This is a genomic window from Cytophaga sp. FL35 (assembly GCF_014349235.1).
Classification (GTDB): domain Bacteria; phylum Bacteroidota; class Bacteroidia; order Flavobacteriales; family Flavobacteriaceae; genus Euzebyella.
In genome coordinates, this window is record NZ_JACSOH010000004.1 from 1 (window position 1) to 57,671 (window position 57,671).

Genomic DNA, 57,671 nt, shown 5'->3' on the forward strand with positions numbered 1-57,671 from the left:
GCTGGTTGCTGGTTGCTGGTTGCTGGTTGCTGGTTGCTGGTTGCTGGTTGCTGGTTGCTGGTTGCTGGTTGCTATGAAGCAAAAAAAATTCAATACTCATATCTCAATACTTATAACTTTTAATCAACAACTCTTTCTTCTTAAGTCATAAGTCTTACGTCCTAGTTCGTTGCGAAAAAAATCCCGCTACTTACAACTCAATACTCACACCTAAACACTCATAACTTTTAACTACTAATTTTAAACTTTTAACCTGGAAGTCAGTATTAAATCATCCTGCCATCAAGTAAATTGATGATTCTTTTACCGTAGGCGGCGTTTTTCTCGGAATGTGTCACTTGTATTATCGTGACTCCTTCATCATTCAATTGTTTAAAGAGTTGCATGATTTCCTCCCCTTGAGCGGAATTTAAATTTCCGGTAGGTTCATCGGCTAAAATCAATTTGGGCTTACTTATCAAAGCCCTAGCGACCCCCACCAATTGCTGTTGTCCACCACTTAACTGAGTGGGAAACAAGTCTTTTTTCCCTACTATATTAAACCGGTCGAGCATATCGGCTACCATTGCCTTTCGCTCCGATGAGGAATGTTTTTTATACAACAGGGGCATTTCCAAATTCTCGTACACCGTAAGTTCGTCAATCAAATGATACGCTTGAAAAACAAAACCAATGTATTGTTTGTATAAATTGGCTCGATGCTTCTCTTTGAGCTGATGAACGGATTCCCCCAAAAATTGGTATTCCCCTTCATCAAAATCATCTAACATTCCGATAACGTTGAGCAGCGTTGACTTTCCCGAACCTGATGGCCCCATAATGGAAATAAATTCACCCTCCTCTACTTTTAGATTGACATCCTTTAACAAAAAGACCCGTTGACCTCCCTGTTGCACCCATTTAAAAATATTCTTTAATTCTAGTATCATACGTTGTTCGTTGTTCGTTGTTCGTTGTTGGTTGTTGGTTGTTGGTTGTTGGTTGTTGGTTGTTGGTTGTTGGTTGTTGGTTGTTGGTTGTTGGTTGTTGGTAAGGAAAAAATCAAAATACTCACATCTCAATTCTTATAACTTTTAATCAATCGCTCTTTCTTCTTAAGTCCTATGTCATAAAGAAAAGCTTATTGCTCATCTCTCATAACTATTAACTCCTAACTTTTAACTTTCAACCAATAATTCCCACGTCTTACGTCCTATGTCAATATTCAACCTTCTTATTTATAAAACATTCTCAATACTCACATCTCAACACTCATAACTATTCACTTATAACTTTTAACTATAAACTATAGACTCACTCCGTTCGCAAACTCTTTATCGGATTGGCACTCGCGGCCTTAATGGCCTGAAAACTCACCGTTAAAATGGTAATTGCCATGGCCCCTACAACTGCCAAAAGAAATATCCACCACTCCAATAAGACCCGATACGGATAATCTTGCAGCCAGCCGTTCATCACATAATAAGCAATGGGAATAGCGATAAAACAAGATATCACCACCAACTTTAAAAAGTCTTTGGAGAGCATGTTCCAAACATTAAAGACCGAAGCTCCAAGCACTTTACGTACCCCAATTTCTTTTTTGCGTTGCTCCGCTACGTACGAAGTGAGTCCGAATAGCCCCAAACAACTTATGAGAATGGCCAATGCCGTAAATATGGCCGACAAGGTTCCAATACGCTCTTCGGAAGCGAACTTTTCTCCGTATTCAGTATCTACAAAATCATATTGAAAAGGAATATCGGGGAAGTGGATCTTAAACACGTTCTCAATAGTGGCAATATTCCCACTGGCACTTCTATCGGGATTCAACCGTAAATTATAGAAGCTTTGATTCCCATGCTTATCAAAAGCATAAATGCCTTGTTTTACAGGCTCATAAGGAGATTGAGCAATCATATCTTGCACCACTCCTATGATTTTCATGGGAGGAAATGGGTCTTCTATGTCTTCATCTTTAATAAATGTACCGACAGGGTTGGTCAGCCCCATATATTTTTTGGCGGTTTCATTGATTAAAACGGCATTGGAATCCGATGCCAATTCCCGATTAAAATCACGGCCCTCTAAAATTTTAAGGTTGAGCGATTTGGCGTACTCAGGGGTTACTTCCGTCCAAGCTATATCTTCTTGAAAGCTATCGGGTTTTCCATCCCACGTAAATCCTCCTCTGTTGGACCATATTTGAGTAGTAGGGGCACTGGAAGCGGACATTTCAACTACAGCTCCGGACTTGATAAATTCGTTGCGCATCAACTCATATTTCCCTTCAAAATCGGTACTCATTACGGGCACCTGTACCAAACCTTCAGCATCATAACCCACAGGTCTATTCTTGGCATGGTTAATTTGCTGCATAACTATGACCGTACCAATGATAAATGCCACCGAAACAGTAAATTGCAATACCACTAAAATTTTTCGTGGGAGACCGGCATATTTTCCTGCAGCAAGGGTTCCCTTTAGTACATCTACCGGTTTAAATGACGATAGATACAGGGCAGGATAGCTTCCTGCCAAAAGAGAAGTGAACAATATAAAGGCAATAGAAATCAACCAAAATTGTCCGTTTTGCCATGGAAATGCGATTTCTTTTCTGGCCAAATCATTAAAGCCATCCAAAAGAAGCAAGACCAATATTACCGCTAACACAAAGGCAAAAAGCGTTACGAGAAAAGATTCGCTTAGAAATTGGTTAATAATCTGATTGCGTTGCGAACCAATGGATTTTCGAATGCCTACTTCTTTAGCTCGTTTTTCGGAACGGGCCGTACTTAAATTCATAAAATTGATACAGGCCAACAGAAGTACGAAGGCCCCAATAATGGCAAAAAGCCAAACATATTTTATCCTGCCGCCTACCTGCTGACCGTTTTGAAAATTGCTTCGCAGATACCAATCTTCCATGGGCAATAAGAACAATTTTGGCTCAAACTCGGCTTCATCACCACTTTCATTCTTTTTAACGTCTTCAATGGTCTCCGTTACCTGATCCATGGTACTGTTTTCAGGAATCTCGGCAAATAACTGAAAAGAGTTATTGCCCCACTGATCTTCTGCGTTTTTGATCCACTCAAAGACGGTCAAGTATTTTTCCCAAGGAAGAATGAATTGCAAATCGTTAAAGGAATTGTTTACCGGAATATCTTCATAAACAGCTGTTACCTCGGCATCAAATTGACTATTCACTTTTACTACTTTCCCAATAGGTTCCTCTTCCCCAAAAAGGGCATCCGCCACGGATTTGGAAAGCATTATGGCGTTTATTTTTCTTAGTCCGTCTTTTTCCCCCTTGAGAATGTTCAAATCCAACATATCAGGTGCTCCCTCCTGCATGTAATTACCTTCTTTAGAGAGGCTTTTTTTACCATAATTTAGATACAAGGGGGTTGTCCAAGAGGCCATAACCAGATGTTCAAAGTTATCGCCATAACCTTCCCTTAAGGCAAATTCCAAAGGACGAGGAATGGCCGGCCCTGTACCAACCTGACCGTTAAAGGTCTGTGACTGATAAATTTGGGCTATTCGGCTTTTCTTTTTGAAATAATCATTGTGGGACAATTCATCATGCACCCATAAACCGATAATTAGGGTTACCGCCATTCCCAAAGCCAGACCACCAATATTTATAATAGAATAACCTTTGTTTTTCATTAGTTTCCTCCAGGCGATTTTTAAATAATTTTTTATCATGATGATTGTTTATTGATTGATGATGCTTGTTAGTTCGTTGTTGGTTGTTGGTTGTTGGTTGTTGGTTGTTGGTTGTTGGTTGTTGGTTGTTGGTTGTTGGTTGTTGGTAGGGAAAATGATCATCATTTAAATTCCTACTATGACTAACAACTTTTAACTATTATCTTCTAACTTTCAGATCTTAATTCTAACGTTTTACTTCTCTAATCTCTAATCTCTCGTCTCTCGTCCTACGTCCTACGTCCTACATCATATATCCTAGGTCAATTTTCAACCTCCTTGTTCGTAAAACATTCTCAATGCTCACATCTCCATACTCCTAACTATTCACTTATAACTTTTAACTATTAACTACAAACTCACTCCGTTCGCAAACTCTTTACCGGATCCGAAATCGCAGCTTTAATACTTTGAAAACTGACCGTAACCACCGAAATAAACACCGCTGCAAAGGCTGCCAAAACAGGTATCCACCAAGGAATATCAATTCGGTAACTAAAGTCTTGAAGCCATCTGTTCATGGCGAAATAACCTAATGGCAATGCGACCAATACAGAAAGCCCCACGAGCTTTAGAAAATCCAGTGTCAGCTTATAGGTGATTTGTGCCACGCTGGCCCCCAACACCTTGCGAACCCCTATTTCCTTTGTACGTTTTTGGGCATTGAAAGCAGCCAATCCAAAAAGACCCAAACAGGCTATAAGAATGGACAGAATGGTAAATACGATAAAAATATGTCCTAATCTTTGCTCCATTTGATAAGTATCATTGAAAGATTCGTCCATGAAATAATAGTCGAAAGACTGGCTGGGCACCAGTTCGTTCCAAATACTTTCTATTTGGGCAATACTCGAACTAAAATCCCCCGGTTTTAATTTAACCACCATGGAATTGGATAAATCTCCCAATACCATATTCCACGCTCCAATTTCATTGCGAAGGGATTCAAAATGAAAATTCTTGACTACCCCAACTACGGTGTAAAACGCAGCGCCATCATTTCCTAAATCGCTTGAAAATCTCTTTCCTAGTACCTCATCCGCCGTTTTACCCATTTTAGCCAAGGCACTTTCATTGATAATCATAGCTAAAGAATCAGTAGGAAAGTCTCTGCTAAAATCCCTGCCGGCCACAACTTCTAAATCTAAAGTAGACGCGTAATCGTGGTCTACAAACCACCGTTGCATCTGTACGGCATACTCTTGATCGGTTACTCCTTCCTCAAAATAAGAATTATCACTCCTATTGGAAGGTGTAGGTAAATAGCTGCTCAAGGTGGCATTTTCTACGGAACCCAGGTTTTTCACCTGCTCCTTGAACGCCTGTCTCTGATTACCAAGGGTAAAAATATCATTAAGCACCAATACTTGTTCTTTGGAATACCCCAAATCCTTACCTTGAATGTATTGTAGTTGATGATAGATGACCAAAGTGCCCACAATGAGGAATACCGAAATCGCAAATTGAGTGACGACCAATGCACTTCTTACCCGGCTTCCGCCAATACTTTGCTCTCCACTGCCCTTGAGCACTTTCGCAGGTCTAAAGCGAGACATAAAAAAGGCAGGATACCACCCCGAAAGTAAGCCGAGAAAAATACTTCCAATCAAAAGAAGCAACCAAAAAACAGGACTATTAAAAGGCATCACTATTTCTTTACCTGCCAACTCATTAAAATAGGGCAACGCGGAAATGGCCAATAGCAATGCGACTACTAAAGAGGCAAAACTGATGAGACCCGCCTCCGTTAAAAACTGGCTGACCAGACTTTGTTTTTTAGAACCCAAGGTTTTTCGAATGCCGACTTCTTTGGCCCTTTTTAAAGAGTGTGCCGTAGATAGGTTCATAAAGTTGACACTGGCCAATATGAGCAAAAACAAACCAATGGAAGCCAGAATATAGATGTTTTCGATTCTACCGTTCTGACTCAATTCTATATGCCGATTGGAATGTAAGTGAATATCTTCCAACCCCGTTGTACTATAACGAACGTAATTGCCCGAGGCTAGAAAAGACTCTTCGGTAATACCGGGATAGTAACTTTGTACGGAGGGAATCAAATGCGAGGACACTAAGGATTGTAAAGGAGCCTGAAAATTCTCAATAGAATAATCAGGTACCATTTTTACGAACGTAAAGTAGTTATGACTTCCCCATTGGGTTGACCGGGAGTCTTCAAAACCCAACATGGACATAAAAACGGTGTGTTCACGCAGTAAGGAGTTTTGGGGCATATCCTCTACTACACCGGCAACCGTATAGACTTCCTCATTGTTCAACCTAACGGTTTTACCCAAAGCTTCGGAATCTTTAAAATACTTCTGGGCGGTACTTTTGGTAAGCACCAAGGCATTGCTATTTTCCAAGGCGGATTGCACATCTCCTTCCAAAAATTGTAGCCCAAAAAACGAAAAGAAATTAGGGTCTACGTAAGCGGACCTATCCTCTTTACCGTTGGCTTTGGAGTTTTCCCTTGAAATTAATAGGCTTCCCCAATTTCGTATCCGCGTTACCGTTTCTACCTGATCAAAATCCTTCTCCAAAACAGAAGCCATAGGCGCAGCGGTTTCAGCCATGTTCATTACCGCACCTCCAAATTTTATATCGGCATTCACCCTATAGATTCTTTCTGAATCAGCGAACATGGTATCATAACTTAGTTCATCATAGATATATAGGGTAATTAAAATGGCTCCCGCCATACCAATGGCCAAACCGAACACATTTAGAGAGGTAATAAAAGGTTGCTTTTTGAGGCTCCTCCAGGCAATTTTTATATAGTTTTTAAACATGACTTTTGTTTTTTGATGATGATGGTCTTCGTTGTTCGTTGTTCGTTGTTCGTTGTTCGTTGTTCGTTGTTCGTTGTTCGTTGTTCGTTGTTCGTTGTTCGTTGTTCGTAAGGAAAATGATCATCATTTAACTTCCCACTATGACTCACAACTTTTAACTATTATCTTCTAACTTCCAGATTTTAATTTTAACGTTTTACTTCTCTAATCTCTCGTCTCTCGTCTTACGTCCTACGTCAATTTTTAACCCTTTTATTTTTAAAACATTCTCAATACTCACATCTCCATACTCATAACTATTAACAATAGACTCACTCCGTTCGTAAACTTTTAACCGGGTTCGTAGTTGCAGCCTTAATGGCTTGATAGCTAACGGTGACCAAGGCAATTAATAAGGACGCCAATCCAGTGGCAATAAATACCCACCAAGGTATTGAAATCCTATAAGCAAAATCTTGTAACCAATTGTTCATAAAATACGCCGCAATTGGGGATGAAATCAATAGTGCAATCATTACCAGTTTAACAAAATCGATCGCCAATAATTGGAGTATTTCTGCCATACTGGCCCCAAGAACTTTTCTGACACCAATTTCCTTAGCTTTTTGCTGTGCGGTAAATGCTATTAACCCTAGTAGACCTATACATGCGATGAATATGGATAAAAATGCAAAAACACCAAACAACGTCGCCTGTCGTTTCTCTGCGATGTAGGCGGTGTTCAAATCGTCATCCAAAAAAGAAAACTCAAACGGAACTGTAGGCTCATAATCATTCCATTTTCGCTCAAGAATTTCCAAAATCTTTTTTGGACTGCCAGACTTTAATTTCAAAGAAATGAAAGAAGTGCCGCTATCGTAACTTTTAGATTGGTCAGAAAACAATGCAAAAGGGGCAATTCTACTATGTAAAGACTGAAGATTAAAGTCTTTTACCACACCAATGACCGTATAGGACTCATTTTTCCCCCCGGGATATTGAATTCGTTTACCAACCGGATTCTTCCACCCAATCTGTTTTGCAGTGGCTTCATTGATGATTACAGATAATGAATCGTTGAACTTTTTATCAAAACTCCTTCCTTCGGCCATTTCAAAGCCCAAAGTGGTTATGAATTGATTGTCTACCAAATAAGATTCCAATAGGATATCCTTGGCAATGTTCTCATTTTCATTAGTTACTTCGGGAAAGTAAAAATCACCAAATGTACCATGGGTAATCATACTTGATGATATACTTGCACTTTTAATCTCGGTAAGGGAAGCCAATTCATTACGGAAAGTTTCTTCTTGATCACCCAATTTTTCTGTATGGTGCAGAACCACTATATTTTCTTTATTGTACCCCAAGTCTTTATTTTGGGCGTATTTCAATTGTAGATAGACAATTGATGTGGCAATGATCATGATAGTGGCAACGGCAAACTGAAAAACAACCAATCCGTTTCTTACAAAACTGTTTTTAGGATTTGTAGTGTTCTGAACTCCTTTGAGAACTTGTACCGGTTTGAATGCGGTAAGGTAAAATGCGGGGTAGGTACCAGCCAAAAGTGTGGTTAGAAAAGTTAAGCCCAATAGAAACATCCATATTTCCGTTTCAAAAATATAGACCAATGAAATATTCTTGCCCGATATTTCATTGAACATGGGCAGCACAGACCATACCAATAATAATGAAAGCAAACTGGCTATTGCCGTATATAAAAAAGCTTCCACCAAAAATTGTCGAATCAATTGCAATCTAAAAGAACCCAGTACTTTTCTTATTCCAATCTCCTTACTTCTTTTAACCGATTGGGCCGTGGCCAGATTAGTGAAATTCACACAGGCCAAAATGATGATAAAGAGTGCAATGGCACCAAAAATGTATAAGTTTTTTAAGCTATTTTGTTCGGTAATGATTGACTCAATACCATCAGACCTCAAATGAATTTCAGGCAAGGCTTGTAAATGAAAGTTCCAACGGTTTCCTTTTTCCAAAAACTCATTAAAAGGCTGCCCGATACGGTCAAAAGCGCTTGCTCCGTGGGTCTTGACCATAGCAGGAAACTTTTCTTCTAAATTGGCAATTGACTTAGGGTTGTTAACAGCGTTTTTACTCAACTTTACGTAGGTAGCCATATTCAACCACACCCAACTCCAATCAAAATACGTGACATTGCCAAAATTTTCAACAGGCATCAGCATATCAAATTCTACCGAAGCCGATAACTTGTCCATATCTTTCAATATACCCGTTACTTTTAGTGGTTTTCTTTTAGAACCGTAATAAAGGGTTTTACCCATGGGATTAGCATTGCCAAAATATTTTTGGGCAACAGTCTGGGTGAGCACAATACTGTTTGGATCGGTCAAACAGGTCTTTGGGTTTCCACTCAATAAAGGATATGTCAATATTTCCAAAAAATTGGGGTCAACACCAAAAACAGCATCTTCATTAAAAACATTTTTGGTGGAACCATCGCTATATTCAACTATGTCAGCTCCTGGTCTATAGAGCCTTGTATAGGCTTCAACCTCTGGGTATAATTCTACCATGGTGCGGCCTACCGGGGGAGGGGTATAACCCGCAAAAAATTCCTCGGCGCCCATTTTAGCGTCAATATTGATTCTGTATACTTGTTCTGCATCTTCAACAAACTGATCATAACGCAACTCATCGGCTATATACAAGGCTATCAATAGCACCGAACCCAATCCCAAACTAAGTCCGGAGATATTTATAATGCTATTTCTTTTGTATCGAAAGGCATTTCTAAGCGCAATTTTTAAATAGTTTTTAAACATGACTTTTGTTTTTTGATGATGATGATCGTTATTCGTTGTTCGTTGTTGGTTCATCTCGACTGCGCTCGATGTGACAGTTCGTTAATCGTAAGGAAAAAGCATCTTTTAACTTCTCTCTATTAACTTTCAGCTCTTACATCATATATCCTATGTCAATTTTCAACCTCCTTGTTCGTAAAACATTCTCAACACTCACATCTCAATACTCATAACTATCCACTTATAACTATTAACTCACTCCGTTCGTAAACTCTTCACCGGGTTGGCAACTGCAGACCTTAACGACTGCATGCCCACCGTTAAAAGGGTAATGATTAGGGCAAAACCACCACTTAGCACAAATACCCACCATTCAATTTCAATGCGGTACGTAAAACCTTCCAACCAACGCGACATCAAAAGATAGGCTATAGGTGAAGCAATCAAAAAGGCTATCAGCACCAGTTTCACGAAATCTTTCGTCAGCAATTGCACTACCGAATGCACACTAGCTCCCAATACTTTTCGAATACCTATCTCTTTTTTCTTTTGTTCGGTCACGTATGAAATCAATCCAAATAGGCCCAAACAGCTAATGAATATCGCCAAAAAGGTAAATGCCACGGAAATAAGTCCCAATCGCTTTTCCTCATCATAGAGACGCTCTACTTCCTTATCCACAAAACGGTAATCAAAGGGCACGTTGCTTACGGTAGAATTCCATTGGTCTTCCATTCCTGCAAGTAGGCTTCCATAATTATCCGTATTGGTTTTAAGAAAAAGCCAATTGGGCTCCGTTTCCTTATGTAGAAACAGGGGCTGAATCTCTTCCCGAAGGGATGCAAAGTGATAATCGGCCACCACTCCAATAATTCGCATTTCAAAGGTTTCTTCATCTGTACCTTGAAGCAGGGTACTACTTAGTGCATTCTCAAGTTTGATATTGAATGCTCTTAAGGTTGCTTCGTTAACGATAATCTGATCAACGGTATCAACTGCAGTAAAATCACGTCCTTTGAGCAAAGGGATACCCATGGTCTTAAAATAACCATCACTCACACCGTTTCTTTTTACCACCGTTCTGTTTTCACTGTTACCTCCGGGAAGATAAAAACCGTTATCGGCCAGAATCATTTCAGAAGGAGCGTAATTACCACTCGCCACACTCGTTACCCCGGGAATATTCAAAAATGAGGATTTTAAGGATTCAAATTTGGTGGATGCTTCTTCCGTACCTATCCGTAAAGCGATCAGATTGTCCCTTTTGTAGCCCAAATCTTTGGTTTGGGTGAATTTAAATTGTTGGGAAATGATAATTACCGTGGCAACCAATCCAATAGAGACCACAAACTGGAATACTACTAAGGCCTTTCGAAAATTACCGCTACCAGATTGTAATATAGTAGCACTTTTAAGTGCCTTGACCGGTTTAATGGAGGAAAGGATGATAGCGGGATAAATTCCAGCTGCCAGCCCTGTAACAACCCCAATCGCCAATAATAGCGAAACAATCTGCCATTGGTACAAGTGCAAATAGGTCAAAGATTCTTGGGTCAAGTCATTTATCACCGGAAGCAACAGAATCACTATGGGAATGCTAATGAACATAGCGAAAAGAGAGAGTAAAACGGACTCCCCTAAAAATTGGCCCATTAACGAATTTTTACCTGCCCCTACCACTTTTCGCACTCCAATTTCTCGAGCTCTTTTACTAGCTCTGGCAGTACTCAAGTTGATAAAATTGATACAGGCCACCAATTGAATAAAAAAGGCAAGACTTAAAAGAAAATATAAAAAGGCAATATCAGAAACTTTGTCCAGTTGGTTGTTTCTACCCTCACTGTACAAATGAATATCTTTAACTTTTTGCAGTTCTAGAATCTTATTGCCCATTCCGGCGCTTTTCAAATCCTCGGAAGCCCTTTCTTGAATAAAACCCGGTAATTTTGCTTCCAATTGGGAGGCACTTACATTGGAAGCTAATTTTACATAGCTATGCACAAAGTTATTGGTGGCGAAATTGTCAAAATTCTGGACGAAAGTTCCCATTCCGGGGGTGCTCATACTTACCAAGTAATTGGGATTCAAGTGTGATTTTTGGGCTTTTTCATCAAAAACCCCTTTTACTGTTAGCGTGAGCGCCCCTTCGCCACTTCCCCAAACGATGGCTTTGTTCAAAACCTCCTTTTCACCAAAAAGCTTATCTGCCAAACTGGATGAAAGCACCACTGAATTGGGCTCATTTAGAGCTGTAGCCTTATCACCTTCTAACATTTTAAAATCAAAAACCTTGAAAAAGGTGGAGTCTGCCATATAGACCCGAGATTCGTAGTACGAATCTTCACTATCGGCGGCACGCATCAACATACTGTAGAAAACGTCGGTCAGCACTACTCTGGTAGCTTCCTCCACTTCGGGATAGTCTTCCTTCATAGCAAATGCAATTGGTGGCGATGAAGTTGCCGATTCAAAAGGCTCTTGACCATCTCGTTCAATGACCGTTTCAACTCGGTAAAGACTATCTGAATGGTCGTGATGTTCGTCGTAACCCAACTGCGCAAAAACGTACAGAAGAATGGCCAAACAGCTGACTGTACCCATGGTAAGTCCCAAGAGATTAATAATCGTCTGCTGCTTATTTTTTATCAAGTTCCGCCAAGCGATTTTTATATAGTTTTTAAACATAATTTTTGTTTTTTGATAATGATGCCGGTTCGTTGTTCGTTCATCTCGACTGCGCTCGATGTGACAGTTCGTTATTCGTAAGGAAATTGAAAGCTCACTACTTTTATCTCACTACTCATATCTAACAACTACTAATTCATAACTTTTAATTATTAACTCTTCACCCGTAACTACCTGCACTGTACATCCTTGATTAGGGGACGGTTTTTTATTTTTTGATAGATCTTGAACTTAGTCAAGTATTGATGAATAAACTCCTACATCATAGCGCCAATGGCCCTATTTTTACTTTCGGTTACGATTTGCCCATCAAATAGATTGACGACCCTGTGTGCATAGTGCGAATCACGATCGGAATGGGTCACCATAACAATGGTGGTACCTTCTTGATTAAGTTCCGTAAGCAGGTTCATCACCTCAATTCCGTTTTTGGAATCCAGGTTACCAGTTGGCTCATCTGCCAAAATCAATTTCGGATTGGTGACCACAGCCCTGGAAATGGCTACACGTTGCTGCTGTCCACCGGACAATTGCTGCGGAAAATGTTTTTCTCTGTGGGCAATTTTCATACGCTCCAAAACAGACCTCACTTTTTCCCTTCTTTCCGCTTTCCCCATTTTTAAATAGATGAGGGGTAATTCCACATTTTCATAAACCGTAAGCTCATCTATTAAGTTAAAGCTCTGGAAGACAAAACCAAGATTTCCTTTTCTGAGTTCGGTACGCTGACGCTCCTTTAATTTGCTTACCTCATTTCCAGCAAAATTGTAAGTTCCTTCCGTAGGACTATCCAACATACCTATGATGTTGAGCAAAGTGGATTTTCCACAACCCGAGGGGCCCATTATGGCCACAAACTCGCCATCCTCTACTTTTAAATTAACCTGATTAAGAGCCAAAGTCTCTACTTCTTCCGTTCTAAAGCTCTTTTTTAAATTACTAATGTTTATCATGATGTTCTGTTTTTTGTTAATTGTTGGTTCATCTCGGCTGCGCTCGATGTGACAGTTGGTTGTTGGTACTGAATACTCAGTACTCATTTCTCAATACACACCTCTAAATACTCATAACTTTTAACTACTTCCTATTTCAATACTATTTTCTCTGCCTCTCCAAAAGAATCATAGTTGCTGGTGATGACCTTTTCTCCAGGTTGAAGTCCTTCTAAAACTTCATAGTATCTAGAATTTTGTTTCCCTATTCTAATGTTTCTTTTATGCGCTTCGGAACCATCGGCACCTACTACAAATACCCATTGACCTCCCGTGCTTTGAAAGAAGCTTCCTTTTGGCAAAAGCATTGCATCGCTAGATTCACCCAATTGTAACCTTATGTTGTAGCTCTGTCCTGCCCTAATGGTCTCTGGCTTTTCATCGGTAAAAACCAAGTCTACTTTAAACCTTCCATTTCGTACCTCAGGATATACTTTTCTCAATCTCAGCGGGTACTCGGTACCGTTTCTTTCCAGAACTGCGGTAAGTTCTCTTTTAACGCGATCAATATAGTGCTCATCTATTTGAGCTTCAATTTTAAAATCGGTAAGTACATTGATTTGACCAATTCGTTGGCCTTGGGAAATACTTTGACCTATTTCTGCATCCAAGAAACCAAGCTGACCGTCTGCAGGTGCCCTAACATTTAAATGATCCAATCTTTGGTACACCATTCCCAGTGTTTTTTGCATGCGGGCCAAGTCAGCATCTAGACCCGTCAAGGAAGTCTTTCTAAGCTCGTCATCTTGCTCGGTCTGTAGCTTAACAATCTCATATTGCTTTTGGGACAATTCATAATTTTCCTTGGACAGCAAATATTCTTCTTTAGATATAAGTTCCTCATCATACAGGGCTTTGTTCTGCTCAAAGTTTCTCTTTAAGCGTTGCAAATCCGTACTTGCGGTTGCCAATGAACGTCTTCCTTCTACTTGACGGGAATCAAAAGTCAACTTGGTAGATCGCAAATCGTTCTGCTTCAATGCCAAATTACTTTCACTGGCTAAAATCTGTTCGTAGAGGTTCATATTTTCCAGTTTTAGGATGATATCCCCTTTTTTAACGGTGGCACCTTCCTCGATTAATTTTTCGGATACCCTACCGCCTTCATAGGCGTCCATATAGATGGTGGCTATGGGAGCTACATTACCGCTAATGGTTATGTAGTCATCAAATTTACCCTCGGTTACCGTACCTAAAGACAGCTTTTCCCGATCCGTTCTAAAAGTGGAAACAGAGCTAGCAAATAAAAGTTGATAGCCTACCAAAAGTAGTACCACTCCCAACCCGATGTAACCATAGTGTTTGGCTTTAAGTCCTTTTTTCTTTTCTAATTGTATATCCATTTTATTCTTTTATTATTAGTTGTTGGTTGTTCGTTGTTCGGAAGAAAAGATAAAAACTCAATACTTATATCTTACTTCTTATAACTTCTTTCTATTAACTACTAACCACCTACTGTAATTCCATATCAAAAACCGGCAGTCCCCTATAAAAATCCAGTGTACTTTTATTTATTTGTGTTTGTAAGGTTACCTGTAAATTTTCATTTTGGGCATTGGCAAATAAGTTCTTAGCCGTAAATAATTCCAATGCATTAATCAATCCCTTTTCGTATCGTTTTTGAGCAATGGTAAAGGCCAATTCTTGAGCTTTTACATTTTGCGCACTCTGCTCGCTTTGTACCTGTAGCGACTCATATTCCTGAACCAATTGTTGTATGGTCTGAAAAATTACCTGTTGCTGGATTTCCAAATTATTCTGCGCCCTTAAACGTTCTATTTTTTGCTGCTTGATCCTAGACCTCGTAGCCCAACCATTGCTAATAGGCACATTCAGGCTCACTCCAACATACCTACTGGTGTTGTCCCTAAATTGGTCCCTAAAGGGTACAGTAACCCCTAAGCTATCTCTTGTAGTTTCAAAATAACCCGTTGCGGTACCGGCAAAAAGACTTAATGAGGGCAACAATCCGCCACGTTCCACCGCCAATTGCTTTTTAGCAGCTTCCACCCTCAATTCTTGCGCTTTTAAAATGGGCATAAAAGCCGTAGCTTGTTGATAGATCGTATCTGATTGTATGAGGGAATCTTCATTCTTGGCGGTATTCAAGTTGAGGCCCTCAACAATTGTAATATCATTGGCTCCTTCCAAATTCATTTCCTGAATCAATTGAAGTTTTGCGGCGGCCAATTGGTTTTCACTTTGGGTAACATTTAATTTATCGGTCAATAAAAGGGATTCGGCTTCGTACAAATCGGCACCCGCTTTTAGGCCTAGCTCAATTTGTTTGGCCACCAAATCATAATTGGCCTGAGAAACCTGCATTTGTTCCTTTGAAATAGCCACCAAACCTTCGAAAAACTTTATATCGTAAAAGGCCTGCATAACTCGAAAAGCCAATAAAAACTTCTGCTGCTGTGTTTCTTCCCTTGTAGCCTTATACAAGAGTTTTTGGGCTTTAATGGAATTAATTTTCTGAAATCCCCTGAATAAATCAACTGAACTTTCTAGCGTAAAACGATTGGAGAAGAAATCAGTAGTAACCACATCATTGGTGAAAGGATCGGTACTTCTACCAAAATTGATGATGTAATTGGAAGACCCTGTTACCGAAGGAAGCAAATTTCTAATAGATTGTCTATAAGACTCCCGGTTGCTGTCCGTAGTGTAATCAAAATCCTTTAATTGTAAATTGTGCTCTAGAGCATAGTCAACACATTCATTCAAGGTCCAAGAATCTTGCGCGGCCAACTTTGCCGATATCCAGAGTAAAAGAAATACTAAAAATTTAATTAATTGGCTCATAATTTTATTCGTGTGCCAAACTTATTACTATTCCCGTGCCACAATCTTATACTTCTGAAATACAGTGTTTTATAAAATCAAAAGTTAATAACCCTCCCTGCACCTGTAAAATTTATGTACAACTATTGTCCATTTTTTTGACACTGTAAAAAATTTTACGAACTCTTATTGTAGTTTTATCCAGTACCTAACAAATTGAAACTATTTCTTAAATGACCGATGCGCAAATTCTTATCATAGATGACAACAAGAGTGTTTTGAGCGCTCTTGAAATTCTCTTGCAATTTGAGTACAAGAAAATAGAGACCATTTCCAACCCCAATCAAATTACTTCTTTTCCCAATTTAAAGGAAATTGACATCGTCCTGCTCGATATGAACTTTTCTGCCGGAGTCAATACCGGAAACGAGGGATTGTATTGGCTGAGGGAACTTCAAAAAAAAGCACCCCAAACCTCTGTTATTATGATGACCGCCTACGGGGCAGTCGATTTGGCGGTAAAAGCATTGAAAGAAGGCGCCACCGACTTTATATTAAAACCTTGGAACAATGACAAATTATTGGCCACGGTAAAATCGGCCTTTGAACTTAGAAAATCCAAAAAGGAAGTCCATGAACTTAAAGAAAAGGAAACACACTTAAAGCAAGTCATCAACCAAAACAAGAACTATATAATTGGAAATTCCAAAGCGCTCAATGGAGTTCTTAAAATGGTAGGCAAGGTGGCAAAAACGGATGTAAACGTTTTGGTCACGGGTGAAAATGGTACGGGAAAGGAATTGATCGCTCGCGAGCTTCATAAATTAAGCGCCAGAAACAATGAAGTTTTTATTCCTGTGGACATGGGTTCTATTTCCGAAAACCTTTTTGAAAGCGAATTGTTCGGGCATATAAAAGGTTCCTTTACCGATGCCAAGGAAGACCGAATTGGAAAATTTGAAGCAGCCAATGGGGGCACCTTGTTTTTAGACGAAATTGGAAACTTATCCCTTCAGGCACAAGCAAAACTGCTCTCGGCCATTCAAAACAGAACTATCGTTCGGGTGGGTTCCAATAAATCCATTCCCGTAGATATTAGACTAATTTGTGCCACAAATGAGGATTTGGACCAGATGGTTGCCGATGGATTATTCAGGGAAGACCTTTTATACCGTATCAATACCATTAGAATTGAAGTCCCGGCACTAAGGGAGCGTGACAATGACATTTTAGTGCTTACGGATTTCTTTCTGAAAAAATTCACCTCTAAATATGGCAAACCGTCCCTGAAAATAAATCAGCAGGCACAGGAAAAATTGCTAGCCTACCCTTGGCCGGGGAATATCAGGGAACTTTTGCACACCATTGAGCGTGCCGTTATCCTATCTGAAGGAAATGTTCTTAAACCGGAAGATTTTCTGCTTAGTAATAAACAAAACGTAAGTACCAACCTCAACGGTCCGGCCACTTTGGAGGAGATGGAGCTTTTGATGATCAATAGTGCCCTTGAGCAAAATGAAGGGAATTATAGTGCTGCCGCAGAGCAGTTGGGTATATCTAGACAAACGCTGTACAACAAGCTGAAAAAAATGGGTAAAAACTAGTCTTATGGTTAGCAGAAACATCTATCTACAACTGGTCTTCCGCATTATTCTACTCACCTTAACAGCTGTGGCCCTAGGGTTTTTAACGGTGAACGAGAATTACATACTTGCGGTATTGACCTTGCTCCTTCTCATTCTACAGACCTATTTTCTTATTTACTACGTAAACCAGACCAACCGGAAAATTGCCTATTTCTTTGAAGCTATCAAAAACGAGGATTTTACCCTGAGGTTTCCAGAAAAATTAAGTGTACAATCCTTAAAGGAGCTTAACCATAGCTTGAATGTACTCAATGAAATGATTCAAGACATTCACCTAAAAAAACAGGCCCAGGAGCAATTCTACCAAGAGATTTTAAAACAGGCGGATATTGGCATCATGACCATCAACGACAAGGGCCATATTCTCTACGCCAACCCCACCATAGAACGACTTTTAAACTACCATCCGCTCAACCATGTAAAACAGTTGAAACAGGTGGACGAAGAACTTTTTAAAAAGTTTGAAAAACTTCAGCCTTTTGAAAGCAACACCCACCAGCTTACCAATGAGCGCGAGAAGATAGAATTGGCCCTCAAGGCCACAGCGGTAACCGTAGATGCCAATTCGTTATTATTGGTAGTTGTACAGGACATTCGAAAAGAACTGGATGAAAAAGAAACCGATTCTTGGGTGAAACTGATCAGGGTACTCACACACGAAATCATGAATACCATCACCCCTATCACTTCCATTTCAGACTCCATCCTTAGATATTTTAAAAATGGAGAGAGTGTGGTGAAGGGTGCCGATTTGCCAGAAGAACATTTAAGCAGTGCCGCAAAAGGGCTGGAGGTGATAAAAGAACAAGGCTCTGATTTGATGAACTTTGTTCAATCTTACCGGAAATTTTTAAGCGTTCCAGAACCGGACAGGGAATTAATTCCCGCCAAGAACGTTTTGGAGAAAGTGGCCCTCCTATTGGAACGTCCGGACAATAAAACTTCCACCAACATCGCAATACAGGTAAGCCCTGAAAACCTGGAACTCTATATCGATGTAAAGCAGATAACGCAGGTCTTATTGAACCTTGGAAAAAATGCCCAACAATCCTTGAGTAATCAAGAGAATGGAGAGATTTTATTGATAGCGGGAGTAGATTCAAAGGACAAGAAATACATTCAGGTCATTGACAATGGACCGGGAATACCGGAAGAATTGATGAATGAAATTTTTGTACCCTTTTTTACGACCAAAAATACGGGTACAGGCATAGGGCTGAGTCTTTCCAAACAAATTATGAGATTGCATAAAGGAAGTATTCAAGTGAGTTCAAATGAGCGAACAACGTTCACCCTCACTTTTGACTAAGTTATGGATTATCCAAGTTCCTTAAAGGGATCCCAAAAGTGTTTTTCTAGATTTACAATTTGATTGTCCACAACTTTCACCCCTTCATTTTCGAGAAGTTGTTGCATAAGATTGGTGCCGTCAAAATGATGTTTTCCGGTTAACAAACCCGCTTTGTTCACCACGCGGTGCGCAGGCACATCTTCATATTTCCCGGAACCGTTCATAGCCCAACCTACCATTCTGGCGCTGCGAGCGGCCCCTAAGTATTTGGCAATGGCACCATAGGAAGTAACCCTGCCTTCGGGAATAAGCCTAGCGACCTCGTACACCTTTTCAAAGAAATTCTGGTTTTCCGGTTTCATCTGTAAAAGATACGGGATAAGGTAATGGCCAACAACACCAGCATTAATAAACTTAGGATGTAATTGCTATTTTTTGAAAACCGATTGGTCTTCCGTTCCAATTTATTAAAGTACACGGTGTACATATAAAGTACGGTAAAAGTTCCCGCTCCTGCCGCCAAGATAAAAGTTAGGATATCCCATATTTTGAACTTGATCCATCCGGAAGCATTCCACATAATGTTAAGTCCGCTGTAATAAGGAATAGTTAGAAGATTCAGAGCACCAAGAAGCATGCCCTTAAAATAACTATTCTTCTTACTAACCTTAACCTTCTTCTTTACCTTTGTATTGGTTTTCTTGGCAGCTACAAAAAAATAGACCGCAAAAAAGGCAAACACACCCACAGCAATCTTTAAAAGTACATCTATTACTTGGGGATTGTTATACAGGAATTTAGAGATATAAACAGCTATAGTGGCTTGAAGCACCACTACGGTAGCAACACCTAAACTAAAAATGATTCCGTCTGTCTTTCCTTTTTCAACACTGGTTTTGGCCGCATTCATATTAAGTAAGCCGGGAGGCACGGTGGCCATGAAGGCCGCTGAGAAGGTAGCGAAAAACAGAATCAACAAATGTAGCATACATCAATTTATCTTAAATTGAAGATAGGTGATAGGCTTACCTTTTTCCAGGTATTGTTTCTCGTAGAAAGTTTGAATTTCCAAAACTTCCTTGGGGCTTCCCTCATTTTTGTACACATCGTGGTTGGCATAGATAATTTCCAGTCCCAGACCGTGCAAAAGTCCTAGTGTATAGCCGTGCATAAATTCACTATCCGTCTTTAGATGAACAATACCGTCCGGCTTAAGAATTTTACGATACCTATCTAGAAAAACCTGATTGGTCATTCGGTGTTTGGTACGCTTAAATTTAATTTGTGGGTCTGGAAAAGTTATCCATATTTCCGCAACTTCCCCTTCTGCAAAAATCTCATCTATCAATTCAATTTGGGTTCGCAAAAAAGCGACATTTCCCATATTTTCCTCAACAGCCGTCTTGGCACCTCTCCACAGCCTCGCACCCTTGATATCGATACCGATAAAATTTTTATCTGCATTTTGTTTGGCAAGGCCAACGGTGTATTCTCCTTTTCCGCAACCAAGTTCCAATACAATTGGGTTGTTGTTCTTAAACTGACCCGACCATTTTCCCCTTAACGGAAAACCCGCCTTAATTTCTTCCCTTGAAGGTTGAATTACATTTTCAAAGCCTTCATTCTCTTTAAATCTTTTTAGTTTATTCTTACTTCCCACACCAAATTTCTTTAGCTATATAGCATCATCTTCCGTTAATTCAAACTCTTCATCATCCGCTTCTACCAAGGCTTTTTCCAAAGTGAAGGAAAACTCACTTCCTACTCCTATCTCACTTTCAACATAAATTTTTTCCTTATGGGCCTCGATTATATGTTTTACGATGGCTAGTCCCAAACCTGATCCACCTTCACTACGGCTTCCACTTTTATCAACTCTATAAAACCTTTCGAACAATCGAGGTATATGTTGCTTGGGGATTCCTTCTCCGTTATCGGTTACCCTAATAATAACTTTATTTTTAATCAGATTTTCAACACTTACCTCTGTAGTTCCGTTAGAATGGCCGTATTTAATGGAGTTTACTAGTAGATTGGTCACCACCTGCTGTATTTTTTCCTTATCAGCAAAAACATAAACAGGCACCTCGTATTCCATGTCAAAAGTAAGCACGATGTTCTTACTTTCCGTCTTCATTTCAAGTAAATCGAACACGTTCTGGATCAACTCTATAATATCAAATTTCTCCTTGCGAAGGTTGAGTTCCCCTACTTCCAACTTTGTTATAAGATCGAGGTCCTTTACGATGTAAATAAGACGATCTACGCCTTTATTGGCTCGTTGTAGGTATTTCTTTCGAACACTCTTATCATTTATTGCACCATCCAGCAGGGTTTCGATATAGCCCTGTACGGTAAAGAGAGGGGTTTTGAGCTCATGGGAAACGTTTCCCAAAAAATCTTTACGGTATTCTTCCCGTATTTTAAGGGTATCTATCTCAACCTTTTTGTCCTTGGCAAACTTTTCAATTTCCTCTGTGAGGGTCTTCATATCTGTAGTAATGGGACCTTCTACCAAAGATGATGATTCTAATAGGGTAACGTCATCATAAATTTGTTTGATACGTCTGTAGATAAAGTGTTCTATCCTTATTTGCAGGGCGATAAAGGCTATAACAAAAAGCATTAGGGTGGCGACCACCGCAAAAGCAGGGTTAAACATATCCCAAATGTAAAGAAGCCCTGAAAGGGCTATACCAAACACCAAGGATAGAACAAAGGAAGACCTAAAGGCAAAGCGGTAAGACCGTTTTAATTGAGTGGCCATCTTGGATTACATTTTTTAAAAGGCCAAAACAAAGATTTGGACCAAAGCCCAAAATTACGGCAAATAACTGAAAACGATAAGAAAATGGGTAACTAGAGTACAAATTTATACCCAACCCCCTTAACCGTTTTAAAATGGTCTTCGCCTATCTTTTCGCGCAGTTTTCTTATGTGAACATCTATGGTACGGCCACCAACAACTACTTCATTGCCCCAGACCCTATCTAATATTACTTCGCGCTTAAACACCTTACTAGGTTTGGAGGTCAATAAAGAAAGTAGTTCAAACTCCTTACGGGGCAATATGATTTCTTCCCCATCATTGATAATTTTATACTCCTCCCTATTAATTACAATATTGCCCACTTTTACAATTTCATCAGTGGAGGATGTATCTTCCTTAAGCCTTCTGAGCAACGCCTTTACCTTGCTTACCAAAACTTTAGGACGAATAGGCTTTGTGATGTAATCATCTGCTCCTGCTTCAAAACCCGCTACTTGTGAATAATCTTCTCCACGGGCCGTTAAGAAAGTGACTATGGTGTTCTCAAGACCGGAAGTATTACGAATGACCTCACAAGCTTCAATACCGTCCATTTCTGGCATCATAACGTCTAAAATAATAAGATGCGGCTGTCTTTTTTTGGCAAGGGCAACTCCCTCTGCCCCATTCTTTGCCGTAAATACTTGATAACCTTCAGAGGTGAGATTGTAACCTATAATCTCCAGAATATCAGGCTCATCGTCTACCAACAGAATCTTGATATCTTTCTTTTTCATGGGATAGTTTTCTTTAATGATCGGGCCAAGATAAAGATAATACATGTATCCCAAACCGGCTTAACGTTGATTTAATATTGTAACATTAAACTAACATTATTGCAAAATATATTTAACATGGGCGTAACTCGACTTTTACAGCACGTCTCTTTATTTGCGGCGTACTAAAAAGAAAAAATGAGAGTTTTATTTACTGTTTCCCTAGCGTTGTTCGCAACGCTTCAAATGTTCTCCCAAGATACAGGAAGTATCGGAGGTAAACTTACTGACAAAGAATTTAATAATGAACCACTACCATTTGCCAATGTAATTATCAAAGGTACCACCACTGGTACTACAACAGACTTTGATGGGCTATATGAAATCCCCAATCTAGAGCCCGGTACCTACACTGTGGTTTTTAGCTATTTAGGTTATGAAACGGTTGAAATACCTAACATAACAGTAGAAGCCGGCAAAGTAGCCACTGTTAACATTCCAATGAGCGCCTCAGAAGGTGTTTCCCTTGAAGAGGTTGTGGTTACCACCGTCGCTAGAAAAGATTCTGAAGTAGCCTTATTATTGGACCAGAAAAAAGCCATTACTCTTGAAACTTCTATTGGAGCGCAGGAATTGGCACGAAAAGGTGTTTCCGATGCGGCCTCAGCAGTTACCAAAGTAACCGGTATTTCAAAAGAGGAAGGTTCAGGAAATGTATATGTTCGTGGACTGGGCGATCGATTCAACATTACTACACTGAACGGATTGCCATTACCTTCAAACAATACTTCTAAAAAGAACATTGATCTTGGAGTATTCTCTTCAAGCATTATTGAATCCATTGGAATTGACAAAACCTACAACGCCGCTAACTACGGAGATTTTGGTGGAGCCAACGTAAACATCGTTTCAAGAGATTACAACGGAACCGGTTTTTTTGATGTAAGCGCTTCGGTAGGAGGCAATTCAGAGGCCTTGGGAGTTGACCAATTTTACTTGAACGACGGGCCTAATTTTTCCGGTTTCTACAATTATGATATTCCAGACAATCCATTTTCCGATACTTTTGAAACCAATTGGAATCGTGAGGCATATGGTACTCCTGTCAATTCAAGCTTCTCGCTAAAAGGAGGCGATACCTATACAATTGGGGAAGAATCAAGACTTAGCCTTTTTGGCGTAGCTTCCTTTGGGAACAATTTCTCCTACAACGAAGGTATCAATAACGGGCAGCCCAATGTTGGAAACGGGCTACCTAATTCAGCTTTTGACTTTACCACTTTTGACTACTCTACCGCCACAACCTTAATGGGTAATGTTGGTTTTAGACTGAACAACAACAATAACTTTAAATACAACCTGCTTGTATTGAACAACTCGAGTCAAAAACAACAAGAGTTTTTCGGTATTCTTGATAGGGAAGATGATGCACCAGAAGGTGGCGGTTTCATTCAAAGGGCCACTTTTGAAAGAACTACCTTATATGTACATCAATTATTGGGTGAACACAACCTGAACGACAAATTGGATGTAAACTGGGGAGGTGCTTACAATTACGTAAAAAACTTGGTGCCAGACAGAAGACAAAATACCGTCTTACCTCGTAGAAACAACAATCCTGATGGACCAAAATCATTTGCCCTGGTATCTGCAGCATCTGAAAACCATAGATTTTTTCAAGAACTTGATGAAGAGGAGATAGCCGCAAACATTTCTGCCACTTACAAATTCAAGGAAAATGAAGACGACGGCTTTGACGGCAAATTGACCGTTGGTTATAACGGTAGGTTTAAAAACGTAGACTTCGACGCCACGCAGTTTAACTTTCAATTCTTAAGGCCTAACGATCAACCAGAGGTAGACATCAGACAAATTGATGAATATTTTGAACAAAACACGTTAAGCTCAGGTCTATATCAAATTAGAACCTTTAGAGGTACTTCTACCATTCCTGGAGCATTGGACCCACAGACTTTTGGAGGAGACCAATCCATCAATGCTGGTTTTGCTACCCTTGAATACAAATTCAATCCTAAATTCACGCTTTTTGCTGGTTTAAGGGCAGAACAAATTATTCAAGAAATTAATTGGAACACCACCTTTGGCGAGGACGAAAACGAATTGGACACCTTTGAATTCTTGCCTTCCTTAGCTCTAAAATACGAGCTTAATGATAAGCAAAATCTGAGATTTGCCGCCAGTAAAACGTATACCTTACCTCAATTTAAAGAAAGAGCTCCTTTCTTGTTCCAAGAAGATATAACTCAAGATTCATATGGTAACCCTGATCTAGAGAACTCCACCAACTACAATTTTGATGTTAGATGGGAACTTTACCCAACTTCCAGTGAAATCATCTCCTTTGGGGTATTCGCAAAATATATTGAAAACCCAATCAACACTTTCTTGGTGGTATCAGCGGCAAACGACCTTAGTTATGCCAATACTGGAGATAACGCAACTGCTTTTGGTGCCGAATTGGAAGCTCGTGTCAACCTCATCCAAAATGATATTGATACCGAAGATGCCGTGCTGGAAGAAAGATTGACTTTAGGCGGAAATATTTCCTATCTAAAAACCAACCAACAATTAGATTCTGAGAAAGTGGCTAATGAAACAAGGTTATCAGCTGCTTTCACCAATACAGAAGCGCCACTGCAAGGAGCCTCGGATATTATTTTGAACGGCGACATCAGTTTCTATAGACAGTTTAGAAAAGAAAGAGAGTTCCGCGGCACCTTGGCGGCCAACTATTTTTCTGAAAGATTATATGCTTTGGGTAGTACCGGTCGTGGCCACTTAATGGACAAAGGCTATGTAACACTTGACTTTATATCATCCATGCAATTGAACAAGCATCTAAGTATTGGTTTGAATGCCAAGAACCTTTTAAATCCATTGATCGAAAGGGTGACTGAAAATGCCGAAGGTGATTTAGCCACTGAAAATCCAGCAGTCGTAGGCTTCTTGGAAGACGGGCCTATAACCGACCTTTCATACAAAAGAGGAACCGATTTTTCTCTTTCATTGACATTTAGTTTTTAATCTAAGTAATAAAAACAATTATTTAACTATTAAACCTTGTAATGATGAAAAAAAAGATTTTCTCAATAATGCTTGGTCTGGCCGCTTTGACACTTGTGGTGTCTTGTAGCGATGACGACAACGGACCCAGTAATGACCCTACCTGTAGTGATGGTATAATGAACGGTGACGAAACCGGTATCGATTGCGGCGGTTCTTGTACTCCATGTGGCGAAGAGCCAGCAGAAACTGAAGACCTAGAAGGAGAAGTTACTGAGAATACTGAATTGGATGCTTCCATAGCTTATAACTTAACCGGTGCTTATGTTGTAAAATCTGGTGCTACTTTGACCATTCCTGCCGGAACCACTATCAAAGCTGCCGGAGGTACTGCCGCTTTTATTGGTGTTGAAAGAGGAGCAACCATCAATATCAATGGTACTGCTTCTGCTCCTGTAGTAATGACTTCAGGTGCTGCCAATCCTGCCCAAGGCGATTGGGGTGGTTTGGTTATTGCGGGCGATGCCCCAACCAACAAAGGTACTGACGTTACAACTGAAGTAGGTGATCTTACCTATGGAGGTGCTAATGCTGCGGACAACTCTGGTAGCATTACTTATCTTAGGGTTGAATATACCGGAGCTACTTTCTCCAATGATAAAGAATTCAACGGTGTTTCCCTTTTTGGTGTAGGGTCTGGAACTACTTTCGAAAACGTTCAGTCATACATGGGTGGTGATGACGGTATCGAGTTCTTTGGTGGATCTGTTGACGGTATCAACTTGGTTTCCATTGGAAGTGGTGACGATTCTATCGACTTCGCCGATGGATGGACAGGTAACGGTACTAACTGGTATATCGCAGACGGTGCCAAAGCTGGTATCGAAGGTTCAAATAATGGTGATGACGGAGACGCTACTCCTGTAACTACTACAACCTTGACGAATATTACGGTAGTGGGTCCAGTTGCCGAAGGTGCTCTTTTCTTTAAAGAAGGCGGTGGTAGCTTTACTGTTGACAACTTCTACGTAAGCGGTGCTGATTTAGGTATCAATGTAAAAGATACCGATGTTGAGGCTAACGCCAGAATTGATGCTGACGACTTGATGATTTCTAACATTCAGTTTGCCGATACTCCTTCTGAATTTGCTGCCACTAATTACGCAGGAACAAACTTGGATTTCTATACCGAAGGTGTAGCCACTGGTGCTGGTAATGGCGCTGCTGCTCCTGATTGGGCCGCCGGATGGACTATAGGACTTAGTAATAGTGCTCCTTCTTCTCAGCAAAACCTAGCAGGTGAAGCAACTGGAGATGTTGAATTAGATGCCAATATCGAATACATTCTAACTAGTGGATTTGTAGTAAAAGAAGGTGGTTCTTTGACCATTCCTGCCGGAACCACGATTAAGGCCACTGGTGGTACTGCCGCTTTTATTGGTGTTGAAAGAGGAGCTACTATCAATATTAACGGTACTGCCACTGCTCCTGTTGTAATGACTTCAGGGGTAGAAAACCCTGCACCTGGTGACTGGGGCGGTTTGGTTATCGCGGGTGATGCCCCAACCAACAAAGGAGTTGATGTTACTACCGAGGTAGGAGACCTTACCTACGGTGGTGCAAATGCTGAGGACAATTCTGGGAGCATTACGTACTTAAGAGTTGAGTATACCGGTGCTACTTTCTCCAATGACAAAGAGTTCAACGGTGTTTCCCTTTTCGGAGTTGGTTCTGGTACAACTTTCGAAAACGTTCAGTCTTATATGGGCGGTGATGACGGTATTGAGTTCTTTGGTGGGTCTGTTGATGGTGTAAACCTTGTTTCTATTGGAAGTGGTGACGATTCTATCGACTTTGCAGATGGTTGGACAGGTAACGGTACTAACTGGTACATTAAAGATGGTGCCAAAGCTGGTATTGAAGGTTCTAACAATGGTGATGACGGAGACGCCACGCCTGTTACCACTACTACATTGACCAACATTACAGTAGTTGGACCAGTATCTGAAGGTGCCCTTTTCTTTAAAGAAGGAGGTGGTAGCTTTACTGTTGAAAATTTCTATACCGAAGGTATTGATTTAGGCATCAATGTTAAGGATACTGATGTAGAGGCCAATGCTAGAATAGATGCAGACGACTTGGCAATTACAACTATTGAATTCGCTAGTCCTGCAACTGGTTTTGAAGCCACTAACTATGCAGGTACCAACATGGACTTCTATTCTGAAGGCGATGCTACCGGTGCTGGCAATAAAGGTGGAGAACCAGATTGGGCCACTGGTTGGGCCATTGGTTTCAACTAAACGGTAGTTTAAGAGCTAACTAAAAACCCCGCATTTGCGGGGTTTTTTGCTTTCTACCCATAAAACCCAACCGTTTATACAATCGCGCCAACGTTGGATATAAAGATTTATTATATTTGTGGTACATTTTTTGTTTAACCTACCATATGAAGCACCTTTACTTGATTGTAACAATGCTGTTTATCTCTTTAAGCTATGGCCAAGTTCGCCAGGGCAATGGAGAAATTGATGGGTTTAAACTCTACCCGAATCCTGTAACAGATGGTAAGGTCTTTATAAGCACTACAAAAAATGCGCCCAAACAAATAGCTATTTATGATGTCTTGGGCACTAAAGTTCTTGAAACGAAAATTACAGGTAAGGAATTATTTCTAAGGGACTTGGATGCCGGTGTTTATGTGCTCCGAGTTTTTGAACTTAACAATGTCGCCACTAGAAAGCTGATTGTTAAGTAATCCTCTTTTTTTGTCCAGTACCGCTAGAACAACCTCTTTTAGTTTTCATTTTTCCGATGAAATACATCCATCGTGATTGCTAACCTACAATTTTTGTGCTTTCACAACAATTTTATGTCAAATTAACTCCTCTGGACTACTTTTAAAGTATTGATCCCAAATCAATTACCATGCGCCTGCTCCTCATTATTGCCTTTATGACTATGGCGACACCTATGTGTGCACAAGAATCCTTCACATCCATTGGTCCACAAGAAGCCATTACAGAAGTAAAACTGTATCCGAATCCCGCATATGGAGAATCGGTAAAAATCGTATCATCGGCAAACGAACCTAAGGGAGTTACGGCTTATGATGTTTTTGGCAAACCAGTATTAAGGGAAAAAATAAGAAACAACACCCTTTATATAACTTCCCTCAAGCCGGGAATCTATGTCCTGCAGATAGAATTGGACGAGAAAACGGTAAATCGCAAACTAATTGTAAAATAAAAAGACCCGTAGAAACGGGCCTTTGATATCTTGACCTGTGTGAATTATAAAATTTCCACCAGCTCTAAATCAAAAACTAAGTCCTGACCTGCCAGAGGGTGGTTACCATCTACCACAATACTACTATCTTTCACGTCTTTGACCACTAAATTGATTTTTTGACCGTTAGGCCCTTCCGAAACCAAGGCCATTCCAACCTGTGGGTCTATATTTTCCGGTAATTGATCCTTAGGCACCTCCTGAATTAATTGATCGTTAGGTTCACCATAAGCTTCTTCTTTTGGTATGCTAACGGTTTTTTCTCGTTCACTTTCATATCGATCAACCCTTTTTCAAATCCCGGGATGATTTGTCCTTGACCTAAAGTAAATTGCAAGGGTTCCCCTCTTTCCAAAGAGCTATCGAAAACCTTACCATCTTCCAGTTTTCCTGTGTAATGTACTTTTACCGTGTCATTGTTTTTAACCTGACTCATTTGTGTCTATTTTATTTACTTATAGCCCTAAAGGGCATTTTTGGTAAAGGTATAGGTCTAAAAATCGCTTCAAAACATATAGTAAACTATCTTACATTAATTAGAATACTTTAACTGTCGAGCTAACTAACTGTTAATTTATTTAACAACTAAACGGAATTCGTATGGTAATATGGTTTACAGTATTTTTGCGACAAGTATAATTTATGGATTCACACTCGCTATTTTCCATTTCCACCTCACAGGAATTTAAGGAACAAACCTTAGAAACTTTCCGATATCAGTATGCAAATAATGAGGTCTACCATGAATTTTGTAATCACTTGGGCATGAGCCCAAAAAATGTTTTGAAAGTTGAAAACATACCTTTCCTGCCTATTTCTTTCTTTAAATCCAAGGTCATTTTAACGACCAAAAATATTCCTGAAACCCTTTTTACCAGCAGCGGAACAACCGGAAGCATTACTAGCAAGCATTATGTCGTAGACCCTCAATTATATATCGATAGTTTTACCAAAGCACTTGAACTTTTTTACGGAAACATCAAAGACTATTGCATTTTAGCCCTGCTACCCTCCTATTTGGAACGTCAAGGTTCATCGCTTATTTATATGGCGGATTATCTCATTAAAAATAGCAATCACCCTAAAAGTGGCTTTTACCTAAATGACTTGAACAAACTTGAGAAAACCCTGCAAGAACTGGAAGAGCAAGGCCAAAAAACCTTATTAATAGGAGTTTCATTTGCACTTTTGGACCTTGCCGAAAAAAATTCCTTACGATTAAACAATACCATTGTGATGGAAACAGGAGGCATGAAAGGACGTCGAAAGGAACTTATAAGGGACGAACTTCACCAAATTCTACAAAATGGTTTTGGATTAAAAAATATTCATTCAGAATATGGCATGACCGAGCTTTTATCACAAGCGTACTCCCAGGGAAACGGAATTTTCAAAACCCCGCCATGGATGAAAGTCTTAATTAGGGATACGGAAGACCCTTTAAGCCTTCAAAGAATAGGAAAAACCGGTGGTATCAATATCATTGACTTAGCCAACCAACATTCCTGTTCCTTCATTGCGACCCAAGATTTAGGTAAAATGCATGCGGACGGTAGTTTTGAAATCTTGGGAAGGTTCGATCATTCAGATGTTCGCGGGTGTAATCTAATGGTTCTCTAAAGCCCTAATATTTTTGCATCTACAAAAAAGGTAGAATTCACTTCAATTTCATGGTCTCTGCTAATAACCTCATCGGTAACAGTTTCCAAGCGCAAATTGAACTCGTCCTTTTTTATATACTCCTTTAGGTCTACATCTACAACATCCACATCCAAAGAATTACCGGTATTGGGATCCACTTCAACTTCCTCGGCTATTTTGATTTCATCCAATCCTTCGGCAGAAATATAAATAACAATGGACTCTAGGAAACTAAAATCCGCATCATCAGGAGTAGTAATGTTAAGAACTAGCTCCTTAAGCCTAATTTCTTCAATTAAATCTTTTCGGGTATCGTTTACTTCAAACTTTGACTCGGAATTGGTCTCCACATCCGGAGTATAAACATCAAAAGGAACATCTATACCCACCGTTGATTCGATGGTTACATTGCTTTTATACTCAATATCAAACTTGGTAAGTTCATCTAGCTTATCGCAGCTCACAAGAGCAAAAACGCCCACCAAGATGTAAACAAAATTTTTCATTGCAATCAGATTTTAAAGACTATGAAAATCTAACGCAACCAATCTTGTTTTATTGAATAGAATGCAGCTATTTATTTAGGACACTACCAAAACAAAGTAGTTTTTCTTGCCTCTTTGCAACAATACGAACTTGTCATTGATCAAATCGGACTCGGTAATTAAAAAATCAGCTTTTACCTTTTCCTTATTTACGGAAATGGAATTTTGTTTTAACTCGCGACGGGCTTCACTATTGGACCCTAAGAATCCGGTTTTATCGGCCAAAGCACCTATCATATCGAGTCCGTCGGCCAATTCACTCTTAGAAATTTCCGCTTGCGGCACCCCATCAAAAACATCCAAAAAGGTCTGTTCGTTCAATTTTTTTAGGTCATCTGAGGTAGATTTGCCAAAAAGGATGTTACTGGCCTTTTGCGCATTTTCCAAATCCTCTTTAGAGTGAACCATAACGGTAATTTCTTCTGCCAAACGTTTCTGAAGTGCACGCAGATGCGGTGCCTGTTTGTGTTCTTCTACCAGTTCTTCTATTTCCTGCTTGGATAAAAAGGTGAAAATCTTAATGTATTTTTCAGCGTCCTCGTCAGAAGTGTTCAACCAATATTGATAAAAACGATAGGGAGAGGTCCTATCTGCATCTAACCAAATGTTGCCACCTTCGGTCTTACCAAATTTGGTTCCATCTGCTTTGGTTATCAAAGGACAGGTCAAGGCATAGCCCTTTCCATTACCAATTCTTCGAAGGAGTTCTGTACCTGTAGTAATATTTCCCCATTGATCGCTACCGCCCATCTGTAGGGTGCAGTTGTACTCTCTGTATAAATGAAGAAAATCGTAACCTTGAACCAATTGATAGGTAAATTCGGTAAAAGACATGCCTTCCTTTGCCTCAGCAGACAAGCGTTTCTTTACAGAATCCTTGGCCATCATGTAGTTGACCGTAATATGTTTTCCTATATCCCTAATAAAATCAAGAAAGGAAAATTTCTTCATCCAGTCATAATTATTCACCAAGACCGCACCGTTGTCAGATGCACTGTCAAAATCCAAAAATCTGCTCAGTTGCTCTTTTATGGATGCTTGATTATGCCTAAGTGTTGCTTCATCCAGTAAATTCCGCTCTGCAGATTTTCCTGAAGGATCCCCAATCATACCGGTAGCGCCACCGATCAAGGCATATGGTTTGTGGCCAGCCAATTGAAAGTGCCTAAGCATCATTACCCCTACCAAATGCCCAATATGCAATGAATCTGCGGTGGGGTCTATACCCACATAAGCAGATTGCAGACCGCTCATTAGATGTTCTTCCGTACCGGGCATTGCATCGTGCAACATCCCTCTCCATTTTAATTCTTCAACAAAATTGGTAGCCATGATAAGCAAATTCAAAGATTTTTTGCAAATATAGGTAGGCACAAGCAATGCAGCTACTAAAGACCAGTTTTTATGGCGCTCCTCATTTATTACTCTTTAAAGATGTGCTACTATACTATTGTTTTTTTCCCATGGCAGGTCAGACAATAAATTCAGGCGTTATGAGTACATTTGGCATATGATTTTAGTGACCGGAGGAACAGGTTTAGTGGGAGCCCATCTTTTACTACAGCTTCTAAAGCAGGGGCAAAAAGTAAGGGCCATTCACAGAAGGAATAGCGATATACAAAGGGTTAAAAAAATCTTTGGATATGAGGGCGAAACATCCTTGAACCTATTTCATAAAATAGAATGGACCGAAGCAGACATCAATGATATCACACAGCTTGAAACTTCCTTTAAGGGTGTGGAACGGGTATATCATGCTGCTGCTTTTATTTCTTTTGACCCTGGGGATTATCAAAAATTACATAAGATAAACACCGAAGGGACGGCCAACATCGTTAACCTGTGCATAGCACATAAAATCAAAAAGCTGTGCTACGTAAGTACTATTGGCGCCATTGGTAAAAGTCTAAACGGGAATCAAGCGGATGAGGAAAACGTCTGGACATCACAGGATGCCAATGTCTATGCACTTACCAAACACGCTGCAGAAATGGAGGTGTGGCGGGGTTCTCAAGAAGGGTTGAATGTTGTTATGGTCAATCCGGGAGTGATTATCGGCCCTGGTTTTTGGAACTCAGGTAGCGGCTCCCTTTTTGGTGTAGCAAAGAAAGAACATTCATTTTATCCTCCCGGAGGAACGGGTTTCATCACAATAAGCGATGTGGTAAAAATGATGGTTGCTCTTATGGAATCCGATATAAAAAACGAGCGATTCATTGCTGTAGCCGAAAACCTTAGCTACCAACAGATTCTTACCAAAATTACAACGGCTTTGGGGCTTAAACCTCCAACAAAGGAACTTAAACAATGGCAACTTGAATTAGGCCGATGGTTTGATTGGCTCCGAAACCTAATTTTCAATACGGGAAGAAGGATTACCAAAAACTCTGTAAAATCACTTAAAAACAGGGAGATTTACTCTAACGAAAAGGCCAAAAACGTTCTTCAATTCAAATTTGAACCCTTAGAACCCACCATCACTTTTTGCTCCCAGAAATTTCTTGAAGAGAATCCTTAGTTCTTTGCACTCTCGCTTGCCTTTCTTCCAATTCTATTCTTCTAAGACTGTCCCTAACCTCCTTGGCATCCTTGAAAGCATTTTGGTCTTTTTCCAAACTGGATTCTACCTCTTGGTAAATTGATTTGTACTCCTCAGGAACCGATGCATAATATTTATCGCTTTCCACAAATTGCAAACTATCTATACCATGCTTACGGTAGATATAGTTCATTATATCTACGTTGTTTTCCCTCAACACGCTTACATTCGTAGTTTTTGCCGCGTTTAAAACCGCCACATCTTTTAAAATTACGACCATTTTACCTCTATCAATAAGGTTTTCCGGCTTCTCCAATAATTTTTCATTGCAAGAGACTGCAGTTAGAAACAAAACAAGAAACGCTATCTTTTTACAGTAAGCCATAGACGTATTGATTTATCGGTCAAAAGTTAATCGCCTTCCTTGCGCTTCTTCTGAAAAATGGCCGTTCTCATAGGCCAAATGCCCGTTCACAAAGGTATGTGTAATTTGAGAACCAAAGGTATGGCCTTCAAAAGGAGACCATTCACATTTATAAGCTATATTGTTTTTATCCACCTTCCAACTGTGTTCTAGATTGGCGATGGCTATATCTGCATAATATCCTTCCCTTATATATCCTCGCTTATCCAAATCAAAAAGGATAGCTGGGTTGTGGCACATTTTTTCCACAATTTTCTCCAAGGAAATAACCCCTTGCCTATGCTTGTCCAACATAGCCGGCAGGGCATGCTGAACCAATGGACCCCCAGAAGGTGCTTTGGTGTAGACATTATCTTTTTCTTGCCATTGGTGCGGGGCATGATCGGTTGCTATAACATCTAACCTATCATCCAATAGCGCCTCCCATAATTGAGCCCGGTCCTCCGCCGTTTTTACTGCGGGATTCCATTTTATGAGAGTTCCTTTGCTATCATAATCCTCTTCTGAAAACCACAGATGATGAATACAAACCTCTGCCGTAATTCTTTTGTCCTTTAAGGGAATATCGTTTCTGAACAAAGAAGTTTCTTTTCCAGTGGACAAATGAAAGACATGTAAACGGGCACCCGTTTTTTTGGCAAGTTCAATCGCCTTGCTTGATGAAAGATAACAAGCTTCTTCGCTTCTAATCAAAGGATGGTATTTAATGGGGATATCATCACCATATTTTTCCTTATAAGACGCCAAATTTGCCCTTATGGTACCCTCGTCTTCACAATGGGCCGAAATTACCATTTCGGTACTGCTAAAAATCTTTTCGATAACTTCTTCATCATCCACTAACATGTTACCTGTAGACGACCCCAAAAATAACTTCACCCCGGAACAAGCCTTTTTGTCCAGGCGTTTTATTTCTTCCAAATTATCATTGGTACCGCCAAATAGAAAGGAATAATTGGCATGACTTCTATTGGTAGCCATGGCAAATTTCTCTTCGAGTTTTTTTAGGGTAACTGTCTGCGGATTGGTATTGGGCTGTTCCATATAGGAAGTGATTCCTCCAGCAACTGCCGCCCTACTTTCAGAGGCTATATCACCCTTATGCGTTAGGCCTGGTTCCCTAAAATGTACTTGATCATCTATAACCCCAGGAAACAAATGGTTCCCGCTTACATCTAGTACTTGAGCATTTTCACTACTAATATCCCTATCTATACGTTCAATCCTATCTCCTTCTATAAGTATATCACCTTCAACAATAGTATTTTCATTAACTATTAGGGCGTTCTTAATTAGTGTTCTTTTCATTTTAAAATTTACTTTTTTGAAAAAGGCTTCGCATTTTCATCATAAAAACTCCCACTACTGCTTCATTGATGATTGCCGAATTCATTTTTGACTTTCCTTTTACCCGATCCCTGAAAATAATAGAGATTTCTTCAATATGATAATTCTTTAGATAGGCCCTAAATTTCATTTCGATCTGGAAGGCATATCCAACAAAACGCACAGAGTCTAGATTAATAGTTTCGAGTACATGCCTTTTATAGCAAACAAAACCGGCCGTTGGATCATGAACGCGCATCCCTGTTATCATTTTCACATAAAATGAAGCACCATAGGATAACAAAACACGGTACAGTGGCCAATCTACTACATTTACCCCTTTTTTATACCGGGAACCCACGGACACATCCGCACCGTTAAGGCAAGCCCGATAAAGACGAGGTAAATCTTCCGGATTGTGGGAGAAATCGGCATCCATCTCAAAAATGTAGTCGTACTTTCTCTCTATCGCCCATTTAAAGCCATGAATGTACGCCGTACCCAACCCCGATTTCTCTGTACGTACTTCTAAAAAAAGGGAATTGGCAAACTCATTTTGCATTTCCATCACCTTTTTTGAAGTTCCATCTGGAGAGTTGTCATCCACAATAAGAACATGAAATGCCTTATTCAATGAGAATACGGCCCTAACGATGGCTTCTATATTCTCAATTTCGTTATAAGTTGGTATAATTACTAGGCAATCCGTCATGCAGTGGTTGATAACGGGGCAAAAATAGCATTTTAAAGGGTGTTGCGGTGAATCTACCTTCTAATTGTGAAATTTTTAGCCTTCATTGCAGCATCATAATTTGTAATTTTGACCGTTATTTAAGCGAACACCACCCAAAAAAACGGTTATCGGAACGATAATGAACTCCAAATTTCCACGTCTTTTTTTAATATTGCTAGGGCTCCTTTTTATCCTTAATGTCATTCAATCGGCATTAACTCCATTGATTTTTGATGAGGCCTATTATTGGCACTACGCACAAAACCTTAGCTGGGGGTATTTTGACCATCCCCCGTTGGTAGCCCTCATGGTAAAATTGAGCGGATTCCTTTTTGATGGAGAATTAGGAGTGAGATTTGTAAGTTGCCTTCTTTCTACTGGAATGTTCGCCATTATCTGGATGTCCATAGACCACCCTAAAAAAAAGGACTACGTTCCCCATTTTTTCGTCTTGCTATTTTCAATGGCACTATTAAATGCCTATGGATTCTTTACTTTACCGGATACGCCCTTACTTTTTTTTACGGCCCTTTTTCTTTATACCTACAAACGTTTTCTTGAACATAACAATTGGCTTTGGGGCCTGTTTTTAGGTTTTACTATGGCCGGGTTAATGTATAGTAAATACCATGCGGCCCTGGTCATTTTCTTTGTACTGTTTTCCAATATAAAATTGGTCACCAACAAATATGCCTGGCTCGGTGTTTTTGTGGCGTTGTTATGTTATGCACCCCATTTTATATGGTTGTTTGAAAATGATTTTGTCACCATTAAATACCACTTGTTCGATAGGCCCAACGACCCTTACAATTTTACTAAATACACCTTGGGCTTTTTTGTAAATCTAATAGCTGTTTTTGGCCTGACCTTTCCATGGGTCTACCAATCCCTATTCAAAACGAAATCTACGGACCGCTTTACCAAGGCTTTACTTTTTTTAACCTATGGTATCATTCTATTCTTCTTTGTTTCCAGTTTCAATAGAAGGATACAAACTCAGTGGATTATTGTAATCACCGTTCCATTGGCTATTTTAACCTTTAGGCAAATTATCGCCAATGCCAACATACGAAAGTGGATATATATAACAGGAATCATTAATGGCATTCTAATACTGTATCTCAGGGTAGGTCTAATTTACGAACCCATTTCCCCTATCTTTTATGAAACTCACGGGAATAAGGAATGGATTTCAGGCATACAGGAAAAAATTGGGGATATGCCCGTAGTCTTTGAAAATTCCTATAGAAATGCTCCCATGTACGCTTTCTACAGTGGGGTTCCCACATTTTCACTGAATAATTTTATGTACAGACGTAATCAATACTCCATAGATAATTCTGAAAGTACCCTACAGCATCAAAAAGTTTTATATGTTTCTAAGCGTGCCACCGGTGCCGATATGGAATTGCCCAAGGGAGACGGAAAAATGTATTATGGTCAGTATATAGATAATTTTGAATCTTATAGAAAACTCAAGACCCTAGTGGAAGAACCCATTTCTTTAGATACGGAAAAAGAACAAACATTTAGGGTATATAATCCGTACGAGGAAAATATCAATTTGAATAAAATAAAGTTCAATATTGCTTATTTAAACCCAACCAAGGATGTAGTTGACCGCTTTGCACTAAAAGCAATTCCCGCAGACTCGCAAACCAAGCAACTGGCATCCAAAGATACCGTAGTATTTAAATTTAAGTTTCCTAAACCAAAGATGGATAATGCAACGTATTTTAGAATAGGCATTTCTGAAAATGATTTGCTTTACGGTATCAACGGCACCAATACAAAATTTGAATAATGGAACCTATATTAAGAACAGCCGGTACAGCAGATTGGATGACCCTTGTCCTTATATGCAGCCTCGTATTTCTTGTGCTTGCCAAAAGGTTGTTTTACGCCAGGTTCATGAACTTCATAATACTTCCGTTCAACAACAAGTACATCTTTATGTACAATAAAAAGGAAAAACTGGTTAGTTGGTTCCATATATTTTTCAGCATCTTCCAAACCTTAAATTTCGCACTATTTGTTTACTTGGCCAGACAGGTGTTAATTGCCCAACCCAATGATGAATATCCTTTTATGTTCCCAATTATTCTAGGTTGTATTGTTGGATTCTTATTGGTCAAAATGGCGTTACAATTGAGTAATGGTTTCATTTTTGGTTCTAGCCGCACCATTGGAGAGTTAATTTTTAAGAAATTGTCATATTTAAACTACAGCGGCCTCGTAATGTTCATTGCGAATTTGCTAATGGTATATGTAGTAAAAAACTCAATCGTTGTCGTATATGCGTCAATTTTAATCATTCTTCTGATTAATATAATCGGTTGGGCCACAGTGCTGAGGAATCATCAAAAATTTATCACCAATTATTTTTTCTATTTTATTTTGTACCTTTGCGCTCTTGAAATTTCCCCGTTCATTATAATTGGTAGTTATCTAAAACTATAATTTGACTTATATGAAAGTAAAGACGATTTTGGTCTCACAACCGGAACCGAAAATGGAAAACTCGCCTTATTCAAGGCTGATTGACAAGGAAAAAGTCAAAGTCGATTTTAGGCCTTTTATCCATGTTGAAGGGGTTGATGCAAAAGACGTCCGTCAACAAAAGATTGATTTAAAGAATTTTACCGCCATTATCCTAACGAGTAGAAACGCGGTGGACCACTTCTTTAGATTAGCAGAGGAGATGCGCTTTAAAGTGCCGGACTCCATGAAATATTTTTGCCAGTCCGAAGCTGTTGCCTATTACTTACAGAAATATGTAGTTTACCGTAAACGTAAGATTTATGTAGGGCAAAGAAACTTCCCGGATTTGGTGCCCTTGTTCAAAAAGTATAAGAATGAGAAGTTTTTGCTTCCTTCTTCAGATGTTTTAAAGGATATAATTCCTGCTACATTGGATGAAGTTGGTGTAGAGTGGAAACGTGGTATTTTCTATAAGACGGTCATAAGCGACCTATCTGACCTTAGAAATGTTTATTACGATATTTTGGTATTCTTTAGTCCATCTGGGATTGAGTCTCTTTTAAAGAACTTCCCTGATTTTGAACAAAACGATACCAGAATTGCTGTTTTTGGCAACTCTACGGTTTCGGCAGCTACCGATGCAGGCCTAAGAATTGACATCAAGGCTCCAACACCAGAAACGCCATCCATGACTATGGCACTTCAGAAATACATTACTACGGTGAACAAGAAATAAGGTTTCACCTATTGAACCATAAAAGCAAAGCCTGTCAATTGACAGGCTTTTTTATTTCTAAGGCTTCCTTAAAAAGCGTACCGTTGTGGACCGCCCCTGCGAATTTCTTCACTGGCATAAGCCTCAAACTTTTTGAAGTTTTCCCTAAAGGCGTTGGTCAACTTAAAAGCCGTAGTGTAATAGGCCTCATCATCATTCCAAGTGGCTCGAGGGCTCAAAACACTGGTGGGAACGCCGGGACATTCCCTAGGTTGCGCCACTCCAAAAACGGAATGTATATGGTAATCATCATAATTGTAGAGTCCCAAATCGCCATTTAAAACAGCATTGACCATGGCACGGGTATATTTTAGTTTCATTCGTGTGCCTACCCCATAAGGTCCGCCGGTCCACCCTGTATTCACCAACCACACGTTCACTTTTGCTTCCTGCATTTTTCTACTGAGCATTTCGGCATATTTAGCTGGATGCAAAGGCATAAAAGGTGCACCAAAACAGGCGGAAAACGAAGGTATGGGTTCTTTAACCCCCGCCTCGGTACCGGCAACTTTCGCCGTATATCCAGAAATAAAATGATAAGCTGCCTGGCTAGGGGTCAATTTTGAAATCGGAGGCAGCACCCCAAAGGCATCTGCTGTCAAGAAAAAAATGTTTTTTGGATTTTTACCAATGGAAGGCCGTTGTACATTATCAATATGGTAAATGGGATAACTCACCCTGGTATTTTGTGTAATGGACGTATCGCCAAAATCGACCACGCCTTGCGCATCCATTACCACATTCTCTAAAATAGCGCCTCTCTTAATAGCGCCATGTATCTCAGGTTCGTTATCTTGGGAAAGATTAATAACCTTGGCGTAACAACCTCCTTCAAAATTAAATACGGCATTTTCATTGTTCCAACCGTGCTCGTCATCCCCAATCAGTTTTCGGGAAGCATCCGTAGAAAGGGTGGTCTTTCCAGTTCCCGATAGCCCAAAAAAGATAGCGGTATCCCCCTTTTTTCCCAGGTTGGCTGAACAGTGCATGGGCAGGGTATTTTTTTCCACCGGTAAAATGAAGTTGAGTGCTGAAAAGATTCCTTTTTTGATTTCCCCAGTATAACCCGTACCGCCGATCAAAGCAATCTTTTTAGTGAAGTTCAGAATGGCAAAATTATGCTGACGCGTACCATCTTCCTCGGCATCGGCCATAAATCCCGGAGCATTGATAACGGTCCACTCCGGTTCAAAATTCTTTAGTTCTTCTTCGGTGGGCCTAATAAACATGTTGTGAGCAAACATATTTGACCATGGGTATTCGTTGATCACCCGAATATCCATACGGTAATTATGATCGGCACAGGCATAGCAATCTCGAACGAACAGTTCTTTTTGATTGAGATATTCAATGACCTTATCATAAAGGGCATCAAACTTATCAGGGGAAAAAGGAATATTGATATCGCCCCACCAGACTTGATCTTTGGTAATATCATCTTTTACGATAAAGCGGTCTTTAGGGGAACGCCCCGTAAACTCCCCGGTTTTAATCGCAAGTGCTCCAGAAGAAGCTTCTTGACCCATACCTTTTTCCAAGGTAATTTCATGCAATTCATCTGCGGTGAGCTGATAATGGAAATCTTGGTGTTTAATGCCATACGACTTCAATGAAATTCGCTGCCTATGCTGTTTTAAGTTGTTCATGTAGTTGAGTTTATCTATAGTTTAAAAGTTTCCTCTAGTCGAAGCTTTTATATACATGGTAAGCGAACACACCCCAGGCGGCAATCAATAAGGAGCCACCGATAGGCGTAACGAAACCAATGGTTCTAAAATCAAACGCAGTTAAATCATTAGTGGCCAAAAAATAGATGGAGAATGAGAAGAAAATAATTCCGATCAGCAAAAGCCAAAAAATGGTCTTTTTCGCCATTGCACTAACTTTAGGAATTACAGCCACCAAAATCAACAATAAGGCATGGTACATTTGGTATTTAACTCCTGTTTCAAAGGTTTGCAACGCTTCTGCATTCAACACTTTTTCAAGACCATGGGCTCCAAAGGCCCCAATCACTACGGAGAGCATTCCGAACAAAATTCCTGAGAGACAAATTGTTTTGTTCATAACATCAAAGATATTATTTTTTATATTTATAACGATTATAACAGTTAGACATTTAATTCTCCACAAAAATAAAGGCCTATGCGTAAAATCTTGGTTCTAGGAGCTGGTAAATCTACCTCTTACTTGCTTGATTATTTCTTAGAAAAGTCCACCGCGGAACAATTAGAAATTACCATTGGCGACCTAAGACCCGATTTAATCCCTGAACAGATAAAAGACCACTCAAACTGTGAAGTGATTAAGCTTGATATTTTTGATGATGCTTCTAGAAAAGAGCTGGTTCAAAAAAGTACCATTGTGGTCTCAATGCTTCCGGCGCATTTGCATTTAGTAGTAGCCAAAGATTGTCTTCAATTCAACAAACACTTGGTCACTGCTTCGTACGTAAGCCCTGAACTGAAAGAACTATCGCAAGAAGTAAAGAATAAGGGACTCATATTTATGAATGAGATTGGCCTAGACCCCGGCATAGACCATATGAGTGCCATGCAAGTGATTGACCGTATTCGCAATCATGGCGGAAAGATATTGCTTTTTGAGTCGTTCACAGGAGGACTGGTCGCCCCCGAAAGCGATACCAACCTCTGGAACTACAAATTTACTTGGAACCCTAGAAATGTTGTTCTTGCCGGACAGGGCGGAGCGGCCAAATTCATTCAAGAAGGCACTTACAAGTATATTCCCTACCATAGGCTGTTTAGACGTACCGAATTTTTTGATATTGAGGACTATGGTCGTTTTGAGGGATATGCCAACCGTGACTCACTCAAATATCGCGAAGCATACGGATTGCAGGATGCTTTGACGCTTTATAGGGGCACCCTAAGACGCGTAGGTTTCTCAAAAGCCTGGAATTTGTTCGTTCAACTAGGCATGACGGACGATAGCTACAACATTGAAAATTCAGAGGAAATGTCCTACCGTGATTTTACCAATCTATTCTTACCGTATTCACCAACGGATTCGGTGGAACTGAAACTTCGCCACTATTTAAAAATCGACCAAGATGATATTATGTGGGAAAAGTTGTTGGAGCTGGATCTCTTTGATCCGGAGAAAAAAATACCACTTTCCAATGCCAGTCCGGCACAGATACTTCAATATATTTTAGAGGATAGCTGGAGCTTAGACAATGACGATAAGGATATGATTGTCATGTACCACAAATTTGGTTATGAACTAGATGGCCAAAAACATCAAATAGACTCCAACATGGTCGTTACAGGGGAGAATAGAACCCATACCGCCATGGCCAAGACCGTAGGCCTACCGGTTGCCATGGCTACATTGGCAATCCTAAACGGGAAAATTACTTCACCAGGGGTGCAAATACCCTTGCAGAGTGAAGTTTACGAACCTATTTTGGCTGAGCTAAAACAATACGGAATCAGTTTTAAAGAGTATGAGGTTCCCTATTTGGGATACAATCCAGAGACCTATTTTGTTTAAGAACAGCCTACAAACTTTCGATGTGTAATTTTTTTGTTACTTTGACCATCAAATTAACATCCAAATCATGAAATCTGATAATGAAAACGTAAAGATTGACGGCATTGACAAAAAGATACTAAGATATCTGATGAAAGACGCCCGAAAACCGATTCTTGAAATTGCCAGAAATATTGGTATTTCAGGTGCTGCTATTCATCAACGGTTGCGAAAGTTGGAAGCTTCGGGCTTGCTGTCAGGATCAAAATTCGTTATCAATCCCAAAGTGATGGGGTATACTACCATGGCCTATATCGGTATTTATTTGGACAAGGCGATGAGCAATCCGGTAGCGGTAAAACAACTGGAAAAAATCCCGGAGGTACTGGAATGCCACTATACCACTGGGAATTGGTCCATTCTCATTAAGGTATTGTGCCGCGACAACGAACATTTGATGCAAGTACTCAATAAGGAAATTCAACAAATAGAAGGCGTGTCACGGACCGAAACCTTTATTTCCCTTGCCCAGCAAATTGACCGGCAAATTACCATATAGACAAATCCTTGGATATAAGAATTTTAACGAAAATGCTTTTAAAAGTATTTGTATTAAATCTAAATAAGATTTACATTTGCCCCAATGGAAGCGGTTTTTTCATCTAAATACTATACATTTTTCCAATCGGATAAGGAAAGATGTTTTTACATTGACCTAGGCCAAAAGGTAGTTCGATTATCATTTTGTCAATTGCTGGCACTACGCCAGAAAGTCTCGAACATTCGTATTGAAGACCATTTTGATGCAGAATTAAACACCCATGGTTTCGAAATTTTAGCACTCTGTAACAAAGAACACCTTTTTATTCTAAACACTTTGGAAATTCTGGATTTAAAGGAATTGCTAGTAGGTGCCTTTGCCATGTTCGAAGTTTCCTTATCCCCTGTGGTGTAAATCATTCCATTTCAGCTTTCTTTTTATTTTTAATGAATCTAAAACTAGTTATAAACTGTCTTGGTAATTAGCCAAGTATCCGTTTGTTTGGTATCTTTGGGTAAGAAAGTTAGATACCATGAAAGATATAGCTAGACAAAGTTTGAGTATTAAGGTCGAGTGTATGGACCTGCTCAACAATCAAATAAAAAAAGAAGCACATGCCTCGGCTACTTATTTGGCCATGGCCTCCTGGTGCGATCAAAACGGATTTTTCACCGGCGCAAAATTCTTCTACAAACAAGCTGAAGAAGAACGCGAGCACATGATGAAAATCTTTCAATTTGTCATCGATGCTGGTGGAAATGCCCTTTCCCCTGAAATTAACGGAATCTCACACGAGTATTCTTCCATTGTTGATATTTTTGAGAATGCGCTGGACCACGAAATAAGCGTTACCAAATCTATTCACAACATAGTGATGAAAGCCCGCGAAGTGGGGGATTTGGCTACCGAGAAGTTCTTGGATTGGTTCGTATTGGAACAAGTGGAAGAAGAAAACACCATTCGCGATATTCTCGATATGATCGAATTGACCGGCATTGAAGGCGTAGGGCTTCAAATAATAGATGGCAAAATCAATGATTGGATAGATTAAATCATCCAAACAGAAAAGGCTTATAAACGAAAATGCCCCGAACCAATGGTTCGGGGCATTTTTTATATCTACTCTATAGCACCTAGTCCCTTCCGCCAAGCACTTGCATTCCCCAATAGACCAAGGTTGCCAAAGAACCTATAGCAGCTACTAAATACGTTCTAGCAGCCCATTTTAAAGCGTCTTCAGAACCTTTGTATTCTTCCGGCGTTACGATATTCTGATTCTTTAACCAAGCCAAAGCACGGTTACTGGCATCATATTCCACAGGAAGCGTAACAAAACTGAACAGGGTAGCAAAACCCATCATTACCAAACCGGCAATAGCAATCCAGAATCCTAGGCCAACGCCAGCCGCGGCACCCAACATCAAACCACCAAAAACCACCCACATTGACATACTTGAGGTGACGCTCACTATTGGCACCAATTTAGACCTCATGGTCAACCATTCGTATGCCTGCGCATGTTGCACCGCATGCCCACATTCGTGTGCAGCGACGGCCGCTGCCGCTGCATTACGCTGACTGTAGACCCCTTCACTAAGGTTTACGGTCTTGTTTTTAGGGTTGTAATGATCGGTCAACATCCCGGCCGTAGAAATCACCTTCACATCCCGAATACCGTGGTCTGCCAACATTTTTTCAGCAATTTCCGCGCCACTCATACCATTGCGCAAATGCACTTTTGAATAATGCTTAAACTTACTTTTTAATTTACTGCTTACCAGCCAGCTCACCAAGGCGATTGCACCGATAAGTATATAATATCCCATCATAGTTCTTCTAATTTAATTGTCTTAAAGATAGTAAGAATCCCATTTCAACTACAAGATTCTTTTGCTATAAACGGCAAAAACCCCGCCATATTGAAGCGGGGTTATTTCTACTGACAAAATGTACCGGTGTTACGCTTTTGCTTCGGCCCAATCAAAAGCCTCGATAATCTCCTTATAGACCACCTTACCATCGGTAATATTCAAGCCTTTTTTCAGCGAGGTATCCATTTCACACGCTTTCTCCCAACCTAGATTGGCCAACTTCAATACATAGGGAAGCGTTACGTTTGTAAGGGCCATGGTAGAGGTATAAGGCACGGCCCCGGGCATATTCGCCACCGTATAATGAAGTACGTCATCAATTATGTAAATGGGGTCTTCATGGGTGGTAGGCCTTGTAGTTTCAACGCATCCGCCTTGGTCCACCGCCACATCAACTATGACCGTTCCGGGTCTCATTTCCTTTAGCATATCCCGGGTAATCAAATTGGGAGCTTTGGCCCCTTTCAGCAATACCCCTCCCACAATCAAATCATGGGTCTTGATATATTTTCTGATGTTGAACTCGTTCGAAAACTCGGTAACCACATGCGGGGGCATCACATCGTTTACATACCTTAGGCGTTTCATATTAATGTCAAGAATGGTAACGTGAGCCCCCAAACCTGCTGCCATTTTAGCAGCTTGTATACCCACTACCCCAGCACCAAGCACCAAAACCTTGCCTGGAGCCACTCCGGGAACACCTCCTAAAAGTACACCACGTCCTTTGGCGGGTTTCTCTAAATATTTTGCCCCTTGCTGAATGGCCATACGGCCGGCTACTTCAGACATAGGTGTTAAAAGAGGAAGCGTTCCGTCTTCGTCCTCTACCGTTTCATAAGCGATGCAGGTAGCCCCACTTTTGATCATGGCCTTTGTCAAAGGTTCACTGGATGCAAAATGGAAATAAGTGAACACCAATTGTCCTTTTTGGACCATTTCATACTCCTCCTCAATAGGCTCTTTCACCTTTACGATCATCTCGTTCATGCCGTATACCTGCCCAATGGTATCCAAAATGACCGCACCGGCCTTTTTATAATCATGGTCTAAAAAGCCACTGCCTTCACCAGCTCCGGATTGTACGTGTACGCTATGGCCATTCTTTACCAATTCGTACACTCCGGCGGGGGTCATACCTACCCGACTTTCATTGTTTTTGATTTCCTTTGGAACACCGATTTTCATGAGTTTGAGATTTTGAGATTGAAAATGTATTACCTACAAATATCTTTTTTTCAATCCGAACCACGTTACAAATCAACAACTTGAGTTCAATAAAAAACATTTTTATAACAAAACACCCCTCAAATTGGAGGGGTGCTAATTATTCAATCGATTTTTTCAGGATGTAAAATCATAGGAAAGTATCCTTATCCGACGATGTTCACAATTTTACCGGGAACGACGATCACTTTTTTAGGAGTTCTTCCCTGCAACTGTTGTTGGGTCTTTTCGTGGGCCATTACGGCAGACTCAATTTCGTCTTTTGATAGGTCTAAAGGAAGTTCCAACTTAAAGCGCATTTTCCCGTTGAAGGAAATTGGATACTCCTTGCTACTTTCTACCAAGTATTTCTCCTCAAATTTTGGGAACGGCGCCTCGGAAATGGATTCTTCGTGTCCCAGTTTTTGCCAAAGCTCCTCTGCAATATGAGGGGCATAGGGCGATACCAAAATAATCAAGGGTTCTAGGATTTTACGACTGGCGCATTTTTGAGATGATAGTTCGTTTACGGCAATCATAAAGGTAGAAACCGAGGTATTGAAACTAAAGTTCTCAATATCTTCCTCTACTTTTTTAATGGTCTTGTGTAGCGTTTTCCAAGAGTCTTTACTAGGTTCTTCATCATTCACCTCAAAAGCCCCATTGGCACCACCGTGGTACAAACGCCATAGTTTTTTTAAGAAGCTGTGTACACCGGTAATACCGGCGGTGTTCCAAGGCTTGGATTGCTCCAAAGGACCCAAGAACATTTCATACAATCGCAAAGAATCCGCTCCATACTCTTCACAAATAGCATCGGGATTGACCACATTGTATTTGGACTTGGACATTTTTTCGACTTCACGGTCCACAATATAATTTTCTTCCCCGAAATCAATAATTTCACCGTTCTCATTAATAAAAATGGTATTAGCAAATTCAGGACGCCACTTTCTAAATGCTTCCAAATCCAACTCATCAGATGCATTTATAAGGGATACATCTGCATGAATAGGTAAAACTACAGGTATGATTTTATCAGCAATATTTGCATTTATATAATTATTAGCTATTAGGAAATTTATGACGGTCATTCTTGTTTTTTGGGCTTTTTCCAAATCACCATCAGCCAAATCCTTAAGTTTTCGGGATATAATCAAATTAGGTAAATCCAATTCTAATTCTAGATTGAGAAAATTAACCCTATAAACAAAAGCACTTGTCCCCGTAATCATCCCTTGGTTGATTAGTTTTTTGGCAAACTCGTCTTTGGGCACCAGGCCCTTATCGAACATAAACTTCTGCCAAAAACGGCTATACAACAAATGGCCGGTTGCGTGCTCGCTACCCCCAATATACAAGTCCACATCTTGCCAATAATTAATGGCCTCTTGGGAGAAAATCTCTTTCTCATTCTTGGGGTCCATATACCTATTGAAGTACTGCGAGCTCCCTGCCCAACCGGGCATGGTATTCAAATCCAAGGCGAAGACCTTTTCATTATCAATCTTACTATTGGCCACCACTTTTTTGGTAACCGTGTCCCAAGCCCACTCGGTGGCGTTGCCCAAAGGTGGTTCACCCGTTTCTGTAGGTAAGTACTTATCCACCTCCGGTAAGGTAATGGGCAAATGTTCTTCTTCAATCATGTGTGGTAAGCCATCGCCATCATAATACACCGGAAAAGGCTCTCCCCAGTAGCGCTGACGGCTAAAAACGGCATCACGCAGACGGTAATTGACCTTGCCTTCTCCCTGGCCCAGTTTCTCCAATTCCGCAATCACTTTTTTGGTCGCCTCTTTGTATGGCAGTCCGTTCAAGAAATCAGAATTGGCAATAACCGTATTCTCTTTATCGGCAAAAGCTTCCTCAGAAATATCAACGCCCTCAAAAATATTGGGAATGTCAATACCGAAATGCTTGGCAAAATCATAATCACGCTGGTCGCCACAAGGCACGGCCATCACGGCACCTGTTCCGTAACCCGCCAAAACATAGTCCCCAATCCAAACAGGAATCGGTTCTTTCGTAAAAGGATGCTCCGCATAGGCCCCTGTAAACACCCCGGAAATGGTCTTTACATCTGCCATTCGCTCGCGTTCACTTCGCTTTGCAGTAGCTCCAATATAGGCCTTGACTGCTTCTTTTTGCGCCGGAGTGGTGATTTTCCCGACTAATTCATGCTCGGGTGCAAGGGTCATAAAACTCACCCCAAAAATGGTATCTGGCCGAGTAGTGAACACGGATATCGTATCCTCAAAATCTTTTAAGTTAAAGTCAACGGAGGCCCCAACACTGCGCCCTATCCAGTTGGTCTGTGAATCTTTTAAAGGCTGTGGCCAATCTACTTTTTGAAGTCCGTCTAACAAACGCTGGGCATAGGCCGTAATGCGCATGCTCCATTGGGTCATTTTTTTTCGAACCACTGGATGGCCACCTCGCTCCGATACACCGTTCACGATTTCATCATTGGCTAAAACCGTTCCTAAAGCGGGACACCAGTTCACCTCACTTTCTGCCAAATAGGTCAAACGATATTTTAGCAATAGTTCCTGCTTTTCCTTTTCAGTAAAGGTTTTCCAATCCTTAGCTGAAAACGAAGGGGTATCCTCGTCACAAGCAGCATGGATACCTGCATTCCCGTTCTTTTCAAAAGAAGTGATCAAATCGGCAATATCCTCGGCCTTATCCGCATCGGTATTGTACCAAGAATTGAATAGCTGAATGAAAATCCACTGTGTCCATTTATAATAATCCGGATTAGATGTACGAACCTCGCGGCTCCAATCAAAGGAGAAGCCCATGCGATCCAGCTGCTTTCGGTAGCCTTCAATTTTCTTTCCTTCCTTATCCACTCCGCCTTCTATATTCACCCGAGTGGTATCTGCCGGGTGCTGCCCTGTTTGAATGGCGTACTGCTCCGCGGGAAGTCCGAATGAATCATAGCCCATAGGGTGCAACACGTTAAAACCTTTATGACGCTTGTAACGCGCGTAGATATCGCTGGCGATATACCCCAATGGGTGTCCCACATGCAGCCCAGCACCGGAAGGGTAGGGAAACATATCCAACACATAGAATTTCTCTTTTTCAGAATCGTTCTTGGCCTGGAACGTTTGGTTTTTGGCCCAATATTCTTGCCATTTTTTCTCTATGCTATTAAAATCGTACTGCATGGGTGTTCAATAATTTTCTGTGTGCGGCAAAAATAAGTTTATTCAATTTACTTTCCTAAATTTACGGCCGTAGAGGAGCATATGGGAAAATCATTTGAACAGTATCAAAAACAGAAGCTTATTTCGTCTTACTTTTCGGTGGCGTTAAGTATTGGACTTGTACTGTTTTTACTAGGTATTTTGGGGCTTTTGGTTCTTAACACCAAAAAGATGGCCGATCACTTTAAGGAGCAGATTACCATTTCAGTTTTTTTAAAGGACGAAGCCAAAGAATCTGAAGTTGACCAGTTACAAAAGAACCTCTTACAAGCAGAACACACCAAGGCCGCCATTTATGTCTCAAAAGAAGAGGCCGCCGAACAGCACAGTGAAGAGATTGGTGAGGATTTTCAGGATTTTTTAGGGTACAACCCGCTAAAAAATTCCATTGACGTGCAGTTGAAGGCCGATTTTGTGACTCCTGAGCAAATTGAGCAGATTGCCAAAAACCTTTCTGAAAAAAGTTATGTTGCCGAAGTTAGTTATGACAAGCCTTTGGTGGGACTGCTCACTGAAAACGTGAAAAAAATCAGCCTTTGGATTTTAATTGCCAGTGGTATTTTTACCTTCATTGCCTTTTTGCTCATCAATAGCTCTATTAGGCTTTCTATTTATTCCAAACGCTTTATTATAAAAACCATGCAAATGGTTGGGGCCACCAAAATGTTCATTCGCAGACCTTTTATATGGACCAATGTAAAACTCGGCATGCTGGGGGCACTTTTGGCAACCACGGTTTTGGCGGGATTGCTGTATTATTTGGACCAGAATTTTCCAGAACTTGCATTAATTGAAGACTTGAAAACCTTGGGCATACTTTTTGGCGCACTATTCCTAATAGGTATGTTTATATCCTTGATATGTACCTTTTTTGCAACCCAACGTTTCTTGAACCTACGTACGGATGACCTCTATTATTAGAAACTCTTTCATAATGATTGTCAAGAAGTTCATAAAAAATTTCAAGCAATAACTTTTTCGCTAAATTTGCAGCATGGGAAAAAAACAGCAAAAACCTACCAATCAACCGCCCAAGCGAGAATTTATCTTCCAAAAGAAAAACTACACCTTTATGTTTATTGGCCTTGCCTTTATAACATTGGGTTTCATTTTAATGAGCGGCGGTGGTAGCGATGACCCAAACGTTTTTAATGAAGCCATTTACAGCTTTAGAAGAATACGGTTGGCACCCACTTTGGTATTAATTGGCCTAGGTATTGAAATCTACGCCATATTGTTGAATCCGCACAAGAAGAAATAAACTTTGGATACTTTAGACGCCATCATTCTCGGTATCATTCAAGGATTGACCGAATTTTTACCTGTATCATCAAGCGGACATTTAGAATTGGGAAAGGCCATTTTAGGGGACAACTCTGTGCCCGAAGAAAGTTTGTTGTTTACGGTTATTTTACACTTTGCCACTGCCCTGAGCACCTTGGTGGTTTTTAGGAAGGACGTTTGGGAAATTATCTCAGGTTTGTTATCCTTTAAATGGAACGAAGAAACCCAGTTTTCTTTGAAAATCATTATTTCAATGATACCCGCCGTTTTCGTAGGGCTGTTTTTCGAAGAACAACTGGAAGCCTTTTTTGGCGGAAATATTCGTTTTGTAGGCTTTATGCTGATTATTACCGCGGTTCTTCTTTATTTGGCGGACAAGGCCAAGGACACCGATAAAAAAGTAAGTTTTACCAATGCCTTTATCATTGGCGTTTCACAGGCCATAGCCATGCTTCCCGGAATCTCCAGAAGTGGTGCTACCATATCTACCTCCGTTTTATTGGGAGTGGACAAGACCAAGGCGGCCCGCTTTTCCTTTTTAATGGTGGTCCCACTTATATTCGGAAAAATTGCTAAAGACCTTTTAAGTGGCGACCTTGCTTTTAACGGTAATAACGGTATTGCCATGGGTGCAGGTTTTATTGCAGCCTTTGTAGCAGGATTGGTGGCCTGTACTTGGATGATCCAATTGGTAAAAAAGAGTAAACTATCGTATTTTGCCATCTACTGCCTTATTGTAGGCTTGATTGCCGTGGCGTACGGCATGTGGGGCTAAGAGATTTATCCCCAACCCTAAACAAAATTTATTCAGGTAATGGATACCCCAACCAAAGAAGATTTTCTTTCCGGTCAGATTTTGCTTATCGATAAACCCCTAACATGGTCTTCGTTTCAGGCGGTCAACAAATTGAAATGGGCCATTAGAAAGAAATTTAAGCTAAAGAAAATAAAAATTGGGCATGCGGGTACTTTAGACCCACTGGCCACCGGGCTGTTGATTATCTGCTGCGGAAAGTTCACAAAAAAAATACCCGAGTTACAAGGGCAAGCAAAAGAATACACAGGCACCATTACTTTGGGTGCCACCACTCCTTCTTATGATCTTGAAACGGCAGTAGACCAAACATTTCCTACAGAACATATTAAGGAGCAAATGATACTTGATGCTACCCAAAGTTTTGTGGGTGATATTGAACAGAAACCACCTGTTTTCTCGGCTTTGAAAAAGAACGGTAAGCGTTTATATGAATACGCCAGGGCCGGCAAAGAGGTAGAAATAAAATCTAGAACCGTCACTATTACCGATTTTGAAATAACCAACATTAAAATGCCCCATGTTGAATTTAGGGTACAATGTAGCAAGGGCACATACATTAGAAGTTTGGCACATGATTTGGGGCTTAAGTTGGCGTCTGGTGCACATTTAACGGCCCTTAGAAGAACCAAAATAGGCGAATTCAACGTAAATAAAGCCCTAGACCCCAATACTTTTGCCAAAAATTTATTGGGTGAACCTGATGAATTGTAACATTGTTTACCTAAAAGTTCCCGTTCATCGACGCTATAAAATATTTTGAAAAAATTATGGTTATATCCATACTATGAATCTCAATCGCAAACAATTATCTCTATTAATCACCTTTTTCTCCATGGGAATTGTGGTGTTGTGCCTATACAACATTCATTTGGGAGGAACAGAAGAAGAGGATGAATATGTGGTAGAGATGCTCTTGGATGATGAAATTTTGGAGGAACTTGAAGAAGAGGAGGAAGTTGAGGAAGAAATGGAAGAATCCGAATTGGTAAAAAGCCATATGGCCTATAACGAAACTGCCAAGCCTAGTTACGGTAATCCCGAACCCTTAAAAACATTGCAAGAGATCCTAGAGGAAAGAAATACTGCCGAAGAAGGTGAAAACAGTGATGAAATTTCCGATTCGGAGTATGCCGAACGGGTAAAGGAACTTCGCAAAAAACGGGAGGAAGCCAAACAAATGTTGGGCGAAAAAGAAGCCCAGAAACAAGAGTTCACTAATAACTTAGCAAAAAGGCGCACTTCGGTTTCCTTTTCTTTGGTTGAGCGTAGCGGATATAGATTACCGCCACCTATTTACACCTGTATTGAGGGCGGCAAAGTGGTTATCAATATTGAGGTGAACTCTGCCGGAAACGTGATTGATGCCGATTATAACGCAAAAAGCTCGGGTACTTCCAATGGCTGTTTGGTAGACAATGCCATCACCTATGCCTATAAAGCGAAGTTTAGCTCCTCATCAAAAGCAACCCAAAAAGGTACGATTACTTATTTATTTCAAGGAAAGGCTCGTTAAGAGCTCATTCAAAATAGTCTGCCCCTTGTCCTTATTATACCATTGTTGCAATTCTTCTTTTAACTCTGGCATTATTTTACCGTATTGTTCTTTGTGATGTAAAACCATCTGAGCTGCCGGTTGCGGTCGTGGGCCCCAATCACCCAAAACTTCTTTTGTCTCTTTATCTAGAATGATCAACTTAGGTATGGACATAGCCCCATTGGTCAAAAACCGGTTCATCAAATCCACGTGTTCATCTCTTAAAACCACTTTGAAGTTCAATTTATCAGTGTTTTGGGCAATTTTATTCATCACGGGCAACGACGGGGATGCATCCCCACACCAACTTTCCGTTAGAACCAGGAAAATTGTTTCCCTGTCTAATTTTTTGATTGTTTCGATTTGCTCTTCAGAAACCTTTACGGTTTTATCAAAGCGTTTCATACGTCTGTCATTAAGCATCGTATAATTGGCCAGAGCTTCGGTTTGATTGGGTCCTGAGGCTTTACCTTCCAAGGCCAGTTGGTTCACCATGGTCCTATAATCCTCATAATAAATAGCTTGCGAAAGGGCATTTTCAATTAATTCTCGAACGGTTTTTTCTTTAGTAGTGGAAAGGGTCATAAAAAATTTACTCTAATATTGGGTTACTTTAGTTGTAGTTGCCCCCAGAAACTTACAAAAATTGTTATGTGCTATTTAAGTGAAAGTCAAAGCAAACATTTTATGGTTTTCCCTACCTCTGAACTTCTAAAATTGCTTCATAAATCTTTTATCTTTATCCTATAAAATTTCAAATATGAGCAAAAACCGATGCGGATGGTGCTTGGGCGATGAGCTTTATGAAGCCTACCACGACCAAGAATGGGGTGTACCCGTAAAAGATGACGAAACTTTGTTTGAATTTTTGTTGTTGGAATCTTTTCAGGCCGGACTCAGTTGGATTACCATTTTAAAAAAGCGCGAAAATTTTAAAGAGGCCTTTGATCACTTTAATTACCAGAAAATTGCAACCTATGACGAGGCCAAAAAAGAAGAATTGAAGCAAAATGCCAGCATTATAAGAAACAAACTAAAAATAAGCGCAACCATTGGCAATGCTCAAGCATTTATGAAAGTTCAGGAAGAGTTTGGGTCTTTTAGCCACTACATCTGGGGGTTTGTAGGCCATCGACCTATAAAAAATAGAGTAAAATATTATAAAGATGCTCCTGCAACCACTGAAATTTCAGACCTGATAAGTAAAGACCTAAAAAAGAGAGGTTTTAAATTTGTGGGCAGTACCATTGTCTACGCTTTTATGCAAGCTACGGGAATGGTAAACGATCACGAAACAGATTGCTTTAGATATAATGAAGTTTAGTCAAAAATTTATGAAGAAACCATTTTTCGCACTATTAAGTCTTTGCCTGCTATTATCCGTTCAATTGGGTACGGCCCAAAATAAGTATGAGCGTGAGTACCGCATAAAAAAATCGCAATTTCCGGAGAAGGCCCTTGAACTTATTTCCACAAAATTGGAAGATGCAAGACGTGTACGGTTTTACAAAGAAACAGATAGCATCAAGGTTAGCTATGAGGCAAAATTTAAAAAAGACCACCTACATTATAGCGTAGAGTTTGATGAAGATGGAGTACTGGAAGATGTTGAAATACTCATAAAGTCCATAGATATCCCCGATGACTCTTATTCCCTAATGACCAAGTACCTAGAAAAGAAATTCATCCGGTATAGGATTAGAAGAATGCAACAACAATATCCTGTTGGCGCAGACCCTATTGAAACTACTTTGAGAAATGCATTTCAAAATTTGATGCTTCCTACCATTAAATACGAACTTATTGTCTCTGGTAAAGGTGATTCTGGCTATCAACAATTTGAAATACTCTTTAATGCCAATGGCGATTTTGAGAAAATAAGAAAGTCGCTTCCTCCTAATTACGACCATGTTCTTTACTAGACTTCTTACACTCTTTTTCTTTACGATTGTTTGGGTGAAGGATTTACGGGGGCAGGAAAATTTTGTTCTTTATACAGAGCCTAACGTGGCCATCAATTACGATGTGGCTACCAACTACTCCCATAACTTTGAGTTCGCCAACAGAAGCTACCTCTATGATGAGGAGCTTCAACTGAAGGTAAGGCAATTTGAAATCTCCCATTTCTCAAAGCTTAATATTGGTTTTGACCAGAGTATCGCCATGGGGGTAAAATATAGATGGCGAGAACATTTTGAAAATGACAAGGAAAATGAGTTGCGGCTTACGGAACAATACAACATTACCAATAGAAACGGGAGTTTAAGGTTGGGAAACCGTTTTAGGGTAGAACAAAGAATAAATCCATCTGTTACTACCCATAGATTTCGATATAGATTTGCGCTAGATACGCCGTTAAGTGGTGAAAAACTCGATGTTGGCGAAGCCTATTTTGTGATTTCAACAGAAGCCTTACTAAGCGCAGCCAAGTCGCAAAAACCGGAATTTGATCAAAGGCTCACCTCCCAAATTGGATGGCTGGTAAACCCCGAAACCAAATTACAGACAGGGCTGGAATACCGGATTGAAAATTATGGGCAAGAACCCGCCTATGTCATGCTTTTATTGGCCAGCCTTGTTTTCTCCCTTTAGTAGTTCCAAAAACGTCTCGCGTGGCACTTCCTTTGCACCCAAACTGGCCAAATGATCGGTATACATCTGGCAATCTACCATGAGATAATTTTTGCTTTCCAATTCTTGGGCCATTTTTATAAAAGCGAATTTAGAAGCATTACTCACCGTAGAGAACATACTTTCCCCGCAAAATACGTGGCCTAAGTCTATACCGTAGAGTCCGCCTACCAAAGTAGTGTCCTGCCAGACTTCATATGAAACGGCCTTTCCCATTTGGTGTAACTTACCGTAAGCATTTTGCATTTTTTGGGTAATCCAAGTGCCGTCTTGGTCTTTTCTTTCAATTTGTGAACAGTTTCTTATTACCTCTTGAAAGCTTTTGTTCTTAGTTAACTGAAAGCTATCGGATTTGAGAACCTTTCGCATGCTTTTTGAAATCTTCACTTCCCTTGGTCTTAAAATCATTCTTGGGTCTGGAGACCACCACATGATAATGGCATCATCATTGAACCAAGGAAAAATTCCATTTCTATAGGCCAATAATAAACGCTCAGGAGAAAGATCACCGCCAACTGCCAACAATCCTTCCTCATTAGCATTTTCAACAGGAGGGAATTTCAGTTCTGCACTAACTAAATACATAAACTAAGCCATTACAATTTATCGATCCCCACATAGTAAAGGTCAAAACCTCCTAAGCCCTCCGGCCGATTGGAAGAGAAAATCATCAAATCATTACTAAAATCATCTTGTTTTCTAATTATCGGTCGAAATTCATCAAATTCTGTGTTGATATCACCTCCAAAATTAACTGGCGAAGACCAATTTCCATTCTCATATGTGGAATAATAAAGATCATAACCGCCAAATCCCCCTTCCCTATTTGACGCGAAAACTAACATACTCCCTAATATGAAGGGACATTTATCATCCCCTTTCGAAGATAAAGTGGCATTTATCGTGGTGGATGAATCCGTGTCAGATAGTGTCCTCAATATATCCTTGGTAGTATCCACGGTATTTTCATAAATATTAAAAACGCCATTGCGATTAGAAGTAAAATACAATTTTGACTTTTCTGCATCAAAGGTAGCATACGCATCATCATGGTCTGAATTGAGGAAAGAAACATTTTGAGGTGAGCTATAGTATTCGCTGCTTAAATTGTGGGTAAACATTATATCTTGGCTCCCATTCATATCACTGGAGTAGAGCAACACATGGCCTTTGTAGGAACTTCTTAGGTTATTATTTTCAATGCTTTCCACTTCACCTATTGGAATTAGATTTGGACCAAGTTCGTTGTACATTGTATTTATATTTCGCAATCCACTATGAATGTTTTTATAATCTTCAACGACATCTAGATGACCGTGAGTGTTGTTGAATAACCTTAGTGTACCATCCCTTTTTGAAAATTCAATACTAAGTAGTTTGTAAATAACATTATAGTTAGCCCCTCCACTATTTCGATTGGTGGTAAAACATAAAGGAAAAGTATCCCCTAATGTAGGAGCTGTGGAATTGTAATCATCAAATGAACTATTAAATTCTACCAGGTTTTCAGGTATATCAGGAAAGATACCAATCAGGAAATGATCATCGTCATTTAATATACACGCTCCACAAAACAACATGCACAACAAACCATATAATCGCTTAAATGACAACATCTTATCCCTATTATAATCTACTCATGAAACTAAATAAAAAAACCTGCAAGCCAAAATTTAGCGAGCAGGTTTCTCTTAAATCTCTAGATTACCGTTTAAAACGGTAAATCATCATGATCTTCCTCATTTAGATCATCTACAGGGGCAAAGGCGTCTGCCGGTGGAACCGGAGGCATTTGTCCGCCACTAGGCTCTTGTTGTAAGTTTTCAATTCTCCACCCTTGAATGGAGTTAAAGTATTTTACCTCACCTTGAGGGTTGGTCCACTCCCTACCTCTAAGGTTGATACTTACCTTTACATCTTGTCCAATATTGTAATTGTTCAATAAATCTGTTTTATCCTGAACAAATTCTATCATTAAATGCTGCGGGTATTGCTCCTCCGTCGTTACAACCACTTCTCGCTTTCTAAAACCATTGTTTCCAAAGGTTTGAACCTCGCCGATTTTCTTAATTTTTCCCTGTACTTCCATGACTACGAATTATATGTTAACTGAAACTATTTAATTTTT

52 protein-coding genes are annotated in these 57,671 nt (G+C 40.1%); 23 read left to right on the plus strand and 29 right to left on the minus strand.

The annotated features are described in order from the left end of the window. Window positions 1–266: 266 nt before the first annotated feature. The 8 genes from BIZ36_RS03745 to BIZ36_RS03780 form a co-directional block, all read right to left on the minus strand. On the minus strand, window positions 267–926 hold the full coding sequence (locus BIZ36_RS03745) for an ABC transporter ATP-binding protein (protein ID WP_353616817.1): 660 nt from the start codon (window positions 924–926) through the stop codon (window positions 267–269). A 367-nt stretch (window positions 927–1,293) separates the two neighbouring features. Continuing rightward, window positions 1,294–3,654: an ABC transporter permease gene (locus BIZ36_RS03750; RefSeq protein WP_286174553.1), complete on the minus strand. Its 2,361-nt coding sequence runs from the start codon at window positions 3,652–3,654 to the stop codon at window positions 1,294–1,296. 398 nt (window positions 3,655–4,052) lie between these two features. Next, window positions 4,053–6,485 carry an ABC transporter permease gene (locus BIZ36_RS03755; RefSeq protein ID WP_187456535.1) on the minus strand — a complete coding sequence of 811 codons (2,433 nt, stop codon included), beginning with the start codon at window positions 6,483–6,485 and terminating at the stop codon, window positions 4,053–4,055. A 311-nt stretch (window positions 6,486–6,796) separates the two neighbouring features. Continuing rightward, on the minus strand, window positions 6,797–9,271 hold the full coding sequence (locus BIZ36_RS03760) for an ABC transporter permease (protein ID WP_187456536.1): 2,475 nt from the start codon (window positions 9,269–9,271) through the stop codon (window positions 6,797–6,799). A gap of 234 nt (window positions 9,272–9,505) precedes the next feature. Next, window positions 9,506–11,935: an ABC transporter permease gene (locus BIZ36_RS03765; RefSeq protein ID WP_187456537.1), complete on the minus strand. Its 2,430-nt coding sequence runs from the start codon at window positions 11,933–11,935 to the stop codon at window positions 9,506–9,508. A gap of 257 nt (window positions 11,936–12,192) precedes the next feature. After that, on the minus strand, window positions 12,193–12,888 hold the full coding sequence (locus BIZ36_RS03770; protein WP_187456538.1) for an ABC transporter ATP-binding protein: 696 nt from the start codon (window positions 12,886–12,888) through the stop codon (window positions 12,193–12,195). A 131-nt stretch (window positions 12,889–13,019) separates the two neighbouring features. Further along, the gene (locus BIZ36_RS03775) at window positions 13,020–14,270 is read right to left on the minus strand and encodes an efflux RND transporter periplasmic adaptor subunit (protein ID WP_187456539.1); all 1,251 of its coding nucleotides are present in this window, start codon (window positions 14,268–14,270) and stop codon (window positions 13,020–13,022) included. A gap of 109 nt (window positions 14,271–14,379) precedes the next feature. Beyond that, window positions 14,380–15,732 (minus strand): TolC family protein, encoded by a 1,353-nt coding sequence (locus tag BIZ36_RS03780; RefSeq protein WP_187456540.1) that lies wholly within the window; start codon window positions 15,730–15,732, stop codon window positions 14,380–14,382. A gap of 212 nt (window positions 15,733–15,944) precedes the next feature. Between BIZ36_RS03780 and BIZ36_RS03785 the strand changes: the two genes are divergently transcribed. Together BIZ36_RS03785 and BIZ36_RS03790 are read left to right on the plus strand one after the other, a co-directional pair. Beyond that, entirely contained in the window at window positions 15,945–17,315 is a 1,371-nt protein-coding gene (locus BIZ36_RS03785; protein WP_187456541.1) for a sigma-54-dependent transcriptional regulator, read from the plus strand. Between the two features lie 4 nt (window positions 17,316–17,319). After that, the gene (locus BIZ36_RS03790; RefSeq protein WP_187456542.1) at window positions 17,320–18,666 is read left to right on the plus strand and encodes a sensor histidine kinase; all 1,347 of its coding nucleotides are present in this window, start codon (window positions 17,320–17,322) and stop codon (window positions 18,664–18,666) included. Between the two features lie 8 nt (window positions 18,667–18,674). Here BIZ36_RS03790 and BIZ36_RS03795 read toward each other — a convergent pair whose 3' ends face one another. The 5 genes from BIZ36_RS03795 to BIZ36_RS03815 form a co-directional block, all read right to left on the minus strand. Then, entirely contained in the window at window positions 18,675–19,010 is a 336-nt protein-coding gene (locus tag BIZ36_RS03795; RefSeq protein WP_187456543.1) for an MGMT family protein, read from the minus strand. Continuing rightward, window positions 19,007–19,636 (minus strand): LysE family transporter, encoded by a 630-nt coding sequence (locus tag BIZ36_RS03800; RefSeq protein ID WP_187456544.1) that lies wholly within the window; start codon window positions 19,634–19,636, stop codon window positions 19,007–19,009. The genes BIZ36_RS03795 and BIZ36_RS03800 overlap by 4 nt, the downstream gene beginning before the upstream one ends. A gap of 3 nt (window positions 19,637–19,639) precedes the next feature. Beyond that, window positions 19,640–20,308 (minus strand): tRNA (guanosine(46)-N7)-methyltransferase TrmB, encoded by a 669-nt coding sequence (trmB, locus tag BIZ36_RS03805; RefSeq protein ID WP_187456545.1) that lies wholly within the window; start codon window positions 20,306–20,308, stop codon window positions 19,640–19,642. Between the two features lie 15 nt (window positions 20,309–20,323). Continuing rightward, entirely contained in the window at window positions 20,324–21,415 is a 1,092-nt protein-coding gene (locus BIZ36_RS03810; RefSeq protein WP_187456546.1) for a sensor histidine kinase, read from the minus strand. Window positions 21,416–21,507: 92 nt separating this feature from the next. Then, window positions 21,508–22,194, minus strand: a complete 687-nt coding sequence (locus BIZ36_RS03815) for a response regulator transcription factor (RefSeq protein WP_187456547.1) — start codon at window positions 22,192–22,194, stop codon at window positions 21,508–21,510. Window positions 22,195–22,371: 177 nt separating this feature from the next. Between BIZ36_RS03815 and BIZ36_RS03820 the strand changes: the two genes are divergently transcribed. From BIZ36_RS03820 to BIZ36_RS03835, 4 genes are all read left to right on the plus strand, one after another. Further along, window positions 22,372–25,218: a TonB-dependent receptor gene (locus BIZ36_RS03820; protein WP_187456548.1), complete on the plus strand. Its 2,847-nt coding sequence runs from the start codon at window positions 22,372–22,374 to the stop codon at window positions 25,216–25,218. Window positions 25,219–25,259: 41 nt separating this feature from the next. Further along, window positions 25,260–27,500, plus strand: coding sequence for a beta-helix domain-containing protein (locus BIZ36_RS03825; protein WP_187456549.1), 2,241 nt, complete (start codon window positions 25,260–25,262; stop codon window positions 27,498–27,500). Window positions 27,501–27,646: 146 nt separating this feature from the next. Beyond that, complete coding sequence (locus BIZ36_RS03830) at window positions 27,647–27,955, plus strand: T9SS type A sorting domain-containing protein (protein WP_187456550.1); 309 nt, start codon at window positions 27,647–27,649, stop codon at window positions 27,953–27,955. Window positions 27,956–28,125: 170 nt separating this feature from the next. Further along, window positions 28,126–28,446: a T9SS type A sorting domain-containing protein gene (locus BIZ36_RS03835; protein WP_187456551.1), complete on the plus strand. Its 321-nt coding sequence runs from the start codon at window positions 28,126–28,128 to the stop codon at window positions 28,444–28,446. Window positions 28,447–28,490: 44 nt separating this feature from the next. Here BIZ36_RS03835 and BIZ36_RS21255 read toward each other — a convergent pair whose 3' ends face one another. After that, on the minus strand, window positions 28,491–28,682 hold the full coding sequence (locus BIZ36_RS21255) for an FKBP-type peptidyl-prolyl cis-trans isomerase (RefSeq protein WP_353616811.1): 192 nt from the start codon (window positions 28,680–28,682) through the stop codon (window positions 28,491–28,493). 8 nt (window positions 28,683–28,690) lie between these two features. Then, window positions 28,691–28,921, minus strand: a complete 231-nt coding sequence (locus BIZ36_RS21260) for an FKBP-type peptidyl-prolyl cis-trans isomerase (RefSeq protein ID WP_353616812.1) — start codon at window positions 28,919–28,921, stop codon at window positions 28,691–28,693. 206 nt (window positions 28,922–29,127) lie between these two features. Between BIZ36_RS21260 and BIZ36_RS03845 the strand changes: the two genes are divergently transcribed. Next, on the plus strand, window positions 29,128–30,105 hold the full coding sequence (locus BIZ36_RS03845) for a LuxE/PaaK family acyltransferase (RefSeq protein ID WP_187456552.1): 978 nt from the start codon (window positions 29,128–29,130) through the stop codon (window positions 30,103–30,105). On the opposite strand, the gene BIZ36_RS03850 is transcribed toward BIZ36_RS03845, so the two are convergent. Together BIZ36_RS03850 and tyrS are read right to left on the minus strand one after the other, a co-directional pair. Then, the gene (locus BIZ36_RS03850; protein WP_187456553.1) at window positions 30,102–30,632 is read right to left on the minus strand and encodes a hypothetical protein; all 531 of its coding nucleotides are present in this window, start codon (window positions 30,630–30,632) and stop codon (window positions 30,102–30,104) included. The two genes, BIZ36_RS03845 and BIZ36_RS03850, sit on opposite strands and share 4 nt — an antisense overlap. 75 nt (window positions 30,633–30,707) lie before the next feature. Further along, a complete protein-coding gene (tyrS, locus tag BIZ36_RS03855; protein WP_187456554.1) occupies window positions 30,708–32,003 on the minus strand; it encodes a tyrosine--tRNA ligase in 1,296 nt (431 codons plus the stop codon). Window positions 32,004–32,181: 178 nt separating this feature from the next. On the opposite strand from tyrS, the gene BIZ36_RS03860 reads away from it, so the two are divergent. After that, window positions 32,182–33,189 carry an NAD-dependent epimerase/dehydratase family protein gene (locus tag BIZ36_RS03860; RefSeq protein WP_187456555.1) on the plus strand — a complete coding sequence of 336 codons (1,008 nt, stop codon included), beginning with the start codon at window positions 32,182–32,184 and terminating at the stop codon, window positions 33,187–33,189. Here the strand turns inward: BIZ36_RS03860 and BIZ36_RS03865 are convergent. The 3 genes from BIZ36_RS03865 to BIZ36_RS03875 are packed head-to-tail and all read right to left on the minus strand — an operon-like array spanning window position 33,149 to window position 35,672. Further along, window positions 33,149–33,595: a DUF4296 domain-containing protein gene (locus BIZ36_RS03865; RefSeq protein WP_187456556.1), complete on the minus strand. Its 447-nt coding sequence runs from the start codon at window positions 33,593–33,595 to the stop codon at window positions 33,149–33,151. The genes BIZ36_RS03860 and BIZ36_RS03865 overlap by 41 nt on opposite strands. A gap of 12 nt (window positions 33,596–33,607) precedes the next feature. Continuing rightward, window positions 33,608–34,942, minus strand: coding sequence for a dihydroorotase (locus tag BIZ36_RS03870; protein ID WP_187456557.1), 1,335 nt, complete (start codon window positions 34,940–34,942; stop codon window positions 33,608–33,610). Window position 34,943: 1 nt separating this feature from the next. Beyond that, window positions 34,944–35,672 (minus strand): polyprenol monophosphomannose synthase, encoded by a 729-nt coding sequence (locus BIZ36_RS03875; protein WP_187456558.1) that lies wholly within the window; start codon window positions 35,670–35,672, stop codon window positions 34,944–34,946. A 160-nt stretch (window positions 35,673–35,832) separates the two neighbouring features. Here BIZ36_RS03875 and BIZ36_RS03880 point away from each other — a divergent pair, with 160 nt between their 5' ends. The 3 genes from BIZ36_RS03880 to BIZ36_RS03890 are packed head-to-tail and all read left to right on the plus strand — an operon-like array spanning window position 35,833 to window position 38,910. Then, the gene (locus BIZ36_RS03880) at window positions 35,833–37,497 is read left to right on the plus strand and encodes an ArnT family glycosyltransferase (RefSeq protein WP_187456559.1); all 1,665 of its coding nucleotides are present in this window, start codon (window positions 35,833–35,835) and stop codon (window positions 37,495–37,497) included. 38 nt (window positions 37,498–37,535) lie between these two features. Then, window positions 37,536–38,153 (plus strand): DUF4271 domain-containing protein, encoded by a 618-nt coding sequence (locus BIZ36_RS21265; RefSeq protein WP_353616818.1) that lies wholly within the window; start codon window positions 37,536–37,538, stop codon window positions 38,151–38,153. 10 nt (window positions 38,154–38,163) lie between these two features. Then, a complete protein-coding gene (locus BIZ36_RS03890; protein ID WP_187456561.1) occupies window positions 38,164–38,910 on the plus strand; it encodes a uroporphyrinogen-III synthase in 747 nt (248 codons plus the stop codon). Window positions 38,911–38,978: 68 nt separating this feature from the next. On the opposite strand, the gene pckA is transcribed toward BIZ36_RS03890, so the two are convergent. Both pckA and BIZ36_RS03900 read right to left on the minus strand, forming a co-directional pair. Further along, complete coding sequence (gene pckA, locus BIZ36_RS03895; RefSeq protein WP_187456562.1) at window positions 38,979–40,595, minus strand: phosphoenolpyruvate carboxykinase (ATP); 1,617 nt, start codon at window positions 40,593–40,595, stop codon at window positions 38,979–38,981. 34 nt (window positions 40,596–40,629) lie between these two features. Beyond that, complete coding sequence (locus tag BIZ36_RS03900) at window positions 40,630–41,016, minus strand: DUF423 domain-containing protein (protein ID WP_187456563.1); 387 nt, start codon at window positions 41,014–41,016, stop codon at window positions 40,630–40,632. Between the two features lie 78 nt (window positions 41,017–41,094). Between BIZ36_RS03900 and BIZ36_RS03905 the strand changes: the two genes are divergently transcribed. From BIZ36_RS03905 to BIZ36_RS03920, 4 genes are all read left to right on the plus strand, one after another. After that, complete coding sequence (locus tag BIZ36_RS03905) at window positions 41,095–42,465, plus strand: saccharopine dehydrogenase family protein (RefSeq protein WP_187456564.1); 1,371 nt, start codon at window positions 41,095–41,097, stop codon at window positions 42,463–42,465. A gap of 67 nt (window positions 42,466–42,532) precedes the next feature. Continuing rightward, the gene (locus BIZ36_RS03910; RefSeq protein ID WP_187456565.1) at window positions 42,533–43,003 is read left to right on the plus strand and encodes an Lrp/AsnC ligand binding domain-containing protein; all 471 of its coding nucleotides are present in this window, start codon (window positions 42,533–42,535) and stop codon (window positions 43,001–43,003) included. 84 nt (window positions 43,004–43,087) lie between these two features. After that, window positions 43,088–43,399, plus strand: a complete 312-nt coding sequence (locus BIZ36_RS03915; RefSeq protein ID WP_187456566.1) for a hypothetical protein — start codon at window positions 43,088–43,090, stop codon at window positions 43,397–43,399. Window positions 43,400–43,517: 118 nt separating this feature from the next. Then, entirely contained in the window at window positions 43,518–44,036 is a 519-nt protein-coding gene (locus tag BIZ36_RS03920; protein WP_187456567.1) for a ferritin, read from the plus strand. Window positions 44,037–44,118: 82 nt separating this feature from the next. Here BIZ36_RS03920 and BIZ36_RS03925 read toward each other — a convergent pair whose 3' ends face one another. The 3 genes from BIZ36_RS03925 to BIZ36_RS03935 form a co-directional block, all read right to left on the minus strand. Further along, on the minus strand, window positions 44,119–44,814 hold the full coding sequence (locus BIZ36_RS03925; protein WP_187456568.1) for a zinc metallopeptidase: 696 nt from the start codon (window positions 44,812–44,814) through the stop codon (window positions 44,119–44,121). A gap of 129 nt (window positions 44,815–44,943) precedes the next feature. After that, a complete protein-coding gene (ald, locus tag BIZ36_RS03930; protein ID WP_187456569.1) occupies window positions 44,944–46,044 on the minus strand; it encodes an alanine dehydrogenase in 1,101 nt (366 codons plus the stop codon). A gap of 185 nt (window positions 46,045–46,229) precedes the next feature. After that, window positions 46,230–49,238, minus strand: a complete 3,009-nt coding sequence (locus BIZ36_RS03935) for a leucine--tRNA ligase (RefSeq protein WP_187456570.1) — start codon at window positions 49,236–49,238, stop codon at window positions 46,230–46,232. 81 nt (window positions 49,239–49,319) lie between these two features. Between BIZ36_RS03935 and BIZ36_RS03940 the strand changes: the two genes are divergently transcribed. The 5 genes from BIZ36_RS03940 to BIZ36_RS03960 all read left to right on the plus strand — a co-directional run bounded on the left by BIZ36_RS03940 (window position 49,320) and on the right by BIZ36_RS03960 (window position 52,891). Continuing rightward, on the plus strand, window positions 49,320–50,198 hold the full coding sequence (locus BIZ36_RS03940; protein ID WP_187456571.1) for a cell division protein FtsX: 879 nt from the start codon (window positions 49,320–49,322) through the stop codon (window positions 50,196–50,198). A gap of 73 nt (window positions 50,199–50,271) precedes the next feature. Further along, window positions 50,272–50,538, plus strand: coding sequence for a DUF3098 domain-containing protein (locus BIZ36_RS03945; protein ID WP_187456572.1), 267 nt, complete (start codon window positions 50,272–50,274; stop codon window positions 50,536–50,538). Window positions 50,539–50,541: 3 nt separating this feature from the next. Then, window positions 50,542–51,336 carry an undecaprenyl-diphosphate phosphatase gene (locus tag BIZ36_RS03950; RefSeq protein ID WP_187456573.1) on the plus strand — a complete coding sequence of 265 codons (795 nt, stop codon included), beginning with the start codon at window positions 50,542–50,544 and terminating at the stop codon, window positions 51,334–51,336. 39 nt (window positions 51,337–51,375) lie between these two features. After that, window positions 51,376–52,089: a tRNA pseudouridine(55) synthase TruB gene (gene truB / locus BIZ36_RS03955; protein WP_187456574.1), complete on the plus strand. Its 714-nt coding sequence runs from the start codon at window positions 51,376–51,378 to the stop codon at window positions 52,087–52,089. Between the two features lie 73 nt (window positions 52,090–52,162). Then, the gene (locus BIZ36_RS03960; protein WP_187456575.1) at window positions 52,163–52,891 is read left to right on the plus strand and encodes a hypothetical protein; all 729 of its coding nucleotides are present in this window, start codon (window positions 52,163–52,165) and stop codon (window positions 52,889–52,891) included. Here the strand turns inward: BIZ36_RS03960 and BIZ36_RS03965 are convergent. Then, complete coding sequence (locus BIZ36_RS03965; RefSeq protein WP_187456576.1) at window positions 52,868–53,497, minus strand: thioredoxin family protein; 630 nt, start codon at window positions 53,495–53,497, stop codon at window positions 52,868–52,870. The genes BIZ36_RS03960 and BIZ36_RS03965 overlap by 24 nt on opposite strands. 175 nt (window positions 53,498–53,672) lie before the next feature. On the opposite strand from BIZ36_RS03965, the gene BIZ36_RS03970 reads away from it, so the two are divergent. Genes BIZ36_RS03970 through BIZ36_RS03980 form a run of 3 tightly spaced genes read left to right on the plus strand, consistent with a single transcriptional unit; the run spans window position 53,673 to window position 55,504 of the window. Continuing rightward, window positions 53,673–54,236, plus strand: a complete 564-nt coding sequence (locus BIZ36_RS03970; protein WP_187456577.1) for a DNA-3-methyladenine glycosylase I — start codon at window positions 53,673–53,675, stop codon at window positions 54,234–54,236. A gap of 10 nt (window positions 54,237–54,246) precedes the next feature. Beyond that, window positions 54,247–54,834, plus strand: a complete 588-nt coding sequence (locus BIZ36_RS03975; protein WP_222937220.1) for a hypothetical protein — start codon at window positions 54,247–54,249, stop codon at window positions 54,832–54,834. Further along, window positions 54,821–55,504 (plus strand): DUF2490 domain-containing protein, encoded by a 684-nt coding sequence (locus BIZ36_RS03980; RefSeq protein WP_187456578.1) that lies wholly within the window; start codon window positions 54,821–54,823, stop codon window positions 55,502–55,504. The genes BIZ36_RS03975 and BIZ36_RS03980 overlap by 14 nt, the downstream gene beginning before the upstream one ends. Here BIZ36_RS03980 and aat read toward each other — a convergent pair. The 3 genes from aat to BIZ36_RS03995 all read right to left on the minus strand — a co-directional run bounded on the left by aat (window position 55,475) and on the right by BIZ36_RS03995 (window position 57,632). Beyond that, the gene (aat, locus tag BIZ36_RS03985; protein WP_187456579.1) at window positions 55,475–56,128 is read right to left on the minus strand and encodes a leucyl/phenylalanyl-tRNA--protein transferase; all 654 of its coding nucleotides are present in this window, start codon (window positions 56,126–56,128) and stop codon (window positions 55,475–55,477) included. The two genes, BIZ36_RS03980 and aat, sit on opposite strands and share 30 nt — an antisense overlap. 11 nt (window positions 56,129–56,139) lie before the next feature. Continuing rightward, window positions 56,140–57,159 (minus strand): TolB family protein, encoded by a 1,020-nt coding sequence (locus BIZ36_RS03990; RefSeq protein WP_187456580.1) that lies wholly within the window; start codon window positions 57,157–57,159, stop codon window positions 56,140–56,142. A 95-nt stretch (window positions 57,160–57,254) separates the two neighbouring features. Beyond that, a complete protein-coding gene (locus BIZ36_RS03995; RefSeq protein ID WP_187456581.1) occupies window positions 57,255–57,632 on the minus strand; it encodes a DUF3127 domain-containing protein in 378 nt (125 codons plus the stop codon). Window positions 57,633–57,671: the final 39 nt, after the last annotated feature.

What these genes read in the sequence shown, in the direction of transcription:
- BIZ36_RS03905 (WP_187456564.1), top strand. Translation starts at nt 41,095, where the DNA reads ATGCGTAAAATCTTGGTTCTAGGAGCTGGTAAATCTACCTCTTACTTG.
- BIZ36_RS03800 (WP_187456544.1), bottom strand. Translation starts at nt 19,636, where the DNA reads ATGCTACATTTGTTGATTCTGTTTTTCGCTACCTTCTCAGCGGCCTTC.
- BIZ36_RS03830 (WP_187456550.1), top strand. Translation starts at nt 27,647, where the DNA reads ATGAAGCACCTTTACTTGATTGTAACAATGCTGTTTATCTCTTTAAGC.
- BIZ36_RS21260 (WP_353616812.1), bottom strand. Translation starts at nt 28,921, where the DNA reads ATGAGTCAGGTTAAAAACAATGACACGGTAAAAGTACATTACACAGGA.
- BIZ36_RS03850 (WP_187456553.1), bottom strand. Translation starts at nt 30,632, where the DNA reads ATGAAAAATTTTGTTTACATCTTGGTGGGCGTTTTTGCTCTTGTGAGC.
- BIZ36_RS03810 (WP_187456546.1), bottom strand. Translation starts at nt 21,415, where the DNA reads ATGGCCACTCAATTAAAACGGTCTTACCGCTTTGCCTTTAGGTCTTCC.
- BIZ36_RS03820 (WP_187456548.1), top strand. Translation starts at nt 22,372, where the DNA reads ATGAGAGTTTTATTTACTGTTTCCCTAGCGTTGTTCGCAACGCTTCAA.
- BIZ36_RS03875 (WP_187456558.1), bottom strand. Translation starts at nt 35,672, where the DNA reads ATGACGGATTGCCTAGTAATTATACCAACTTATAACGAAATTGAGAAT.
- BIZ36_RS03965 (WP_187456576.1), bottom strand. Translation starts at nt 53,497, where the DNA reads ATGACCCTTTCCACTACTAAAGAAAAAACCGTTCGAGAATTAATTGAA.
- ald (WP_187456569.1), bottom strand. Translation starts at nt 46,044, where the DNA reads ATGAAAATCGGTGTTCCAAAGGAAATCAAAAACAATGAAAGTCGGGTA.
- aat (WP_187456579.1), bottom strand. Translation starts at nt 56,128, where the DNA reads ATGTATTTAGTTAGTGCAGAACTGAAATTCCCTCCTGTTGAAAATGCT.
- BIZ36_RS03865 (WP_187456556.1), bottom strand. Translation starts at nt 33,595, where the DNA reads ATGGCTTACTGTAAAAAGATAGCGTTTCTTGTTTTGTTTCTAACTGCA.
- BIZ36_RS03890 (WP_187456561.1), top strand. Translation starts at nt 38,164, where the DNA reads ATGAAAGTAAAGACGATTTTGGTCTCACAACCGGAACCGAAAATGGAA.
- BIZ36_RS03980 (WP_187456578.1), top strand. Translation starts at nt 54,821, where the DNA reads ATGTTCTTTACTAGACTTCTTACACTCTTTTTCTTTACGATTGTTTGG.
- BIZ36_RS03765 (WP_187456537.1), bottom strand. Translation starts at nt 11,935, where the DNA reads ATGTTTAAAAACTATATAAAAATCGCTTGGCGGAACTTGATAAAAAAT.
- BIZ36_RS03785 (WP_187456541.1), top strand. Translation starts at nt 15,945, where the DNA reads ATGACCGATGCGCAAATTCTTATCATAGATGACAACAAGAGTGTTTTG.
- BIZ36_RS03960 (WP_187456575.1), top strand. Translation starts at nt 52,163, where the DNA reads ATGAATCTCAATCGCAAACAATTATCTCTATTAATCACCTTTTTCTCC.
- BIZ36_RS03995 (WP_187456581.1), bottom strand. Translation starts at nt 57,632, where the DNA reads ATGGAAGTACAGGGAAAAATTAAGAAAATCGGCGAGGTTCAAACCTTT.
- BIZ36_RS03990 (WP_187456580.1), bottom strand. Translation starts at nt 57,159, where the DNA reads ATGTTGTCATTTAAGCGATTATATGGTTTGTTGTGCATGTTGTTTTGT.
- BIZ36_RS03755 (WP_187456535.1), bottom strand. Translation starts at nt 6,485, where the DNA reads ATGTTTAAAAACTATATAAAAATTGCCTGGAGGAGCCTCAAAAAGCAA.
- BIZ36_RS03880 (WP_187456559.1), top strand. Translation starts at nt 35,833, where the DNA reads ATGAACTCCAAATTTCCACGTCTTTTTTTAATATTGCTAGGGCTCCTT.
- BIZ36_RS03845 (WP_187456552.1), top strand. Translation starts at nt 29,128, where the DNA reads ATGGATTCACACTCGCTATTTTCCATTTCCACCTCACAGGAATTTAAG.
- BIZ36_RS03760 (WP_187456536.1), bottom strand. Translation starts at nt 9,271, where the DNA reads ATGTTTAAAAACTATTTAAAAATTGCGCTTAGAAATGCCTTTCGATAC.
- BIZ36_RS03920 (WP_187456567.1), top strand. Translation starts at nt 43,518, where the DNA reads ATGAAAGATATAGCTAGACAAAGTTTGAGTATTAAGGTCGAGTGTATG.
- pckA (WP_187456562.1), bottom strand. Translation starts at nt 40,595, where the DNA reads ATGAACAACTTAAAACAGCATAGGCAGCGAATTTCATTGAAGTCGTAT.
- BIZ36_RS03780 (WP_187456540.1), bottom strand. Translation starts at nt 15,732, where the DNA reads ATGAGCCAATTAATTAAATTTTTAGTATTTCTTTTACTCTGGATATCG.
- BIZ36_RS03825 (WP_187456549.1), top strand. Translation starts at nt 25,260, where the DNA reads ATGATGAAAAAAAAGATTTTCTCAATAATGCTTGGTCTGGCCGCTTTG.
- BIZ36_RS03815 (WP_187456547.1), bottom strand. Translation starts at nt 22,194, where the DNA reads ATGAAAAAGAAAGATATCAAGATTCTGTTGGTAGACGATGAGCCTGAT.
- BIZ36_RS03945 (WP_187456572.1), top strand. Translation starts at nt 50,272, where the DNA reads ATGGGAAAAAAACAGCAAAAACCTACCAATCAACCGCCCAAGCGAGAA.
- BIZ36_RS03975 (WP_222937220.1), top strand. Translation starts at nt 54,247, where the DNA reads ATGAAGAAACCATTTTTCGCACTATTAAGTCTTTGCCTGCTATTATCC.
- BIZ36_RS21265 (WP_353616818.1), top strand. Translation starts at nt 37,536, where the DNA reads ATGACCCTTGTCCTTATATGCAGCCTCGTATTTCTTGTGCTTGCCAAA.
- tyrS (WP_187456554.1), bottom strand. Translation starts at nt 32,003, where the DNA reads ATGGCTACCAATTTTGTTGAAGAATTAAAATGGAGAGGGATGTTGCAC.
- BIZ36_RS03915 (WP_187456566.1), top strand. Translation starts at nt 43,088, where the DNA reads ATGGAAGCGGTTTTTTCATCTAAATACTATACATTTTTCCAATCGGAT.
- BIZ36_RS03935 (WP_187456570.1), bottom strand. Translation starts at nt 49,238, where the DNA reads ATGCAGTACGATTTTAATAGCATAGAGAAAAAATGGCAAGAATATTGG.
- BIZ36_RS03795 (WP_187456543.1), bottom strand. Translation starts at nt 19,010, where the DNA reads ATGAAACCGGAAAACCAGAATTTCTTTGAAAAGGTGTACGAGGTCGCT.
- BIZ36_RS03940 (WP_187456571.1), top strand. Translation starts at nt 49,320, where the DNA reads ATGGGAAAATCATTTGAACAGTATCAAAAACAGAAGCTTATTTCGTCT.
- BIZ36_RS03870 (WP_187456557.1), bottom strand. Translation starts at nt 34,942, where the DNA reads ATGAAAAGAACACTAATTAAGAACGCCCTAATAGTTAATGAAAATACT.
- BIZ36_RS03750 (WP_286174553.1), bottom strand. Translation starts at nt 3,654, where the DNA reads ATGAAAAACAAAGGTTATTCTATTATAAATATTGGTGGTCTGGCTTTG.
- BIZ36_RS03835 (WP_187456551.1), top strand. Translation starts at nt 28,126, where the DNA reads ATGCGCCTGCTCCTCATTATTGCCTTTATGACTATGGCGACACCTATG.
- truB (WP_187456574.1), top strand. Translation starts at nt 51,376, where the DNA reads ATGGATACCCCAACCAAAGAAGATTTTCTTTCCGGTCAGATTTTGCTT.
- BIZ36_RS03900 (WP_187456563.1), bottom strand. Translation starts at nt 41,016, where the DNA reads ATGAACAAAACAATTTGTCTCTCAGGAATTTTGTTCGGAATGCTCTCC.
- BIZ36_RS03925 (WP_187456568.1), bottom strand. Translation starts at nt 44,814, where the DNA reads ATGATGGGATATTATATACTTATCGGTGCAATCGCCTTGGTGAGCTGG.
- BIZ36_RS03970 (WP_187456577.1), top strand. Translation starts at nt 53,673, where the DNA reads ATGAGCAAAAACCGATGCGGATGGTGCTTGGGCGATGAGCTTTATGAA.
- BIZ36_RS03775 (WP_187456539.1), bottom strand. Translation starts at nt 14,270, where the DNA reads ATGGATATACAATTAGAAAAGAAAAAAGGACTTAAAGCCAAACACTAT.
- BIZ36_RS03790 (WP_187456542.1), top strand. Translation starts at nt 17,320, where the DNA reads ATGGTTAGCAGAAACATCTATCTACAACTGGTCTTCCGCATTATTCTA.
- BIZ36_RS03910 (WP_187456565.1), top strand. Translation starts at nt 42,533, where the DNA reads ATGAAATCTGATAATGAAAACGTAAAGATTGACGGCATTGACAAAAAG.
- BIZ36_RS03860 (WP_187456555.1), top strand. Translation starts at nt 32,182, where the DNA reads ATGATTTTAGTGACCGGAGGAACAGGTTTAGTGGGAGCCCATCTTTTA.
- BIZ36_RS03770 (WP_187456538.1), bottom strand. Translation starts at nt 12,888, where the DNA reads ATGATAAACATTAGTAATTTAAAAAAGAGCTTTAGAACGGAAGAAGTA.